This window comes from Rhizobium indigoferae, from assembly GCF_034554815.1.
In the GTDB taxonomy this organism is placed as follows: Bacteria; Pseudomonadota; Alphaproteobacteria; order Rhizobiales; family Rhizobiaceae; genus Rhizobium; species Rhizobium leguminosarum.
This window is the reverse complement of sequence record NZ_CP140635.1, coordinates 1,008,075-1,063,650: the sequence shown is the minus strand read 5'-3', so window position 1 is coordinate 1,063,650 and position 55,576 is coordinate 1,008,075. Positions and strand designations below refer to the sequence as shown.

General features: G+C 61.9%; 60 protein-coding genes (2 of these 60 only partly in view). 28 read left to right on the top strand and 32 right to left on the bottom strand.

From position 1 onward, the window contains the following. The 3 genes from U5G49_RS05460 to U5G49_RS05450 form a co-directional block, all read left to right on the top strand. Positions 1-130: the 3' end of a methyl-accepting chemotaxis protein gene (locus U5G49_RS05460; RefSeq protein WP_193444742.1), read on the top strand. It extends 977 nt beyond the left edge of the window; only the last 130 of its 1,107 coding nucleotides appear in the window; its start codon lies off the left edge, out of view; its stop codon occupies positions 128-130. Positions 131-318: 188 nt separating this feature from the next. After that, positions 319-2,967 carry an aminopeptidase N gene (gene pepN / locus U5G49_RS05455; protein ID WP_193444743.1) on the top strand — a complete coding sequence of 883 codons (2,649 nt, stop codon included), beginning with the start codon at positions 319-321 and terminating at the stop codon, positions 2,965-2,967. Between the two features lie 192 nt (positions 2,968-3,159). Further along, positions 3,160-5,469: a PAS domain-containing sensor histidine kinase gene (locus U5G49_RS05450; RefSeq protein ID WP_130759520.1), complete on the top strand. Its 2,310-nt coding sequence runs from the start codon at positions 3,160-3,162 to the stop codon at positions 5,467-5,469. A gap of 20 nt (positions 5,470-5,489) precedes the next feature. Here U5G49_RS05450 and U5G49_RS05445 read toward each other — a convergent pair whose 3' ends face one another. From U5G49_RS05445 to U5G49_RS05420, 6 genes are all read right to left on the bottom strand, one after another. Next, positions 5,490-5,837: a hypothetical protein gene (locus U5G49_RS05445; protein ID WP_193444744.1), complete on the bottom strand. Its 348-nt coding sequence runs from the start codon at positions 5,835-5,837 to the stop codon at positions 5,490-5,492. Between the two features lie 98 nt (positions 5,838-5,935). Next, positions 5,936-8,893, bottom strand: a complete 2,958-nt coding sequence (locus U5G49_RS05440) for a bifunctional [glutamine synthetase] adenylyltransferase/[glutamine synthetase]-adenylyl-L-tyrosine phosphorylase (protein WP_193444745.1) — start codon at positions 8,891-8,893, stop codon at positions 5,936-5,938. A 133-nt stretch (positions 8,894-9,026) separates the two neighbouring features. Further along, complete coding sequence (locus tag U5G49_RS05435; RefSeq protein WP_028733903.1) at positions 9,027-10,436, bottom strand: sensor histidine kinase; 1,410 nt, start codon at positions 10,434-10,436, stop codon at positions 9,027-9,029. Next, complete coding sequence (locus U5G49_RS05430; protein WP_018241315.1) at positions 10,433-11,188, bottom strand: response regulator transcription factor; 756 nt, start codon at positions 11,186-11,188, stop codon at positions 10,433-10,435. The genes U5G49_RS05435 and U5G49_RS05430 overlap by 4 nt, the downstream gene beginning before the upstream one ends. 66 nt (positions 11,189-11,254) lie before the next feature. After that, positions 11,255-12,850, bottom strand: coding sequence for a Do family serine endopeptidase (locus tag U5G49_RS05425; protein WP_193444746.1), 1,596 nt, complete (start codon positions 12,848-12,850; stop codon positions 11,255-11,257). A gap of 338 nt (positions 12,851-13,188) precedes the next feature. Further along, positions 13,189-13,665, bottom strand: a complete 477-nt coding sequence (locus U5G49_RS05420) for a MarR family winged helix-turn-helix transcriptional regulator (protein WP_172643467.1) — start codon at positions 13,663-13,665, stop codon at positions 13,189-13,191. Between the two features lie 58 nt (positions 13,666-13,723). Between U5G49_RS05420 and U5G49_RS05415 the strand changes: the two genes are divergently transcribed. After that, the gene (locus tag U5G49_RS05415) at positions 13,724-14,143 is read left to right on the top strand and encodes a cupin domain-containing protein (protein ID WP_018241312.1); all 420 of its coding nucleotides are present in this window, start codon (positions 13,724-13,726) and stop codon (positions 14,141-14,143) included. A 91-nt stretch (positions 14,144-14,234) separates the two neighbouring features. Here the strand turns inward: U5G49_RS05415 and U5G49_RS05410 are convergent, their stop codons facing one another. The 8 genes from U5G49_RS05410 to U5G49_RS05375 all read right to left on the bottom strand — a co-directional run bounded on the left by U5G49_RS05410 (position 14,235) and on the right by U5G49_RS05375 (position 21,411). Beyond that, a complete protein-coding gene (locus tag U5G49_RS05410) occupies positions 14,235-14,690 on the bottom strand; it encodes a cytochrome c-type biogenesis protein (protein ID WP_193444747.1) in 456 nt (151 codons plus the stop codon). Beyond that, complete coding sequence (locus U5G49_RS05405) at positions 14,687-16,684, bottom strand: heme lyase CcmF/NrfE family subunit (protein WP_193444748.1); 1,998 nt, start codon at positions 16,682-16,684, stop codon at positions 14,687-14,689. Before U5G49_RS05405 ends, U5G49_RS05410 begins: the two co-directional genes overlap by 4 nt. Beyond that, the gene (ccmE, locus tag U5G49_RS05400; RefSeq protein ID WP_018241309.1) at positions 16,681-17,178 is read right to left on the bottom strand and encodes a cytochrome c maturation protein CcmE; all 498 of its coding nucleotides are present in this window, start codon (positions 17,176-17,178) and stop codon (positions 16,681-16,683) included. Before ccmE ends, U5G49_RS05405 begins: the two co-directional genes overlap by 4 nt. Beyond that, positions 17,175-18,320: a c-type cytochrome biogenesis protein CcmI gene (gene ccmI, locus U5G49_RS05395; RefSeq protein ID WP_431312674.1), complete on the bottom strand. Its 1,146-nt coding sequence runs from the start codon at positions 18,318-18,320 to the stop codon at positions 17,175-17,177. The genes ccmE and ccmI overlap by 4 nt, the downstream gene beginning before the upstream one ends. A gap of 181 nt (positions 18,321-18,501) precedes the next feature. Continuing rightward, positions 18,502-18,924, bottom strand: coding sequence for a lipA protein (locus U5G49_RS05390; RefSeq protein WP_018446204.1), 423 nt, complete (start codon positions 18,922-18,924; stop codon positions 18,502-18,504). 118 nt (positions 18,925-19,042) lie between these two features. Continuing rightward, a complete protein-coding gene (locus U5G49_RS05385; RefSeq protein WP_003546769.1) occupies positions 19,043-20,446 on the bottom strand; it encodes a sensor histidine kinase in 1,404 nt (467 codons plus the stop codon). Next, positions 20,436-21,107, bottom strand: coding sequence for a response regulator transcription factor (locus U5G49_RS05380; protein WP_018241306.1), 672 nt, complete (start codon positions 21,105-21,107; stop codon positions 20,436-20,438). Before U5G49_RS05380 ends, U5G49_RS05385 begins: the two co-directional genes overlap by 11 nt. A 55-nt stretch (positions 21,108-21,162) precedes the next feature. Then, positions 21,163-21,411, bottom strand: coding sequence for a hypothetical protein (locus U5G49_RS05375; protein ID WP_018241305.1), 249 nt, complete (start codon positions 21,409-21,411; stop codon positions 21,163-21,165). A gap of 374 nt (positions 21,412-21,785) precedes the next feature. Between U5G49_RS05375 and U5G49_RS05370 the strand changes: the two genes are divergently transcribed. Beyond that, positions 21,786-23,009 carry an MFS transporter gene (locus U5G49_RS05370; protein WP_193444750.1) on the top strand — a complete coding sequence of 408 codons (1,224 nt, stop codon included), beginning with the start codon at positions 21,786-21,788 and terminating at the stop codon, positions 23,007-23,009. Positions 23,010-23,291: 282 nt separating this feature from the next. On the opposite strand, the gene U5G49_RS05365 is transcribed toward U5G49_RS05370, so the two are convergent. Both U5G49_RS05365 and U5G49_RS05360 read right to left on the bottom strand, forming a co-directional pair. Next, the gene (locus U5G49_RS05365; protein ID WP_003546748.1) at positions 23,292-23,597 is read right to left on the bottom strand and encodes a Dabb family protein; all 306 of its coding nucleotides are present in this window, start codon (positions 23,595-23,597) and stop codon (positions 23,292-23,294) included. Between the two features lie 20 nt (positions 23,598-23,617). Beyond that, positions 23,618-24,304: a hypothetical protein gene (locus U5G49_RS05360; RefSeq protein ID WP_131702264.1), complete on the bottom strand. Its 687-nt coding sequence runs from the start codon at positions 24,302-24,304 to the stop codon at positions 23,618-23,620. A gap of 156 nt (positions 24,305-24,460) precedes the next feature. Between U5G49_RS05360 and U5G49_RS05355 the strand changes: the two genes are divergently transcribed. Next, positions 24,461-24,592, top strand: a complete 132-nt coding sequence (locus tag U5G49_RS05355) for a hypothetical protein (protein WP_018241303.1) — start codon at positions 24,461-24,463, stop codon at positions 24,590-24,592. Between the two features lie 124 nt (positions 24,593-24,716). On the opposite strand, the gene U5G49_RS05350 is transcribed toward U5G49_RS05355, so the two are convergent. The 4 genes from U5G49_RS05350 to U5G49_RS05335 form a co-directional block, all read right to left on the bottom strand. After that, positions 24,717-25,277: a TetR/AcrR family transcriptional regulator gene (locus U5G49_RS05350; RefSeq protein ID WP_018241302.1), complete on the bottom strand. Its 561-nt coding sequence runs from the start codon at positions 25,275-25,277 to the stop codon at positions 24,717-24,719. Positions 25,278-25,299: 22 nt separating this feature from the next. After that, positions 25,300-25,761 (bottom strand): nuclear transport factor 2 family protein, encoded by a 462-nt coding sequence (locus tag U5G49_RS05345; protein WP_018241301.1) that lies wholly within the window; start codon positions 25,759-25,761, stop codon positions 25,300-25,302. A 107-nt stretch (positions 25,762-25,868) separates the two neighbouring features. Next, the gene (locus tag U5G49_RS05340) at positions 25,869-26,822 is read right to left on the bottom strand and encodes a pyridoxamine 5'-phosphate oxidase family protein (RefSeq protein WP_018241300.1); all 954 of its coding nucleotides are present in this window, start codon (positions 26,820-26,822) and stop codon (positions 25,869-25,871) included. Between the two features lie 60 nt (positions 26,823-26,882). Further along, positions 26,883-27,494 (bottom strand): glutathione S-transferase family protein, encoded by a 612-nt coding sequence (locus U5G49_RS05335; RefSeq protein WP_018241299.1) that lies wholly within the window; start codon positions 27,492-27,494, stop codon positions 26,883-26,885. A gap of 143 nt (positions 27,495-27,637) precedes the next feature. On the opposite strand from U5G49_RS05335, the gene U5G49_RS05330 reads away from it, so the two are divergent. Further along, a complete protein-coding gene (locus U5G49_RS05330) occupies positions 27,638-28,537 on the top strand; it encodes a LysR family transcriptional regulator (protein WP_193444751.1) in 900 nt (299 codons plus the stop codon). A 100-nt stretch (positions 28,538-28,637) separates the two neighbouring features. Here the strand turns inward: U5G49_RS05330 and U5G49_RS05325 are convergent, their stop codons facing one another. Next, the gene (locus U5G49_RS05325) at positions 28,638-29,006 is read right to left on the bottom strand and encodes a DUF983 domain-containing protein (protein WP_017990843.1); all 369 of its coding nucleotides are present in this window, start codon (positions 29,004-29,006) and stop codon (positions 28,638-28,640) included. 314 nt (positions 29,007-29,320) lie between these two features. Beyond that, on the bottom strand, positions 29,321-30,724 hold the full coding sequence (locus U5G49_RS05320; protein ID WP_026188325.1) for an aminotransferase-like domain-containing protein: 1,404 nt from the start codon (positions 30,722-30,724) through the stop codon (positions 29,321-29,323). A gap of 387 nt (positions 30,725-31,111) precedes the next feature. Between U5G49_RS05320 and U5G49_RS05315 the strand changes: the two genes are divergently transcribed. After that, a complete protein-coding gene (locus U5G49_RS05315) occupies positions 31,112-32,017 on the top strand; it encodes a S1C family serine protease (RefSeq protein ID WP_018241295.1) in 906 nt (301 codons plus the stop codon). A gap of 72 nt (positions 32,018-32,089) precedes the next feature. On the opposite strand, the gene U5G49_RS05310 is transcribed toward U5G49_RS05315, so the two are convergent. Continuing rightward, positions 32,090-33,091, bottom strand: a complete 1,002-nt coding sequence (locus tag U5G49_RS05310; protein ID WP_193444752.1) for a LacI family DNA-binding transcriptional regulator — start codon at positions 33,089-33,091, stop codon at positions 32,090-32,092. Positions 33,092-33,294: 203 nt separating this feature from the next. On the opposite strand from U5G49_RS05310, the gene U5G49_RS05305 reads away from it, so the two are divergent. From U5G49_RS05305 to U5G49_RS05295, 3 genes are all read left to right on the top strand, one after another. Continuing rightward, positions 33,295-34,209 (top strand): sugar phosphate isomerase/epimerase family protein, encoded by a 915-nt coding sequence (locus tag U5G49_RS05305; protein ID WP_193444753.1) that lies wholly within the window; start codon positions 33,295-33,297, stop codon positions 34,207-34,209. A gap of 42 nt (positions 34,210-34,251) precedes the next feature. Further along, positions 34,252-35,175: a TIM barrel protein gene (locus U5G49_RS05300; protein WP_018241292.1), complete on the top strand. Its 924-nt coding sequence runs from the start codon at positions 34,252-34,254 to the stop codon at positions 35,173-35,175. Between the two features lie 107 nt (positions 35,176-35,282). Further along, the gene (locus U5G49_RS05295) at positions 35,283-36,446 is read left to right on the top strand and encodes a Gfo/Idh/MocA family protein (RefSeq protein ID WP_193444754.1); all 1,164 of its coding nucleotides are present in this window, start codon (positions 35,283-35,285) and stop codon (positions 36,444-36,446) included. Between the two features lie 102 nt (positions 36,447-36,548). Here the strand turns inward: U5G49_RS05295 and U5G49_RS05290 are convergent, their stop codons facing one another. The 4 genes from U5G49_RS05290 to U5G49_RS05275 form a co-directional block, all read right to left on the bottom strand. Continuing rightward, the gene (locus tag U5G49_RS05290) at positions 36,549-36,719 is read right to left on the bottom strand and encodes a hypothetical protein (protein WP_018241290.1); all 171 of its coding nucleotides are present in this window, start codon (positions 36,717-36,719) and stop codon (positions 36,549-36,551) included. 66 nt (positions 36,720-36,785) lie between these two features. After that, positions 36,786-37,178, bottom strand: coding sequence for a hypothetical protein (locus U5G49_RS05285; RefSeq protein ID WP_018241289.1), 393 nt, complete (start codon positions 37,176-37,178; stop codon positions 36,786-36,788). A gap of 64 nt (positions 37,179-37,242) precedes the next feature. Further along, positions 37,243-38,877, bottom strand: a complete 1,635-nt coding sequence (gene groL, locus U5G49_RS05280; RefSeq protein WP_018241288.1) for a chaperonin GroEL — start codon at positions 38,875-38,877, stop codon at positions 37,243-37,245. Between the two features lie 48 nt (positions 38,878-38,925). Then, a complete protein-coding gene (locus U5G49_RS05275; protein ID WP_003557889.1) occupies positions 38,926-39,243 on the bottom strand; it encodes a co-chaperone GroES in 318 nt (105 codons plus the stop codon). A 512-nt stretch (positions 39,244-39,755) separates the two neighbouring features. Here U5G49_RS05275 and U5G49_RS05270 point away from each other — a divergent pair. From U5G49_RS05270 to U5G49_RS05245, 6 genes are all read left to right on the top strand, one after another. Next, complete coding sequence (locus U5G49_RS05270; protein WP_018241287.1) at positions 39,756-40,019, top strand: hypothetical protein; 264 nt, start codon at positions 39,756-39,758, stop codon at positions 40,017-40,019. Then, the gene (locus U5G49_RS05265; RefSeq protein WP_018241286.1) at positions 40,016-40,351 is read left to right on the top strand and encodes a hypothetical protein; all 336 of its coding nucleotides are present in this window, start codon (positions 40,016-40,018) and stop codon (positions 40,349-40,351) included. Before U5G49_RS05270 ends, U5G49_RS05265 begins: the two co-directional genes overlap by 4 nt. Further along, positions 40,348-40,665, top strand: a complete 318-nt coding sequence (locus tag U5G49_RS05260) for a hypothetical protein (protein WP_018241285.1) — start codon at positions 40,348-40,350, stop codon at positions 40,663-40,665. The genes U5G49_RS05265 and U5G49_RS05260 overlap by 4 nt, the downstream gene beginning before the upstream one ends. Continuing rightward, positions 40,656-40,931 carry a DUF1488 family protein gene (locus U5G49_RS05255; RefSeq protein ID WP_193444755.1) on the top strand — a complete coding sequence of 92 codons (276 nt, stop codon included), beginning with the start codon at positions 40,656-40,658 and terminating at the stop codon, positions 40,929-40,931. Before U5G49_RS05260 ends, U5G49_RS05255 begins: the two co-directional genes overlap by 10 nt. A 27-nt stretch (positions 40,932-40,958) precedes the next feature. Next, positions 40,959-41,801, top strand: a complete 843-nt coding sequence (locus tag U5G49_RS05250; RefSeq protein ID WP_018241283.1) for a transglutaminase-like domain-containing protein — start codon at positions 40,959-40,961, stop codon at positions 41,799-41,801. Between the two features lie 185 nt (positions 41,802-41,986). Continuing rightward, positions 41,987-42,367, top strand: a complete 381-nt coding sequence (locus tag U5G49_RS05245) for a VOC family protein (RefSeq protein WP_018241282.1) — start codon at positions 41,987-41,989, stop codon at positions 42,365-42,367. A 7-nt stretch (positions 42,368-42,374) separates the two neighbouring features. On the opposite strand, the gene U5G49_RS05240 is transcribed toward U5G49_RS05245, so the two are convergent. Continuing rightward, positions 42,375-43,337, bottom strand: a complete 963-nt coding sequence (locus U5G49_RS05240) for a LysR family transcriptional regulator (protein WP_018241281.1) — start codon at positions 43,335-43,337, stop codon at positions 42,375-42,377. A 123-nt stretch (positions 43,338-43,460) separates the two neighbouring features. On the opposite strand from U5G49_RS05240, the gene U5G49_RS05235 reads away from it, so the two are divergent. The 5 genes from U5G49_RS05235 (at position 43,461) to U5G49_RS05215 (ending at position 47,873) form a co-directional block, all read left to right on the top strand. After that, complete coding sequence (locus U5G49_RS05235; protein WP_193444756.1) at positions 43,461-44,861, top strand: MFS transporter; 1,401 nt, start codon at positions 43,461-43,463, stop codon at positions 44,859-44,861. A gap of 96 nt (positions 44,862-44,957) precedes the next feature. Then, the gene (locus U5G49_RS05230) at positions 44,958-45,335 is read left to right on the top strand and encodes a hypothetical protein (protein WP_018241279.1); all 378 of its coding nucleotides are present in this window, start codon (positions 44,958-44,960) and stop codon (positions 45,333-45,335) included. A 235-nt stretch (positions 45,336-45,570) separates the two neighbouring features. Continuing rightward, positions 45,571-45,906, top strand: coding sequence for a hypothetical protein (locus tag U5G49_RS05225; RefSeq protein WP_018241278.1), 336 nt, complete (start codon positions 45,571-45,573; stop codon positions 45,904-45,906). A gap of 476 nt (positions 45,907-46,382) precedes the next feature. Further along, a complete protein-coding gene (locus U5G49_RS05220; RefSeq protein WP_003557866.1) occupies positions 46,383-46,526 on the top strand; it encodes a hypothetical protein in 144 nt (47 codons plus the stop codon). 294 nt (positions 46,527-46,820) lie between these two features. After that, on the top strand, positions 46,821-47,873 hold the full coding sequence (locus U5G49_RS05215; protein ID WP_193444852.1) for a fatty acid desaturase: 1,053 nt from the start codon (positions 46,821-46,823) through the stop codon (positions 47,871-47,873). 126 nt (positions 47,874-47,999) lie between these two features. Here the strand turns inward: U5G49_RS05215 and U5G49_RS05210 are convergent, their stop codons facing one another. Beyond that, positions 48,000-48,914, bottom strand: coding sequence for an SDR family oxidoreductase (locus tag U5G49_RS05210; RefSeq protein WP_193444757.1), 915 nt, complete (start codon positions 48,912-48,914; stop codon positions 48,000-48,002). Between the two features lie 178 nt (positions 48,915-49,092). On the opposite strand from U5G49_RS05210, the gene U5G49_RS05205 reads away from it, so the two are divergent. Further along, complete coding sequence (locus tag U5G49_RS05205) at positions 49,093-49,653, top strand: TetR family transcriptional regulator (RefSeq protein ID WP_193444758.1); 561 nt, start codon at positions 49,093-49,095, stop codon at positions 49,651-49,653. A gap of 118 nt (positions 49,654-49,771) precedes the next feature. Here U5G49_RS05205 and U5G49_RS05200 read toward each other — a convergent pair whose 3' ends face one another. Further along, positions 49,772-50,248: a YcgN family cysteine cluster protein gene (locus tag U5G49_RS05200; RefSeq protein WP_018446234.1), complete on the bottom strand. Its 477-nt coding sequence runs from the start codon at positions 50,246-50,248 to the stop codon at positions 49,772-49,774. A 203-nt stretch (positions 50,249-50,451) separates the two neighbouring features. Between U5G49_RS05200 and U5G49_RS05195 the strand changes: the two genes are divergently transcribed. The 3 genes from U5G49_RS05195 to U5G49_RS05185 all read left to right on the top strand — a co-directional run bounded on the left by U5G49_RS05195 (position 50,452) and on the right by U5G49_RS05185 (position 53,973). Next, entirely contained in the window at positions 50,452-52,638 is a 2,187-nt protein-coding gene (locus U5G49_RS05195) for a transglycosylase domain-containing protein (RefSeq protein WP_028733879.1), read from the top strand. A gap of 206 nt (positions 52,639-52,844) precedes the next feature. Next, a complete protein-coding gene (locus U5G49_RS05190; RefSeq protein ID WP_018241271.1) occupies positions 52,845-53,432 on the top strand; it encodes a DUF1214 domain-containing protein in 588 nt (195 codons plus the stop codon). Beyond that, entirely contained in the window at positions 53,425-53,973 is a 549-nt protein-coding gene (locus U5G49_RS05185) for a DUF1254 domain-containing protein (RefSeq protein ID WP_018241270.1), read from the top strand. Before U5G49_RS05190 ends, U5G49_RS05185 begins: the two co-directional genes overlap by 8 nt. A 13-nt stretch (positions 53,974-53,986) precedes the next feature. On the opposite strand, the gene U5G49_RS05180 is transcribed toward U5G49_RS05185, so the two are convergent. Then, positions 53,987-54,154: a hypothetical protein gene (locus U5G49_RS05180; protein WP_003546657.1), complete on the bottom strand. Its 168-nt coding sequence runs from the start codon at positions 54,152-54,154 to the stop codon at positions 53,987-53,989. Positions 54,155-54,695: 541 nt separating this feature from the next. Between U5G49_RS05180 and U5G49_RS05175 the strand changes: the two genes are divergently transcribed. Further along, positions 54,696-54,902 (top strand): hypothetical protein, encoded by a 207-nt coding sequence (locus U5G49_RS05175; RefSeq protein ID WP_017963548.1) that lies wholly within the window; start codon positions 54,696-54,698, stop codon positions 54,900-54,902. Here U5G49_RS05175 and U5G49_RS05170 read toward each other — a convergent pair. Further along, entirely contained in the window at positions 54,887-55,039 is a 153-nt protein-coding gene (locus tag U5G49_RS05170) for a hypothetical protein (protein WP_182565344.1), read from the bottom strand. The two genes, U5G49_RS05175 and U5G49_RS05170, sit on opposite strands and share 16 nt — an antisense overlap. 110 nt (positions 55,040-55,149) lie before the next feature. On the opposite strand from U5G49_RS05170, the gene U5G49_RS05165 reads away from it, so the two are divergent. Continuing rightward, positions 55,150-55,576, top strand: partial view of a DUF2336 domain-containing protein gene (locus U5G49_RS05165; protein ID WP_193444759.1) — the start only. It continues 620 nt past the right edge of the window; the window shows 427 of its 1,047 coding nt (coding positions 1-427); it begins with the start codon at positions 55,150-55,152; its stop codon lies beyond the right edge, outside the window.

Here is a 55,576-nt window from a genome sequence, read left to right as displayed (position 1 = left end):
TAACGGCTCTATCGTCGCCTTCGCGCGCACCCTCGGCTACGAGGATTACGACGGGCTCGGCTGGTACGGCGTCGTCGTGCAACAGACGGAAAACGACGCGACGATCAAGGCGGCACTCAATCTGAAGTAGTGTCCATCTCCTTGTGGCCGTGTTCATCCGTTGCCAATAAGATATTTTGCCCGCGAACTTGGCGTTCGCGGGCAATTTGCTTTAAGTTTAGTTCAGACTTTAATGTAATCATGCCCGGCAAAATTTATGGCAGAGTGCGCCCGCCTCTGTATTCCGCGGTTGTCCAATAACGGTCTTCAGGAAACACCATGCGAACAGATACCGGCCAGGTCATTCATCTGGCAGATTACCGTCCCACCGACTTCGTGCTGGAACGCGTGGACCTCACTTTCGAACTCGACCCGACGGAGACAAAGGTCGAGGCGCGTCTGATCTTTCATCGTCGCCCGGGCGCCGATCCGACAGCGCCGATCGTTCTCGACGGCGACGAACTGACGTTGTCGGGGCTGCTGTTTGACCAGGTGGAGCTGGACCCTTCGCGTTACGACGCAACACCGGAAGGCCTGACGGTGCGCGACCTGCCGGAGAGCGCGCCCTTCGAACTGACGATTACCACCATCATCAATCCTGAGGCCAATACCAAGCTGATGGGCCTTTACCGCACCGGCGGCATCTACTGCACGCAGTGCGAGGCGGAGGGGTTCCGCCGCATCACCTATTTCCCCGATCGGCCTGACGTGCTTGCGCCGTTCACGGTCAACATCATCGCCGACAAGGACGCCAACCCGCTGCTTTTGTCGAACGGCAACTTCCTCGGCGGCGCCGGCTACGGCCCCGGCAAACATTTCGCCGCCTGGTTCGATCCGCATCCGAAGCCGAGCTATCTCTTCGCGCTCGTCGCCGGCGATCTCGGCGTCGTCGAAGACACGTTCACGACGATGTCCGGCCGCGAGGTGGTGCTGAAGATCTATGTCGAGCACGGCAAGGAGCCGCGCGCAGCCTATGCCATGGACGCGCTGAAACGCTCGATGAAGTGGGACGAAGAGAGGTTCGGCCGCGAATACGACCTCGATATCTTCATGATCGTCGCCGTCTCGGATTTCAACATGGGCGCGATGGAGAACAAGGGCCTCAACGTCTTCAACGACAAATACGTCCTTGCCGATCCCGAGATCGCGACCGATGCCGACTATGCCAATATCGAGGCGATCATCGCGCATGAATATTTCCACAACTGGACCGGCAACCGCATCACCTGCCGCGACTGGTTCCAGCTGTGCCTCAAGGAAGGTCTGACGGTCTATCGCGACCACGAATTCTCGTCCGACCAGCGCTCGCGCGCCGTCAAGCGCATCGCCGAAGTGCGCCACCTGAAATCGGAGCAGTTCCCCGAAGATGGCGGCCCGCTCGCTCACCCGGTGCGGCCGACGAAATATCGCGAGATCAATAATTTCTACACGACGACCGTCTACGAAAAGGGCAGCGAAGTTACGCGCATGATCGCGACGCTGCTCGGTAAGGACGGCTTCAAGAAAGGCATGGACCTCTATTTCGACCGCCACGACGGCCAGGCCGTGACGATCGAGGATTTCGTCAAATGCTTCGAAGATGCAAGCGGGCGCGACCTCAGCCAATTCTCGCTCTGGTACCATCAGGCCGGCACTCCGCTCGTCACCGCATCGGGCAGCTATGATGCGGCAGCCGGCAGCTTCACCCTGTCGCTCGAACAGATGATCCCGGCAACGCCCGGCCAGCCGAGCAAGGAGCCGATGCATATTCCGCTCAGCCTCGCGCTGTTTGGCGAAAACGGCGGCAAGATCGAACCGACTTCGGTCGACGGCGCGGAATATACCGGCGAGGTGCTGCATCTCACTGGCCGCACACAGACGGCCGTGTTCCATGGCATTGGCACGCGGCCGGTCGTTTCGATCAACCGCAGCTTCTCGGCGCCGATCAACCTGCATTTCGATCAGAGCCCAGCCGATCTCGCCCGCCTCGCGCGCCATGAGACCGATCATTTCGCCCGCTGGCAGGCGCTGACCGATCTGGCGCTGCCGAACCTCCTGAAAGCGGCTCGTGACGCCCGCGAGGGCAAGCCTGTTGTCAGCGAGGCGACCTTCGTCGAGACGCTGATCGCGGCCGCCGCCGACGAGAGCCTCGAGCCTGCCTTCCGTGCCCAGGCACTGGCTCTGCCGAGCGAATCCGATATCGCCCGCGAACTCGGCGGCAACAACGATCCCGATGCCATCCATGCCGGCCGGCAGGCGATCCTGAAACAGATCGCCGATACTGGAAAGGACGTCTTTACCGGCCTCTACCAGGCGATGACGGCATCAGGCGATTTCAGCCCGGATGCGAAGAGCGCCGGCCTGCGCGCGCTGCGCAATACCGCCCTCACCTATCTCTCACATGCCGAACAGACGCCGGCGCGCGCCAAGTCCGCCTTCGATGCGGCCAACAACATGACCGATCTCAGCCATGCGCTGACGATCCTCGCCCATCGTTTCCCCGAAAGCGCCGAGACGCGCGAGGCGCTCGCCACCTTCCGTGACCGCTTCGCGGAAAATGCGCTCGTCATCGACAAATGGTTAGCGATCCAGGCCGGCATTCCGGGTGCAAAGACCCTGGGCCGTGTCCGCGGCCTGATGGACGATCCGCTCTTCAAGCGGACCAATCCCAACCGGATGCGGGCACTGGTCGGCACCTTCGCCTTTGCCAATCCGACCGGATTCGGCCGCGCCGACGGCGAAGGCTATCGTTTCCTCGCCGAGCAGATTCTCGATATCGACCAGCGCAACCCGCAGCTTGCCGCCCGCATCCTCACCTCGATGCGCTCCTGGCGCTCGCTGGAACCGACGCGTGCCGATCACGCCCGCTCGGCCCTCATCGAGATCGAGCGGGCCGCCGCTCTTTCGACCGACGTGCGCGATATCGTCGAGCGCACACTTAAAGGGTGATTTGCTTCGACCGGCCGTCCCGAAAAATTCGGCGGCCGGTCGCCCAGCACGTCGAATCACCTGGAAAAACCCGAAATTATAAATAGTTAACGGATTTTTACCTTTGCCTCTGGACAAGGCGAATCACCCATGATTCTCTAGGTCAGGTTCGAGCGAGCGGCGCGCGAATCACACGAGGGACAAGGCGAAGAGATGATGGACGTGCGGCGGGCAACCGTGGCCGAAGGACGGCTGCGTGTCGATTTTGACGGGCTGAAAGCCTGGCGCGACAGCCTTTCCGGTCATGCGAGATCGGAACCACTTCTCCGTTATCTGCCGAAGGCCGAGCTGGTCTTGAAGCGAGCCATTCCGGCGCTGATCGTCGCCTTCCTCTTCGTCGTCGCCGCCTCGCATTTCTTCGGCATGATGAGCGAGTACGGGCGCCTGGAGGCCTCGGCGCGCCATGCCACCGCCCTTTCGGCGGCGACCGCCTCTGCCGTGTTTGCCGATGCGGCCGACATATTCGACAACGGCGATATGACCGAGGCGCAGGCCCGCCTCGCCAAATTCCTGCCGCAGGACCGGCTCGACAGCGGCGCCTTCGTGCTGCTCGTGCAGGCAAGCGGCAAGGTTTTTGCCGCGACCACCGCCGGGCTTTCGCATGTGGGCAGCAATGTCGGTGATTTCTTCCCCGAAGTCTCGGCGATCCGGCGCTTCGGCGATCGCGCCGGCGTCATCGAAACGACGATCGGCGGCGTGCCGCACTATGCCGAGATCACGCTGGTGGGCAATGCCGGCGGTTATGTCGTCGCCGCCACCTCGCTCGACGAGATCGGCCGGCTCTGGCGCGAGGAGCTGGCGCTCAACGTCACGCTGTTTGCCGGCATCTCCTCGATCCTGCTCGTCATCCTCTATGCCTATTACACGCAGGTGAAGCGCGCCCGCGATGCCGACGACATCTTCCTGGAATCGAACCTGCGCGTCGAGACGGCGCTGTCGCGCGGCCGCTGTGGGCTCTGGGATTTCGATTTCGAGAACCGCGAATTCTTCTGGTCGCGCTCGATGTACGACATGCTCGGCCTGCCGGGCTCCGACAAGACGATGGGCTTCGGCGAAGCCGCCCGGCTGATGCATCCCGATGACGGCGGGCTCTACGAGATCGCGCGCGCCATCGGCAAGGGCGCTTCCGGCCAGGTCGATCAGATCTTCCGCATGCGCCATGCCGGCGGCCACTATGTCTGGATGCGGGCCCGCGCCCAGGTGATCCGCAGCAATTCCGGCCGCATGCACCTGATCGGCATCGCCATGGACGTGACTGAACAGCATCGGCTCGCCCAGCGCTACGCAGAAGCCGACCAGCGCCTGGCCGACGCCATCGAATGCACCTCGGAAGCCTTCGTGCTCTGGGACAAGAACGATCGCCTCGTCATGTGCAACACGCATTTCCAGCAGGCCTATGGCCTGCCGGACAGCGTGCTTGTGCCCGGCACTGAGCGCTCGACCGTCAATGCCGCCGCCGCCCGTCCGGTCATCGAGCGGCGGATTTCCGATGCCGACGGCTCCGGCTATTCCCGGACGACGGAGGTACAGCTTGCCGACGAGCGCTGGCTGCAGATCAACGAGCGGCGCACCCGCGACGGTGGCAGGGTCTCCGTCGGAACCGACATCACGCTGATGAAACGCCATCAGGAACGGCTGCGCGAATCCGAACGCCGGCTGATGGCAACGATCGGCGATCTTTCCGCTTCGCGCCAGACGCTGGAGAGCCAGAAAGCCGAGCTCTCGACGGCCAACGCCAACTATCAGGCGGAGAAGGAACGCGCCGAAGCCGCCAACAAGGCGAAATCGGAATTCCTCGCCAACATGTCGCATGAACTGCGCACGCCGCTCAACGCTATCCTCGGCTTCTCGGAAATCCTGCAGAACCAGATGTTCGGGCCGCTCGGCTCGCTGAAATACGACGAATATGCCCGCGATATCCATGACAGCGGCAAACATCTCCTCAACGTCATCAACGATATTCTCGACATGTCGAAGATCGAGGCCGGCCACGTCAGACTGCATTGCGAGCGCATCGATCTTGTGCCTCTGATCGAGGAAAGCCTGCGTTTCACCGCCATTCCGGCGGCTGAAAAGAACATCGTCATCGAACAGCGCATCTGCTCCGGCTTGACGCTGACGGCCGACCGCCGGGCGATGAAACAGGTGCTGCTCAACCTGCTCTCCAATGCGGTGAAGTTCACCAATAGCGGCGGCCGCATCGCGGTGCGTACGCGCCGCGTCGACGGCTTCGTCGTCGTCACCATCGCCGATACCGGCATCGGCATTCCACGCTCGGCGCTTGCGAAGATCGGCCAGCCCTTCGAACAGGTGCAGAACCAGTATGCCAAGAGCAAAGGCGGCTCCGGCCTCGGCCTCGCCATTTCCCGCTCGCTGACCTCACTGCATGGCGGTCGCATGAAGATCCGCTCACGCGAGGCCGTGGGTACGGTGATCTCGCTGCGGATTCCGGACGACGTCTAGCAACTGGCTTTTCAAATCGTTCATCGATTTTCCGAGCGATCCTGGGACTGCTTTCGCCCCTGCCTTTCCTTTATCTGGCGAATCTCGGCAAGCTGGCCTTTGAGTACGACCAAGACGTCTTGTTCCTCTTGTGAAAGGTTCTCCAACGGAACATGTTTCAGCAGCACCTCAAGCGCATCGCCAATGCGGCCGATCTGCCGACCATAGCTCCCCACCTCGTCCAGAATCGTTTGTTCTGTTTCGGGCGCCGGAGTCGATCCAAGATCAATGTTGACGAAGCCGATCTGTGATCCCTGCTGATAAAATGTCCACGGATTGATGGCCTGCCAGAGTCTTTCAGGCGCCAGTGCTAAATTGAAGGTTTTCATTTTCCATTCCCCGCGATTGAAACGGCAACATAGGAGAAGTCGGTCAGTCAGGCGATTGCGGCGCGGACAATCTCTGCATATTTCCGCGACGAGAGCTGTCAGGCCTTCACGATGCTCAGGAATATCTTCCTGACCGCTTTTGCCAGCCGCTTCACCTCCCCCTCCAGCGTCTTGATATCAGGGCAATCGCCGGCGCGGTAGACGAGTTCAACGAGGCCTGATGGCGCGTCCCTGGGATCGAATAGGCCGTCAATGCAGAGGCGGATCAACTGCGAAAGACCGGTATAGAGCGCAAAGGCCTCAAGGCAGGTATCGAGATCTGCCGGCGCCATCAGCCGGTCGCCAAGGGCCTTCAAGGCCTCGCCAGTGCTAAGCCCGTTCACGGGCGTGCCGACACATTTGGACGGAGCGATCAGCGCCAGGTACTGGGCGATGAATTCGAGATCGATGACGCCGCCGGGGATCTGCTTCAGGTCCCATGGACCGCCCGGCGGCTTTTCCTTGTCGATCAGTTCGCGCATCTCGGCAACGTCATGCGCCACCTTGGCAATGTCGCGATCGGTCGACAGCACCTCCCGGACGATCAGTTCCGCTTCGGCGATCAGGCTCTCATTACCGCAGATCAGCCGGGCGCGGCTGAGCGCCATATGCTCCCAGGTCCATGCCTCTTCGCGCTGATACTTGCCGAAGGCATTGATACGGGTGGCGACCGGCCCCTTGTTGCCGGATGGGCGCAGCCGCATGTCGACTTCATAGAGCACACCTTCGGCGGTCGGCGCCGACAAGGCGGCCATCAGCCTCTGGGTGATGCGGGTGAAGTAACGGGTCGCGTCGAGCGGCTTCGGCCCCTCGGATTCGGAGGCCGTGTCATCATAGTCATAGAGCAGGATCAGATCGATGTCGGAACCGGCCGTCAGCTCGAAGCTGCCGAGCTTGCCCATGCCGGCGACTGCGATGCGCCCACCGGGATAGTCGCCGTGCGCGGCCCGCATCTCGCCGATCACGGCATCGAGTGCCGCTGCGATGACGAGGTCGGCGAGATGGGTGAAGGCGCGCGCCGCCATCTGGCCGTTGATCGCGCCGGTGAGCAGGCGGATGCCGATCAGGAAGCGCTGCTCGGCGGCGAAGATCCGCAGCCGGTCGAGCACCTCTTCATAATGGCGGGCCTGGGCAAGCGAGCCCTTCAGCCGTTCGCCGAGATAATCACGGGTCGGCAGCTCTGCCATCAGCCCGGGATCGAGCATGCCATCGAAGACATGCGGCTTGGCGGCGATCACCTCGGCAAGCCGGGGTGCTGAGGACATGATGTTGACGATCAGCGACAGCAGCGCCGGGTTGCTGCCGAGCAGCGAGAAGAGCTGGATGCCGGAGGGAAGACCGGAGATGAAGCTGTCGAAGCGCAGCAGCGCCTCGTCGGCGCGCTTGCTTTCGCCGAAGACCCGCAGGAGCTCCGGCGCCAGCTCCGTCAGCCTTTCACGCGCCTCGACCGATTGCGTGGCGCGGTAGCGGCCATAGTGCCAGGTGCGGATGATGCGGGAAATGTCGGACGGCCTGTTGAAGCCGAGTTTCTTCAAGGTCTCCAGCGTGTCCGGATCGTCACCCTGGCCGGTGAAGACGAGGTTTCCGGTATCGGTGGAAAGCCTGCTCTCCTGTTCGAAGAGGTGGGCATAACGCCGCTCGACCGTCTTCAGCACGCCGACCAGCCGTTCGGAGAAGCTCGGCGTGTCGGAGAAGCCCATCATGAAGGCGATGCGCTTCAGGTCGGCATCGGTTTCCGGCAGCAGGTGGGTCTGCTCGTCGCGCACCATCTGGATGCGATGCTCGACATCGCGCAGGAACCAGTAGGCCTCCGTCAGTTCGTCACGGGTTTCCGCGTCGATCCATTTCGCCTTGGTGAGTTCACCGAGCGTCTCCTCCGTCGCCCGACCGCGCAATGCCGGCATGCGACCGCCGGCGATCAGCTGCTGGGTCTGGACGAAGAATTCGATCTCCCGAATGCCGCCGCGGCCGAGCTTGACGTTATGGCCCTTGACCGCGATCGCACCGTGGCCCTTATGCGCGTGGATCTGCCGCTTGATCGAATGGATATCGGCAATCGCCGCGTAATCGAGATATTTGCGGAAGACGAAAGGGGCGAGCCCGCGCAGGAAATCGCCGCCCGCCGCAAGGTCGCCGGCAACGGCGCGCGCCTTGATGAAGGCCGCCCGCTCCCAGTTCTGCCCCCTGCCCTCGTAATAGATCATCGCCGCATCGACCGGGATCGCCAGCGGCGTCGAACCGGGATCGGGGCGCAATCTGAGATCGGTGCGGAAGACGTAGCCGTCCGCTGTCCGCTCCTGCAGGATGCGCACCAGCCGGCGCATCATCCTCGGGAAGACCTCGATCGCGTCATCCGGGTCAGGCACGATGCCCGCCTGTTCGTCAAAGAAGACGACGAGGTCGATATCGGAGGAATAGTTGAGTTCCGACGCGCCGAGTTTGCCCATGCCGAGCACGATCAGCCCTGAGCCGTCGCTCGGTGCTGCCAGATCCCGCAGCCGCAGCTTTCCACCCTCATGCGCCGCCAGCAGCAGATGGTCGATCGCGGCGGCAACCGAAGCTTCGGCAAGCTCGCTCAGCCAGGCCGTCGTCGCCCGCCCGTCGAAGATGCGTGCGAGATCTGCGAGTGCGACGAGGAAGGCCACCTTGCGCTTGATGATGCGCAGCCTGCTCATCACCACGGATTCCGAAGGCGCCGCCCCCTCGCCGTCCCTTTGCCAGCAGCGCCGCGCCTCGGCGACCAGCGCCTCGATCTGCGGTTCCAGCGGTTCAGTGACGGCGCCAGCGAGGATGGCGGGATCGAGATTGACGATTTCGCGCAAATAAGGCGACAGCGTCAGAACGGCCGCGATGAAATCGCGAAGCGGGCTCTCCGTCTTCAGCATCGCAGCCACCGACGGCTCGCTCTTGCCGGCCTCCTGAAGGTCGGCCAGTGCCAGCTTCAACTCCGTCTGGTTCAGCGGACGCAGCAGCCCTTCGGCGACATCCTTCAGGCCATGCGTCGATTTCGTCAGCATGCACTCTCCCTGCTTTAGCGCCTAGGGAAACGACCACGCAGAATCGCGGGAACGCCTCCCTGACCGGCATTAAACTAGGGTCTTGGCGGAAAACCGCCAATACGCGATTCAGCCGATCATCGGCATCGAGTCATCAGGCAGCCTTGGCCGGGAAGATCATGCTGACGGTCAATCCGCGCTGTTCGGGCTTGTCAGGATCGGTATCGGAGAGTTCCAACCGGCCGTTGTGCAGTTCCATCACGGCCTCCACCAGCGAAAGCCCGAGCCCTGTCCCGGGCTTCGACCGGCTTTCATCGAGGCGGACGAAGCGCTTCACCACGTCGTCGCGCCTGTCGGCCGGAACGCCCGGCCCATGGTCGGCGACCGAAAGGCAGATGCCATCCGGGCGGCGGGCAAGCTTCAGTGACACCTTGCCCGCTCCTTCCGTGTTAGAGGAATATTTGATGGCATTGTCGAGCAGGTTGAAGATTGCCTGGCCGATCAGCTCGCGATTGCCCTGCACCTCGACATCAGGCTCGATGCTAAAGCTGAGGCCGAGCCCGGCCTCCTCCGCCGCCGGTTCGTAAAGCTCGGCGCTATCGGAGACGATGGTCGAAAGCTCCACCGGCGACATCTCGGCCGCGACCGATCCTGCCTCGACGCGGGAGATCATCAACAACGCGTTGAAGGTGCGGATCAGTTGGTCCGATTCGGAGATGATGCCTTCGAGCGCGGTGCGCCGCGTCTCGCCATCGGCGATATCGAGCGCATCGGCCGCCTTGTTGCGCAGCCGCGTCAGCGGCGTCTTGAGATCGTGGGCGATGTTGTCGGAGACTTGCCGCAGGCCCTCGTTCAGCTTCTCGATGCGCTCCAGCATGGTATTCAAAGACATCGACAACCGGTCGAATTCATCGCCCGATCCGCCCACCGGCAGGCGCTGCGACAGATCGCCGGCCATGATCTTCTTGCTGGCATCCGACATGCGGTCGATGCGTTTCAGCGCGTTGCGGCCGATGGCGAACCAGATGATGATGGCGCCAAGCCCCATGATCGCCAAGGCTACCATCAGCGCCTGGCGTACCAGCAGACGGAAACGCTCGGGGTCGCCGAGGTCGCGGCCGATTAATATTCGCAGGCCGTTGTCGAGCACGAAGATATTGGCGATCGCCCTGTGGCGGCGCTCGACGCCACTGTCGGTATAACGCTGATAGATGAAGGGCGCGGAGGTCCAGCCGATCTCCTCGAAGACACCCGGCTGCACCGAGGCGACGTTGCCGGCGAGAATATCGCCCGAGGGACCGGCGATAATGTAGAGATTGGCGCCCGGCTGGCGGGCACGCCGCTCCATCGTGCGCAGCAGAAGGTTCATGCCGCCGGTGTCAAAGGCGCGCTGCACCTGCTCCACCTCCTGCCTGACGGCGTCGCGGATCTGGCCCGTCAGCAGCCGTTCCGACATCGCCGTCACATAGAAGACGAGCGTCGCGGCGCAGATGGCGAAAAGCAGGATGTAGAGTGCCGAAAGGCGGACTGCGGTGGACTTGAAGAGAACCTTGAAACGGCTCATCCCTCATCCTTGATCATGTACCCCGCGCCGCGAATGGTCTTCAGCAGCGGCTGGCTGTAGTCCTTCTCGATCTTCGAGCGCAAGCGCGAGACATGGACGTCGATGACGTTGGTCTGCGGGTCGAAGTGGTAGTCCCAGACGTTTTCGAGCAGCATGGTGCGGGTCACCACCTGGCCGGCATTCTTCATCAGATATTCGAGCAGGCGGAATTCGCGCGGCTGCAGCGGGATCTCCTTGCCGCTGCGGCGCACCTCGTGGGAGAGCCGATCGAGTTCGAGATCGCCGACGCGATAGACGACGTCCTGATCCGGCGTGCCTTTGCGGCGGCCGAGCACCTCGACGCGCGCCAGCAACTCGCTGAAGGCATAAGGCTTCGGCAGGTAATCGTCACCGCCGGCACGAAGGCCGGTCACGCGGTCATCAACCTGGCCCAGCGCGGAGAGGATGAGGACCGGCGTATGGATGGCCTTGCGGCGCAACTCACTGATGACGGAGAGCCCGTCGCGGCGTGGCAGCATGCGGTCGATGACGATGACGTCATAGGTATTTTCCGACCCCATGAACAGACCGCTCTCGCCGTCGCTGGCGTGATCGGCGACGATGCCCGCCTCGCGAAAGGCTTTCGTGAGGTAGACCGCGGCTTCGAGATCATCTTCGATGATGAGAATCTTCATGCGGCCGACATTACCCACCGGCTGCGTTTCGGCAAGGCTCAAAGCATCTTCCTGCGGGGCGGCGCTCATGGCGATCATCCTTCAAAGGTCAGAAGAATCGAGCCGCGCGGACTTTCGTCCGCAGGGCTCCCGTTGTCTTGAGGATCAGCCCTGGCCGTTGATCGGAAGCGCGACGAAACGGCTTCCTTCGTTGGACTGGATCTGGAAGAGCGCGCGGGTACGACCGTCCTTCTTGGCCTGGTTCAACACCTTGACGACCTCGTCGGGGCTGGAGACCTCCTGGTTGTTGACCGAAGTGATCTTTTCGCCTTCCTTGATGCCCTTGTCGGCGGCGTCGGAGTCCGGGTCGATGGCGGTGATCGCCAGGCCCTTGCCGTCATCGGACGGACCGACCGTCAGCCCGAGATCGGCAAGCGCCTTCTCGGAAGCCGGCGCCTCGGGCTGCTGCGGCTGGCTGTTGTTATCGGCGGACGCATCCTTCTGGTCGACCGGCAGCGTGCCGAGTTCGACGGTGAGAGGCTGGGCCTTGCCAGCACGCCAGACCGAAAGCTCGACCTTGCTGCCCGGCTGCATCGCGCCGATGCGGCGGCTGAGATCACGGGCATCCTTGATCGTCTCACCATTCAGCGCGGTGACGACGTCGCCAGCCTTCATGCCGGCCTTGTCACCCGGTGAACCGGCCTGCGGGGCAACGACGAGGGCGCCGCTCGGCTCGGAAAGGCCGATGGATTCGGCGATGTCCTTGGTCACCGGCTGGATCTGGACACCCAGCCAGCCGCGCGAGACCTGGCCGTCCTTCATCAGATCGGCGACGACATCCTTGGCGGTCGAGGCAGGAATGGCGAAGGCGATGCCGACGCTGCCGCCCGACGGCGAGAAGATCGCAGTGTTGATGCCGACGACCTCACCGCTGAGGTTGAAGGTCGGACCGCCGGAGTTGCCGCGGTTCACGGCGGCATCCACCTGCAGATAATCGTCATAAGGACCGGAGCCGATATCGCGACCGCGAGCCGAGACGATGCCGGCTGTGACCGTGCCGCCGAGGCCGAAGGGATTGCCGACGGCAACGACCCAGTCGCCGACGCGGACATTGTTGTCGTCGGCCCAGTTGACGTAGGTGAACTTCTTGCCCTTGCCGTCAACCTTCAGCACGGCGAGATCGGTGCGCGGATCCTTGCCGATCAGCTTGGCATCGAGTTCGGTGCCGTCATTCATGACCGCGACGAAGGCCTGACCATCGGAAACGACGTGATTGTTGGTGACGATGTAGCCGTCCTCGGAGATGAAGAAGCCGGAGCCTTGGGCCACGGGGCGGAGGCGGCCCTTGCCGCCCGGACCATTCGGACCACCATTCGGTCCGTTCTGGCCGAAGCGCCTGGGATGGCCCTGCTGATCATTCGGATCCTGACCGAACTGCTTGAAGAACCGCTTCAACGGATGATCGTCGGGAAGGTCGTCGAAGCCGCGGCCGTTGAAATCGAAGGAGAAGCCGTCATTGTTGTTGTCGGAGACGGGATTGACGCGATTTTCGACCCGGACGGAAACGACAGCCGGTGAAACGGCGTCGACGACATTGGCGAAGCTCGGAACGGCGGGCGCCTGAACTTTGACAGCTTCAGCATAAGACCGGGTGATTTCGAGCGGAACGCCGGTTGCGAGCACAGCGGCTGCGATACCGGCGACGGTAGAAGCCTTGAGCACAGTGGCGAGGGACGGACGTCCGTTGAAATTCTTGAGCATTGGAGCACCTTCTCTTGTTCTTAGTTCTCAGAGCCGGCGATGCCGGATCAGTCGATGAGTAAAGATATAGGACGCCGCACCTTACTGCGAACTGTCCGGCCAATGAAAAGTTGGTAATGTTTGCAATGTTTGGCAAACGGCCGAACGTATATGGGCCTTCACCCGCGGCGGCTCCGGCTCAGGTAGACTGCGCTACACGCGCTCCTTTGCGGAAGCGGCCTTCAATTCCCGTGGACTTCGGTCGGCTAATATTTATGCTTTCAGGCCGGCTCACCTTCAGAGGTACGGTTCTCGAACCATTCTGAGACAGTCCTTACCACCGTCGCAAAGTTGAGTTTTCAGCGGTTTGTCGGTTCTTGTGCTTTGGTCGACAGCTGCTTCAGCACATCCACGAAGTCATCGAAGCGCTCCTTTCCAACCTCTTTGGACCATTGCTCATGCAACTGCCGAAGACATCCGAAAATGGCTGCGACTACTTCATGTCCCCGTGGCGTCAGATAGACCAGTCGGCGATCGCTGCCGTCGGCTGCACGACGCTCGACATAGCCCAGGTCTTCAAGCTGGCTGAGCAGATAGTTCACAGCTTGTCGCGACATCCGCTTCTGACGCGCGAGCTCGGACGGTCTCATGCCATCCGGCAGCGGAAACGAGAACACGGCAAAATGCGTCTCCTGGAAGTCAACAAACCCCGCCTCGTGAATGGCTTGCAGCATACGGTCGCGCACATGCTGCCAGACAACGCGCAGCAGCGCGCCGAAGAACGGCGGACCGGGCAATGCGTCGGGAATTGAATCCGGGGACAATGGGATTGACATATATGTAAAGTCACTTTACGTTTTGATGTAAAGTTACTTTACATTGTGGGGACCTTGGATGGAAGCGGTGCGAAACGATATTGTGCGGATCGGGCAACTCGAACTGCGTTTTCTCATCTGTGAAGTCGGCGCGACGGTGTTTGAATTCACAGTGCCATCTCGGGCGCGCGTCCCCGCTCCGCACAGTCATCGGGATGCTGACGAATTCCTCTACGGCCTTGAAGGCGCGCTCACTGTCATCGTCGACGGCCAAACGCACGAGATTCGCGCCGGCGACGCCATATTCATTCCGCGAGGGGCGGTGCACCATCACGAGAACCTGCATGATGGCGCAGCCAAGGTCTTGGCGACCATCACGCCGGGTACAATTGGACGGCGTTATTTCGAGGAAATTGCCGAGGTGGTGAACGTGCCCGGCAAACCGGACCTCGCGAAGGCCAATGAGATCATGCTCCGCCACGGACTGGTCCCGGTCTGATCAACTCGCCCAAGCCTCGCAATTTTCCAGTTGATTTGCGCATCACCCGCCGCAGCGCACAAGTCACGCTGGGGAGTTGCCGGCTGGCCGGTTATTTTTTCAGAAGCTCGCTCAGCCGCGCCTGCTCGTCCGCCGTTAGCTTGCTGCCGGTCGGCTTGCCCGCCCTCTTGCGCGCAAAGACCAGCAGTGACAGCCCGCCGGCCAGCACCAGCAGCAGCGGGGCACCCCAGAGCAGCACCGTCTTCATGCCGACACGCGGCTTCAGCAGCACGAACTCGCCATAGCGCGAGACGATATAGTTCAGCACCGCCTCGTCGCTGTCGCCATCGGTGATGCGCTCGCGCACCAGCAGGCGCAGATCCTTGGCCAGATCGGCGTTGGAATCGTCGATCGACTGGTTCTGGCAGACCATGCAGCGCAGTTCCGCCGAAAGGGCGCGGGCCCGCGCTTCGAGCGCCGGATTGGCCAGCACCTCGTCCGGATTGACGGCAAAGGCGGGGGCGGCCATCAGCAGCAAAGCAAAAGCCAGGAGCAGACGCCGCATCATTCCGCCGGCTCCATTGCGGGAGCTGCCGGCTTTGCCGGCTTCGCCTTGCGGCGCGGGGCGCCGACACGCAGGCGCCGGTCGCTGAGCGAGACGAGGCCGCCGAAGGCCATGAACACCGCGCCGCCCCAGATGCAGAGAATGAAGGGCTTCCACCAGATACGCACGACAATGCCGCCGTCCTTGGTGGCGTCACCCAAAGAGACATAGAGCTGGCTCAGTCCGAAGGTCAGAATGCCGGCCTCCGTCGTCGGCATCTGCCGAGCGGTATAAAGGCGCTTGGCCGACCAGGTATCGGCAACCGCGACGCCGGCACGGCGGATGGTGAAGTGGCCGCGGTCTTCGGTATAGTTCGGTCCGGTCCCCGGCTGCATGCCGTCGAAGTGCAGGCTGTAGCCGCCCGCCTCCGTCACCTCGCCCGGCTTCATCTCGATGACGTGCTCGCTCTGGAAGGTCGTCACCGCGACGATGCCAAGCACGGTGACGCCGAGCCCGGCATGGGCGAGCGCCGTGCCGAAGGCCGAACGCGGCAGGCCGGAAAGCCGGCGCCAGGCAAGACGGCCGGCGACCTTGCCGATGCCGGCGCGATACCAGAGATCGGCGACGGCGCCGAGGATCAGGAACAGCCCGGCGGCGAGGCCGAGCACTGACAGCACCGGCCCGCCATGTTCGATGTAGAAGAAGATTACTGCAGCAAGGAAGGCAAGACCTGCCACGACATAGAGCCGCTGCAGGGCACCGAGCAGATCGCCGCGCTTCCAGGCCAGCATCGGCCCGAAGGGTACGATGACGACCAGCGGCGCCATCAGTAGGCCGAAGGTCAGATTGAAGAAGGGCGGTCCGACGGAAATCTTGTCGCCGGTCAGCGTTTCCAAGAGCAGCGGATAGAGCGTGCCGGTGAGCACGGTGCCGCAGGCGACCGTCAGGATCAGATTGTTGACGACGAGCGCGCCCTCGCGCGAGATCGGCGCAAACAGCCCGCCGGCCGCGAGCCGCGGCGCGCGGAAGGCAAATAGCGACAGCGCCCCGCCGATGAAGATCAGCAGGATGCAGAGAATGAAAACGCCCCGGCTCGGGTCGCTGGCAAAGGCATGCACCGAGGTCAACACGCCGGAGCGCACCAGGAAGGTGCCCATCAGCGACAGCGAGAAGGTGAGGATGGCCAGCAGCACCGTCCAGATCTTCAGCGCCTCGCGCTTTTCCATGACGAGGGCAGAATGCAACAGTGCGGTACCGGCGAGCCATGGCATGAAGGAGGCGTTTTCCACCGGGTCCCAGAACCACCAGCCGCCCCAGCCGAGCTCGTAATAGGCCCAGTAAGAGCCCATGGCGATGCCAAGCGTCAGAAAGGTCCAGGCGGCAAGCGTCCAGGGCCGCACCCAGCGGGCCCAGGCGGCGTCGATCCGCCCTTCCAGCAGGGCCGCGACCGCAAAGGAGAAACAGACGGAGAAGCCGACATAGCCGAGATAGAGCAGCGGCGGGTGGATCGCCAGACCGACATCCTGAAGGACCGGGTTGAGATCGCGGCCCTCGGCCGGCGCCGGATCGAGCCGGAGGAAGGGATTGGAGGTCAACAGAATGAACAGCGTGAAGGCGACCGATATCCAGGCCTGCACGGAAAGTACATTGGCCTTCAGCGTCTCCGGCAGATTGCGGCCGAAGACGGCGACCAGCGCGCTGAACAGCGTCAGGATCAACAGCCAGAGCATCATCGACCCTTCGTGATTGCCCCAGACGCCGGAATATTTGTAGAGCAGCGGCACCAGAGAATGCGAATTCTCCCAGACGTTCTCGACCGAGAAATCCGAGACGACATGGGCATAGGTCAGCACGCCGAAGGAGAAGGCCACCAGCGAGAACATCGCCAGCGAGCCGATCGTCGCCACATCCATCATCGCCCGGTCGTGACGACGGGCTCCGATCACCGGCACGATGGAGAGGATGAGCGCCGTTGCCAGCGCCAGCACCAGCGCGTAATGGCCGATCTCGATGATCATGGCGTCGCCTTCACTTCCTGTCCTTGAGCTTGCTTCCCCTGAGCTTCCTGGCCTTGACCTTCCTTCCACAACCCCTGGGATTTGAGCCTGTCGGCGACGTCCTTTGGCATATAGGTCTCGTCATGCTTGGCAAGCACTGTGTCGGCGACGAAGACGTTCGTTCCAGCGGCAAACATGCCTTCGGTGACGACGCCCTGGCCCTCGCGGAAGAGATCGGGAAGGATGCCGGTATATTTGACCTTCACGGCATTGGTGCTGCCGTCGGTGACCGCAAATTCCACCGTCGAACCGGTGCCGCGCACGACACTGCCCTCGCCGACCAGACCGCCGAGCCGGATGCGGGTTTCCGGCGCCACCGGCGTCTTGGCGAGATCGGCCGGCATGTAGAAATAGGCGACCGACTGGCTGAAGGCGAACATCACCAGCAGCACGGCGGTGAGGATGAAGCCCATGCCGCCCGCAATCACCGCCAGGCGCTTCTGCTTGCGCGTCATTGCGTCGCTCCCTCCGTGGCTATGCCGAGTTCCCTGGCAAGCGCCAGCAATTGCCTGCCCTCTTCGCCAGGCGGCGGAAAGGCCGCCAGTCCGCGCTTCAGGGCGCCGGCGGCGCGATCCTTGTCGTTCAATACGGCGTAAGAGCGGACGAGCCGCACCCATCCCTCGAAATTGTTCGGATCCTCGCTGAGCTTGGCGTCGAGGCTCTCGACCATGCCGCGGATCATCTGCTGCCGGTCGCCGGCGCTCATGTTCTCGGCCGCCGCCACATCTTGCTGCGTCGGATTGCCGGGAGCGCCTGGTGCAACCGGATTGGCGCCTGCCGGCGCGCCGCCGTTCATGGCGATATGCTGGTTGACCAGCGGCAGCCACGGCGCATCTGATGGCGATTGTTTCGCCAGCGCCTCGAAGGCCTGGCGCGCCTCATCGGGCCGTCCCGCCTGCTCCATGCTGAGGGCGATGTAGAAGCGGGCGCGCGGATTGTCAGGCTGCAGCGTCAGCGATTGTTCCAGCACTTGCCGTGCCTCCTCGGTCACCACGCCGTCGGAGACCGCCATCAGCGTCTCGGCAAGGCCATCGAGCCGGACCGGGCTCGGGCCGAGAAGCCGGATGGCATTGCGGTAGGCCACTTGCGCATCGTTGACGCGCATCGTGCGGAAATAGATCGGCGCCAGCACATCCCAGCCCTTGCCGTCATCAGGTTTCTCAGCCAGGTGCCGTTCCGCCTTGGTGATCAGCACCGCCACGTCGTTGCCAGGGTTTTCCAGCCGCGCTTCCAGCGGCTGCGAGGGCAGGTCCGGCCTGCCCGTCGTCAAATAAAGACAGAGCCCGAGAACCGGCAGGACCAGGAGGACGAAGGCTTCGGTGAAACGGTGATGCCGCGCGGGTTTGGGCGTCTCGGCCGGCTCTTCGGCAGAGACCGCGATCAGCCGCCGGCCGATTTCCGCCCTGGCGTAATCAGCCTCCTCCGGGGTGATCAGCCCGCCATCGAGATCGCGGTCGAGTTCGCGCAACTGGTCGCGATAGACAGCCGCCTCGCCCGCACGGATATTATCCGCCGCCTTCGCTCCGCGCAGAAGGGGGTAGAGCAGGATGACGGCGAGGGCTGCCGTCAAAGCGGCAACGAGAATCCAGAACAGCATGTCGCCCAAATACGTGAAGCGCGCCTTCATTCCAACTGCCAAAGCCGGAATGACGAAGATTTGAGGCTAGCGCATAACCCCGAGAATCGGAATCGATTTCGGAAAGGATTATGCGCCATTTAAAGTTATAGAGCGTCCTTAGCGCGTCCTGTCGGACGCGCGGCGCTCTATAAGCCGCAATTCAGAGCGGCGACCAGCTGCCGTCGTCGTTGCGGCAGGCCGCGCCGCGCGCCACCGTGTCCTTGCCGTCGACGGTCAGCGTATGGGTATATTGCCGGCAGTTCTGCGAGCCGACCTGATAGGGTGCCGCCGCGACGACCTTGCCGGTGACGTCCTTGCCGGTCCAGAGCACCGGCTGGCCGACGGCGGCTCCTTCCAGCGCCCGATATTCCGCCTCGAGCGCCCGCTGCTTGTCGCTATCGGTCAAGCTCACGCCGCTGCGGCCGACAATGCCGCCCTGCAGCGCGGTGATGAAGGCGGCCGATGCCGAGGGCTTGCTCGAAAAAATCCCGCGCGAAGCGGCACTCTTCGTCGTCGTGCAGCCGGACAGCGCGACGGCGACGAGAAGAGCGGAAGCGATCATGCCTTGCGAGCGTAAAATCATTGCGTCGAACCACGATCAGGGGTCAATTTCAGCCGATCGAAGTGCAGCGTCCCCGTGTCAGCATTAAGGCAAAGCATGCTATACATTTGCCAGTATCTTTGTGACATCAAGCAGTTGCTCATGCAACATCCTTTGTGACGCCAGGCAGGATAAGCTTCGCCTTCAGCCCGCCCCATTCACCGCGGGAAAGCTCGAGCCGTCCCTGGTATTCGTTGGAAATCTCGGTGACGATCGAAAGGCCGAGCCCGGTTCCGGGCTTGCTTTCGTCGAGCCTGCGACCGCGCTTCAGCGCCTCGCGGATCTGGTCCGGCTCCAGGCCCGGCCCGTCATCCTCGACGGCGAGCTCCACCCAGTGGCGGCGCGCGCTCGCCTCCACCCCTTTCACATCCTCGCCGGCCTCGACGGCCGAAAGCCGCACCCTGCTCTTGGCAAAACGCGCCGCATTTTCCAGGAGATTGCCGACGGTCTCCTCGAGATCCTGCTGCTCCATGGCAACGGCCAGATGCGGCGGCGAGACGACGAGATCGAATTCGGTATCGACGTTCAGACGGCGCATGACGCGCACCAGCCGCTCCAGCGCCGGCTCTGCATCGGTGCGGGCGAGCACGGATTCGCGCTGCGCGGCGATGCGCGCCCGATTGAGATAGGACTGCACCTGCCCCTGCATCGCTTCCGCCTGGCTGCGCACCAGCTCGCCATGGGATTTCTCCAGGACCCGCGCCTCGTTGAGGAGCACGGCAATCGGCGTCTTCAGCGAATGCGCGAGATTGCCGACCTGCATGCGGGCGCGCTCGACGATGCGGCGGTTGCTGTCGATCAGCGCATTCACCTCGTTGGCGAGCGGCAGGATTTCGCGCGGGAAGTCGCCCTTCAGCTGCTCGCTCTCGCCGGCGCGGATGCGCTCCAGCGCGGCACGCGCCTTGTCGAGCGGCTTCAGGCCGTAGAGAATCGCCAGCGCGTTGACGATCAGACTGCCGACGCCGAAACCGGCAAGCGCCAGATAGAGGCTGTGGGAAAAGGTGCGCACGTCGTCCTCGACGACATCGACATTACCGGTGACGCGGACGCGCGCTGCACGCCCGTCAGTATCGAGCACCACTTCGGTCTCCGCCACCTGCACGCGGTTCCCGGAGGCGTCCGTCACCTGATAGTAGCGCTCGTAATTCTTGTCGAAGGGCGCCTCAACGACCGAGGGAACCGGAATGAGCGCCGAGCCGAGCGAAGGCGAGACCAGCGGTGCGGTCGTATAGGTGCCGAGCGGCTCCACCACCCAGTACCAGCCGGTCTTCGGCTGTGCAAAACGCAGGTCGCCGAGCTGCGGGCTGCCGCTGAGTGCGCCCTGATCGCCGATCGTCACCGAATTGATGACGTTATAGAGCTGCGCCCGCAACAGATCCTGGAAACCGCGTTCGGCGCTCTTGCGGTAGAGGGTGGAGATCAACAGGCCGATCACCACCAGCGCCACTGTCGACCAGACCGTGGTCAGCAACAAAACACGTGCGGTGAGCGACTTAATTCGCATGTTTCGGCGCTTGGATGCGGTAACCGAGACCGCGCACCGTTTCGATCAGGTCGACGCCCATTTTCTTGCGCAGGCGGCCGACGAAGACTTCGATCGTATTGGAATCACGGTCGAAATCCTGGTCGTACATATGCTCGACCAGTTCCGTGCGCGAGACGACCTCGCCCATGTGATGCATGAGATAGGCGAGCAGGCGATATTCGTGCGAGGTCAGCTTCAGCGTCGTGCCGTTGACCGTCGCCTTCGAGGACTTGGTATCGAGCCGCACCGGCCCGCAGATGATCTCGGATGAGGAATGCCCGGCTGCACGCCGGATCAGCGCCCGAATGCGCGCCAGCACTTCCTCGACATGGAAGGGCTTGGTGACGTAGTCGTCGGCACCGGCATCGATGCCGGCGACCTTGTCGCTCCATCGGTCGCGCGCCGTGAGAATCAGCACCGGCACGCCGCGGCCGGCGCCGCGCCATTTTTCAAGAACGGTGACCCCGTCCATCTCCGGCAGGCCGATATCGAGGATGATGGCGTCATAGGGTTCGGTGTCGCCGAGGAAATGGCCTTCCTCGCCGTCGAACGCCTGGTCGACGACATATCCCGCCTCCTTTAGCGTGTCGGCCAGCTGCCGGTTCAGATTAACGTCGTCTTCGACTACCAGGATGCGCATCGGTCCGCCTTCGTCCGCTTCAAATCGATCAATGTCCTGAATAAGCCGATTCCGCTTACATCGGAACCTTTACCGTCACTTTGCGTGGGCGCTGGCCGTTGCCCTGCACAAGAACGGTGATGATGCAGGTATCGCCCACCGGTTGCACGGACAGCAGCTGGCCGCCCGTCTGCTCGACGACCTGGGCGGCGGCGGCGCTGCAATCGCCTCCCACACGCAGGACAAAACTGCCCGTGGCGTCCGGTGAGGGCGCCGATACCACCAGTCCGGCGGCCAATGCTGCGACGCTCAGAGGAAAGGCCATGTGTTATGCTTTCAAGGTAATGCCAACTTGCCTCGAATATGTACTCACGCGACCTGAATGGCAAATGAATGCGCTGTAATGCAGGGTGTTTAGAACTGTTCTCGACTCTACGGGACAGCCTGTTTCAGCGCCTGGAAATCGCCGCCGCGGCAAGCTCCGGCGGCGCCGTTGCGTCCAAGAATGATGGCCTCCGGCCTTGGGATCCACGCATTCTTCGTCAGCCCCGTAAAGGCGGTGAGTTGGCGGGACCGACTCCACAGCCGTCGTTTGCGAATCGGCTGCGCCGCTCCGATTCCTGCCGACCGCAGCTTTCACCGGCCGGTTGAAACTGTTATGTCCTTGCTGCCCCCGCATTTCAGACCGTTTCAGCACCAATGCCAAAATCCTCCCGGTTCCGCTCGGCGCAGACGGTCACCGTCCTTGCCGTTACCCAGCTGATCGGCTGGGGCACGACTTTCGACATGCTCGGTGTCATGGGCCGCGTCGTGGCGCCCGATCTCGGCCTGCCGAACGAGGTGGTATTTGCCGGCCTGACGATCATGATGGTGGTCAGCGCCATTGTCGGTCCGGCGACCGGCCGCTGGCTCGGCCGCTATGGTGCCGCCCGGGTACTTTCGGCCGCCTCGCTGACCTTCGCGCTTGGCCTGCTTGTGCTTGCCGCCGCAAACGGCATCATGCTCTATGCCGGCGCCTGGGTCATCATCGGCATCGGCGGCGCATTTGGCCTCTCGGCACCGGCCTATACCGCCGTCGTCGAGCGCGAAGGGGCGAACGGCAAACGCGTCATCGCCATCCTGATGCTGTTCACCGGACTTTCGAGCGCCATCTTCTGGCCGATCCTCAGCCTGCTCAACGAGGCGGTCGGCTGGCGCCTGACCTTCCTGGTCTGCGCGGCGCTGCAATTCCTCGTCTGCCTGCCGCTGCATCTTTTCGCCCTGCCGAAGCCGCTCGCAACGCATATCGAAGGCAGCGCGGCCGAAATCGCCCCGGTGCCGCTGTCGAAGGCCGAGCAACGCAAAGCCTTCCTGCTGATTGCCGCGGCGACGACGATCTCGACTTTCATCACCTTCGGCATCCCCCCATCGCTGCTCGAAATCCTCCGCCAGTCCGGCGCCTCGCCAGCCCTAGCGCTGCAGCTCGGCTCGGCACGCGGCGTCCTTGGCATCTCGGCACGTTTCCTCGACATGCTGCTCGGCCGGCGCGGCAATCCCATGCTCAGCGCGGCCATGGGCATCAGCCTGATGATGATCAGTTTCCTGATAATGCTGGTCGCCAGCCCGTCGACACCGCTGCTCGTCACCTTCATCCTGCTCTACGGCTTTGGCGCCGGTGTCATGACTGTCGCCCGCGCGCTGCTGCCGCTGGCGCTGTTCTCACCGCGCGAATTCGGACTGCAATCGGCCAGGCTGTCGCTACCGCAAAATCTCGCCAACGCCATCGCCCCGGTCATCTTCACCGCCATCCTCGACCGCGCCGGCACCGGCCCGGCGCTCGCCGCCTGCGCCGTTCTCGCAGCCTTGTCGCTGGCCTTCGTGCTGATGCTGATGGCGCTGGTGCGCGGCGCCCATGCATCGCAGCCGAGCCCGGTCGCTCCGTGACGGCCTGCACCCAAAAGTCAGCCATTCTTAATCTGTCTTGATTATCATCTGCGCAGAAACGAGAGCACTTTCCGTCCACACATCGCGGCCGTTGCGGCGAGTTGATGACGAACGGACGCCCGCTTTTCCCGAGTCTTTTGAATCGCTTGCCGCCGCTTTTTCGAAAGTTGAATCCGGTGGCTCAGAAGTTGAGTCAGCTTCGCGACGAACCGAATCCGGACAATCATTCATCCATTTGAAATTTAAACGGAATGCGGCTCGGCAGCCGGATGCCTGCAGGCGTCAGAGCGGCCGCGTCACCGCCGTGCGACTGTCGTAGTCGGCGGCGATGCGCTTTTCGCGGAGCGGCCGCACGCGGTCGATCGAGAGCTGATAATCGGGATGCGCCTTATAGGCGGCAAGGGCCGCTTCATCGTCGAATTCGCCATAGACTACAAGATCGATCTCGGTGCCCAGCTGATCGGTCTTCACATTGGTGCCGATTTCCAGCAGCCGCGCATGCGGAATGCCGGTCAGTATAGAAAGCCCGGCCCTCACCTCCTGCAGATGTTCCTCCTGCACGGTGAAAAAGACGATATGGCGGATCACGCGGAAGCTCCTGTCAGATTTCAGAGTCTCAGCCGGGCGATAACACGCGAGCCCCAGGCCTTCAACCGCGCGCGCATGCCATGCGCAGCATCGGGACGTATCGCCGCATCGAAGGCCATGGCATAGCTTGCCAGCTTTTCCGCCCGGTCGGTGCCATTGACGATGCGGCGGGCATTCACCCAATCCGCGGTCGTCGCGTTCAGATGATCGGCGAGCTTGTGGCCGGTAAAACTGCCCTGCAGCATACCTTCGATCAGGATCGTCACCGCCGCATCCATCTCCATCGCCCGGTCGGGATCGGCAACGAGGTCGATCCCGGTCAGCACGCTCATCGCCTCATAGTTCCGCTTATGGGTGAGCTGCACCAGGCCGCGGCCGAGCCAGCTGCAGCCATCCTCGTCCGGCCGCCAGTAGGGTGTTTTCACCCAGGAGAGCCGGCCTGCCGCGAAGGCCGTCTCCAGGATCTCGACCGCGCGCGCATCGCTTTCCGCCAGCGTCTCCCGCACCGGCTGCATCGTGTAGGCGGTCTCATGGTAAGCGGTTGCGAGGATATAGGCGAGCCACCGCCGGTCGGCCCCAGCAAACCGCTCTTCCCAGGCGTCGAGAATCGCCGTGATGCCCACTACCTGAGGCTGAGTCAGGTTTCCTTTGAAGAGCTGGTGCCGTACCGTATCGAAAAAGAATGTCCGGTCCATGTGGACAACCATTCCGCGCTTCCCTCGAATATCATGGTTAAAACCGTCTTAATCGATTAAATTCGATTTAATCGTTTAAAGTGTTTAAACCACTGATTTACACGCCTTTTGTCTTGTGCAATGCATCTCACTGCCCCGAAGCCTTACTACGAACAGAGGAGACTTCCGATGCAGACGCCGGCCAATACCCAAACCACCATTCCCCAGCATGTCGTCGACCAGATGGAAAACGAATGGCGCCAGATTCGCCCTGAACGGGAAAATACGCGCCCGGCCCAGCAGCCTCAACAACAACGCTGAAATATACGCAAAGCGGTACCAATGTAAGCTCGAGCGCCGCCCAGCGCCCGATCAATGCCCCGGCCAGTCGATCGTGGCCGGGTGAATTTTCACAGGGCAGTAGACGTCCCAGCGGTTTGCCCCCTCATCGCATCACAGCATCAAGCCGTTTTGCCAGCGTGTCCAACGATCGGGTGAAAACCATCTTATCGTCCAGCGCACGCGACAGCACCAGCGCTCCCTGAATACCGGAGACGCTCTCCTCGGCGAGCATTTGCGCCTGCTCCTCAGTACAGCCTGCCCGCATCAGCGCCGAACGCAAGGCTTCGATCCAGCGGCTGAAATAGTCGCCGATCGCTGCCGAAAACCGCTCGCGGGTCTCGTCAAGCGCAAAGGCACCGACCAGGCAGATGCGGCGGCCGGAGCGGAAGTAGTCGTTTATATTCGTCCACATCGCCGCGATCGCCTCACGGGCATCCCCATTTCTCAACGGCTGATAGATCGCATGTTCGAACCATGCATCGACATCGGCGAGCACCGAGCTTGCCATCTCCTCCTTACCGCCGGGAAAGAAGTGGTAGAGGCTGCCCTTGCCGATGCCGGTGCGTTCGGTGATGCGGCTGAGCGACGTGCCTTCATAGCCGAGCTCGCGGAAGATTTCGGCGAGCAGCGGGACGATGTCGGCGCGTTCGTAGACGGTTTTCACCCGCGAACTTCCCTTGGCTTGATCAGAGACGGAGTTCGGTCAGACCGGGATGGTCATCCGGCCGCCGGCCGAGCGGCCAGTGGTACTTGCGCTCCGATTCCCGGATCGGCAGGTCGTTGATGCAGGCGAAGCGGCGCTGCATCAAGCCGGCGGCGTCGAATTCCCAGTTCTCGTTGCCATAGGAGCGGAACCAGTTGCCGCTGTCATCATGCCATTCATAGGCGAAGCGCACGGCAATGCGATTGTCGGTGAAGGCCCAGATCTCCTTGATCAACCGGTAATCCAGCTCCTTGGCCCATTTGCGGGTGAGGAAAGCGACGATTTCGGCGCGGCCGGTGATGAATTCGGCGCGATTCCGCCAGCGGCTGTCCGGCGTATAGACGAGCGAGACGCGCTCGGGATCGCGGCTGTTCCAGCCATCCTCGGCAAGGCGGACTTTCTGGGTGGCGGTTTCAAGGGTGAAGGGCGGGACAAGGCTGGACATGATCACTCCTGTACTGAACGGTTATCACTGTACTGATTGGTACAATTATTGGCAAGCCACTTCGAAGCGATGTTCGCCCGGGATCGAGAGGCAGCCAAGGGGCACCCTCACCCGCGGGAACGGCGCAGCAGATCCACGCTCTCCTTCCGCCACCGCAGCGGCAGAGCATCCGGGCGAAGCACGATCTTTTCCGGCGTGAAACGCCATAGCCGTTCTGCTCCCTGAAAGGTGGCGATATCGGGGGAATCCAGCAGCACTTCGGCATTTCCCGTCATCTGCAGCATATCGCCGGTTTCGAAATCGACGAAGACCAACCCTGCCTTCGAATTGACGAGGATATTGCCAAGCGTGTTGAAGAACCGATTGCCGGCAAAATCGGGAATGGTCAGCACGCCGTCGGCGCCGACACGCACGAAGCCGGCATTGCCGCCGCGATGGGACACGTCCACCTGCCGCTCGCCATTGGCGCGGTCGACATAGGAAGCGACGAAAAACGTATCGGCGCCCTCGACCATCCCTAGCGCCCGATCGTCGAGTTGACCGGAATGAAGCGGCTGCGTCGCCGTCGGCATATCGGGATCGCGGACAAAGGCGGCAGAGCGAGGCTGGATATATTGCGGGCAATTGCCGAAGCTCTGGCCGACGCGAACGTCAAAACCTTTAGCGTCCGTCCTGCGGATCACGCCGTTCAGGCGGTTACGCCGCCGGGTCTCGAGCTGGATGCCAAGCATGGCGATCGCGTCGCCATGCTCCATGCCGGCATCGGCAGGATCGGCCGGGTCGCGCGGCAGGCCGACCTCAAGGATCTCCGGCTCAGGCGAGGCCATGAAGCCCGGTCGCTCAGCCCTTACCGTTGCCCAGACATCACCCTTGGCATCGACGGCGCCGAGCACAACGAAAGGCAGCATCGGAAAAAAGGCGCGGTGCTGTTCCGGCATGGCCTTGCGGACGAAATTCCGTCCCGGCCCGTCCATGCGTTCGACGACACCGACGCTGCGCTGGATGGCGAGTTCACCCTCATGCCAGGGTGACGGCGCGTCCTGTTCTGTCTGCTCCAGCATCTCGATCTCCTTGCAGGTATCGTTGGGGAAAGCGGGACGGTAATCCGTCCCGGCGGTTTCTCATGCGGCAAGGCCGATTTTCGTCCTGCGAAAACCGACGAAGCCCGGCAGCGCCTCGATACGCGCAAGCCAGGCGCGCACCGCCTGATAGGCCGAGGTGTCGACATTGCCCTCCGGCGCATTGGCGATGTAGCTGTAGAGTGCAATATCGGCGATCGTCGCATTGTCGCCGAGCAGAAAGCGGCGAGCACCCAGTTCCGCCTCGACCAGTGCGAGAATGCGGTGCGCCCGGGCGATCACCTCGTCGGTGCGAAAATCGGCGCCGAAGACGGTAACCAGGCGAGCAGCACAGGGTCCGTAGGCGATCTCGCCCGCGGCAACCGAGAGCCATTTCTGTATCCGGGCCGCTGCCACCGCTTCTTCCGGCAGCCAGTCGGTGCGGCCGTATTTGCGCGCGAGATAGACGAGGATGGCAGAGGAATCGGCAATGACCGTGCCATTGTCGTCGAGCACCGGCACCTGGCCAAAGGGATTGAGCTTCAGAAAGTCCGGCGCCTTGTGAGCGCCGGCTGCCAGGTCGACCTCGACCAGTTCATAGGGCACGCCAAGCAGCGACAGGAACAGATGAGCCCGGTGTGCATGACCGGAGAGCGGGTGATGGTAGAGTTTCATGATGGTTCCTCTGGTCTTTCGATCGACGGGACGCGGTTGGCGATGGCCGCTTCGAACCATCTGCGGCGTAATTTACTGCCTTCCACCAGACTGCAGTAGAATGCTAATCTGGAAGGCATGTTACCAATTCATGGAAGGATAGAATGGACCGTCTCGACGCCATGACCGTGCTTCTTGCCGTTGTCGAACAGGGCAGCCTCTCGGCCGCCTCACGGCATCTGCGATCCCCGCTCGCAACCGTCAGCCGCAAGGTTTCGGAACTGGAAGCACATCTCAACGCCCAACTGCTGCAACGGAGCAACCGGAAGATCACGCTGACGGAGGCCGGCCGCTCCTATGTCGAGGCGGCGCGGGAAATTCTCGATCGGGTGGAAGAGGCGGAACGGACGGCGGCCGGCGAATATAGTGCGCCAAAGGGCGAACTGACGATGACCGCGCCGATCGTCTTCGGTCGGCTGCATGTCTTACCTGTCGTGGTGGATTTCCTGAAAGCCTATCCCGATATCAATCTGCGGCTGATGCTTGGCGACCGACTGTCGAACCTCGTCGAGGATCATATCGACGTGGCGCTTAGGATCGGCAACCTGCCGGACAGCAACCTGATCGCCACAAGGCTCGGCGCGATCCGCCGCACGGTCTATGCCAGCCCCGATTATCTCAAGCGGCACGCCCTCCCTCGGCATCCAGGCGATCTCGCCGCGCATGACTGCGTCACCTTCGAGGGCATGGCCTCGATGCTCAGCTGGACATTCACCGAGGGGAAACGCGATCTCACAGTACCGATCCGCTCGCGGCTTGCCGTCAACACCGCCGAGGCGGCGGTAGACGCAGCTGTTGCCGGCCTCGGCATCACCCGCGTGCTCTCCTACCAGGCCGCACACGCCGAGAGCGCCGACCTGCTGGTGCCGCTGCTTGCCGATTTTGAACCACCGCCGGCGCCGGTGCATCTCGTCTATCCCGCGCAGGGACTGGTGCCGCTGAAGCTGCGGGCGCTGCTCGATTTCGCAACGCCGCGCCTGCGCGGGACGCTCAACAGGCCCTAAAGCGCGTCGCGATCTTTCAGATTCGCCCCTCGCGCTTTTGGTCTTTGTTTTGACGCATATCGTTATCGCGAAACCGCTGCACAGGTTTGCGCGACATGCTTTAGGCGAGCTTGCCCTCTTCCGCCTTGTAGAAATACTGGCTGGCGACCAGCCAGCCCTTCAGCGGCCGCAGCGGCGGAATGCAGGTGGCGAGCATGAAGGGGCCGGTGACCAGAAGCTGCACCCAGATCGGCGCCGAAAAGGCCACCTCCAGCCAGACGCCGAGCAGCACGCTCGGTATGCAGGCGAAGCAGATGACGAAGAAGGCCGGACCGTCGGCAGGATCGGCGAAGGAATAGTCGAGGCCGCAGACCTCGCATTCCGGCTGCAGTGTCAGGAAGCCCTTGAACATATGACCCTGGCCGCAGCGCGGGCAGCGCCCCCTGATGCCGGTCTGTATCGGAGGAAGTGGGGGATATTCCGTATCCATGACGATCTCGCTTTCCTGTGCCGCGGACATTGATGCACTCAATGTCTTAAATGAATGCATGCAATATAATTACATTGGAAAGAAATTACCAGTCAATTCGCCAGAATGCCGCAGAACTCCCGGCGCAGGCCGGCAGCAAAGCTGACTGCAGATTTCTGAAGCAGCATTTGGGGCTGCAGCCAGGCTTGGCAGGGCAGTTCAAACGTGAACGTGACGGATATGCTTCGCCATCCCCGGACAGCTTAGGGTGCGGCCGATCTGATTCCCGACTGCTTCCGGATTTCGTCAGTGCCAGCCCGTGGCGGAATTCTGCGTCAGAAGAACGACGCCGCCATTTCCGGTGGGCCTTCCAGCGCATGGGCCATGAATTCCAGTGCGCCCTGCAGTTTCTCCCGGGTGATCGGTCCGCCAAGGCAGACGCGTACGGCCTCGGGTGCGACGCCCTCGACCGTGAAGGCATCGCTTGCGACGACGCCGATGCCGGAAGAACGAGTATGGCTGCCGAAGGTGGAGCGGGTCCAGCCGTTGGAGAGCGGCAGCCAGATGTTGAAGCTGATCGGATCGGCGCGGTAGCTGCCGGCCGGCAGGATGGCAGCAACCATTTGCTGGCGGGCGGCCGCCTCAGCACGGATGAAACGCAGGATCGTATCGGCGGTGCCGTCCTCGATCCAGCGGGTGGCGAGCGCCACGGTCAATGGCGAGGCCATGACATTGTTGGCGCGCATGGCGCTGACGAAAGGCCACACGGCCTTGCTGTCCGGCGCCACGACATAGGCAAGGCGCAGACCCGCGCCGATGCATTTCGCCAGCCCGCCGATATGCCAGGTCAGATCGGGCGCCATGGCGGCGAGCGGCGCCGGGCCTTGCTGTGGAATAAAGCCGTAGGCATCGTCTTCGACGATCGGCACGTGATATTTGCGGGCAACGGCGCAGATCTCCTCGCGGCGCCGGGCCGGGATGGTCAGCGTCGTCGGGTTCTGCAGCGTCGGATTGAGATAGAGCGCTTTCGGTTTCAATCTCTCACAGGCGTCTGCAAAGGCGTCCGGCAGGATACCGTCCTCGTCCATCGGCAGGCCGGTCAGATTGAGCCGCAGTTGGGCGGCGATCGAGCGCATACCGGGATAGGTGATGACTTCCGAAAGCACGGTCTCGCCTGGTTTTGCCAGTAGGCCGAAGATCGCCAGCAGGGCCGGATGGGCGCCTGGTGTGACGAAGATCCGCTCCTGCGAGGGCACCAGTCCGCGACGGCTGAGCCAGGAGGCTGCGGCCTCCTTGTCCATGCTGGAGCCGCCGAAACCCTGGTAGCGCAGCAGCGGAATGAGGCTCGCCACCACTGCCGACATGCCCTCGCGCATGCGGGCGATCAGTTCCGGATCATCCGGTTCCGGCGGCATGTTCATCGAGAAATCGACGACGGAGGCGCGGCGGGGATCGGGCGCGGCGTCGGGTGCGAAGCCCTGGCGCTCCTTGTCCGCACCACCGGTGACGAAGGTGCCGCGGCCGACATGCGAATCCACAAGCCCGCGCTTCTGCGCCTCGACATAGCCTCTCGCCACCGTCGTGAAATCGACATTCAGCCGCTTGGCGAGTTCACGTTGCGGCGGCAGCCGGTCCCCAACCACCAGGTGCCCGCTGCGCAGATCCATTTCGATCACATCGGCGATCGCCATATAACGGGGGCTGCTGCTGCGGCTGAGATCGGGATGCCAGTCTTTCATGTCGTGATCCGTGTCAGTCTGATTCCTGATAGGATTGACCGTATATTGTTGCACAGTGCCACTGTCATCAAAAAATATCATACCCACAAGTTTGAAGAGGATGGTCGACGGAATGACGCAGCGTTGCGCTGCGTGAGATTTTACGAAAATCGCAGATTCCAAGCGATTTGATCGCGGATTGAATGCGTTGCGCATTCCCCTACGGAATTGGCGATTCCCCGCACCGATAGCCGCTTGGATCTTTCCACGTTTCCAGCGCATCATCAAATGCGGTGGCGGAAATTCCCTGCGCCACAGCCTTGCCTCCGCCCATCCATCTTCTTACTTATTCAGGGTGGAATGCGCCGGATTTCGGCCTTTCGCGCCGGCGCCCATCGGGATGAAAGTATGAATATCGATCCGATTTTGCGGTCAGTCGTGGCCGTCCGTTCCTCCATTCCGGAAGATGCCTTCACGGCGGAGACGCTCGGCACTGTCCGGGAAGGCAGCGGCGTGGTTATTCGCGACAACGGGCTGGTGCTGACCATCGGTTATCTCATCACCGAGGCCGAAGAGGTCTGGCTGACGACCCATGACGGGCGCGTGGTTCCCGCGCATGCGCTTGCCTATGATCAGGAAAGCGGCTTCGGCCTGGTCCAGGCGCTCGGGGCCCTGAATGCCCCGGCGGTGGATCTCGGTGACGCGGCGACAGCCAAGCCCGGCGATCCCGTCGTGCTTGCCGATGGCATCGGAGAATTCGTCGAGGCAAATATCGTCGCCCGGCAGGAATTCGCCGGCTATTGGGAATATCTGCTGGACGAGGCGATTTTCACGGCACCGGCCCATCCCTCATGGGGCGGTGCGGCGCTGATCGGTTCGGACGGCAAGCTTCTCGGCATCGGTTCGCTTCGGCTGCAGATGAGCGATGGCGACGAGGTTGCCGATATCAACATGGTCGTGCCGATAGACCTTTTGCCGCCAATCCTTGACGATCTCTTGAACCGCGGCCAGGTCAACAAGCCGCCGCGGCCTTGGCTCGGCGCCTTCTCTGCCGAGAGCAATGGCGGCGTGGTGGTCATGAGCGTGGCCGAAGGCGGTCCGGCCGCCCAGGCGGGCCTGCGTCAGGGCGATATCATTTCGGAGATCCGCGACGAAGAGGTCGATGGCCTAGCCGATTTCTACCGCAAGCTCTGGAGCAGCGGCCCGGCCGGCGCCGAAATCCCCATGCGGATTCTCAGGAACGGCCGGGAAGCCTGGCTCCGCATCAAATCCGCCGACCGCAACAGCTTTCTCAGAAAGCCGCAGCTGCAGTAAGGCTGCGCCCAGTGTCGTGAGAAAGCCGCTAGCGCTCATTCGAGCGGATTGTCCGGGCATCCTTATCTCGCCTCAGAGATTTTCCGACGTGATCGTCAGGAAGCGCACCGGCTCGGCGCTGACCTCCACCTCGATGAGACCGAGCCTGTTCAGCGCAAGGTCTATCGATCGCCTTGCCTGCACCTCCGGCGCCTGATCGAGGACGATCGACATGATGCCGTGGCGCAGGTAGTGCTGCGTCTGCTCCGTCAATTCGTGACCGACCCAGAACGGCCGCCTAGCCTTGTTTGCCTCGAGCACCCTGGCAACACCCTTGTTGTCGCCGCCGGCACTATAGACGCCGATGATGCCGGGCTCCCGCAGAAGGGCCGCTTGCAGCAGTTCCATGGCATTGTGCTCATCATCAAGGTCGAACATGACCTCGATGAAACGATGTTCGTTTGAACCATTCTCCGAGAGATAGCTGGAGAAGCCACGGATCCGCTCCTTATGGTTCTCATAGGCGCCGCTGTGGCAGAGTGCGACGAACGAACCGGGGCGCTGCGCCAGCATGCCCGACATGTAGTAAGCCGCGGTGCGTCCGGCAGCATAATTGTCGATGCCGACATAGGGCAGTTCGGGGGCCGGACGGGTCATGATCTGAACGACGGGGATACCGAGACCGGCCGCCTTCCGCACGCTGGTGACGACATCGGCATGGTCGGGCGCAACCACGATCAGCGCCGACCGGCGTGCCGTCGGGTTGGCGATGTAGCGGGCGAATTGCGCCGGCTCGTTCTCGCGGACGAAGGTGCGGTGAACGGTGATGCTGTCGTCGAGCGAGGCGGCGATGCGCTCGAACGCCCGGTTCAAACGCGAATAGAAGCTGGTCTCCGGGCGAACCAGGATCACTTCTATCCGGACCAGGCCGCGATGGACGACCGGCAGGCTTTGCCGGTATTCAAGCCGTCTTGCCGCCAGGAAGACTTTCTCCACCGTCTCTGGCCGCACGCCGCCGCGGTCGTTGAGAACGCGCTCGACGGTCGCGGTGCCAACGCCGGCTTGCCGTGCGACATCCTTCAAAGTCACCTTCATCAGGTCTCACTCACTCCCAAAGCTGACACAGAGAGCATCGGCATGCTCTGGGGTCAATGATCAAATTTGATCAAGGAAGCATTGGAGTATCGGGGCGCCGCAGCAGTATCGTGCCAGCAATCCGGGAGGAGCACCGGACGGTCCAAAACGAGATCAAGGATCATCCGCCGGCGCGAAGCGGCCGGGGATGACGGAGGAGCCAGATGAAGATCGCACTCGACCCGCATATGCACCGTCACCTCAACCTGCGCGACCTCTGCCGCAAGGCGGCGGAGCTTGGCTATGAGCATATCGAGCTTTCACCGCGCGACGATTTTCTGCCCTGGTGGGTGCGCCCGCGGGCACACAAGGAACGCATTACGGAATTCAAGGCGGCCCTGAAGGATCACGGCGTCCAGCTCGCCTCGATCCTGCCGATGTATCGCTGGGCGAGCCCGCATGAGGACGAGCGGCAGGCCGCAGTACGCTACTGGAAGGAAGCAATCGCGATCGCCGCCGAAATGGGCTGCGATACGATGAACTCGGAATTCGGCCGCGGCCCGTCGCCGGATCGCAGCCACCGCGCCAGCTGCTGCGGCGGCATGCATACCCACGAGCACAGCGAGGCTGCCTGGTGGCGCTCGATAGAAGAGCTCGTTCCGGTGTTCGAGCGCGAGGGCGTCACGCTCAACATGGAACCGCATCCGGAAGACTGGTGCGAAACGCTGCATCCGGCGATCGACATGCTGAAGACCATCGGCTCGAAGAACGTCAAATTCCTCTACTGCGCGCCGCATACCTTCTATTTCGGTGACGATATGGCGCGAATGATCCGCGATGCCGGCCCGCTGATCGCCCATGTGCATGTGGCCGATACCTATAATCACAAGGCGTCATCCGGGCTGCGCTACATCATCAATCCACCGGGCGCGAAGGTCACCATCCATCAGCACCTGGATATGTACCAGGGCGAGATCAATTGGGATGTCTTCTTCTCCTCGCTCGCCGCAGTCGGGTTCGACGGCATCATCACCGCCTGCGTCTTCGGCTGGGAGGAGCGCGCCGACGATTCCGGGCGCTTCATGCGCTCCGAAATTCAAAAATATGTCGATAAATACTGGCCCGGGAAACTTGGCTGATCGCCAACATCCGCCCCGGCACCCACTATCAGGAATAAAACTGTGACCATCACGATTACGACAGCCCCCTGCTGCTGGGGCGTTGATGACGTCAACAATCCAAACCTTCCCTCCTGGGAACGAGTCTTCCACGAGGCGGCGGCAGCCGGCTATGGCGGCCTTGAACTCGGGCCCTATGGTTACGTGCCGCTCGATGATGCGCTCGTCGCAAAGGCGCTCACCGAGCGCAATCTCTTCATCGTCGCCGGCACGATCTTCGACGATCTGGTCTCTCCTGAAAATCGGGAGACATTGCTGCGGCAGACGGACGAAATCTGCGCCGTTATCACCAGGCTGCCGCAGCCGGAACAGGTGGCGGGCCAGCGGTTCAGGACGCCCTATCTCACGGTCATGGACTGGGGGCACGACGAACGGGACTATGCTGCCGGCCATTCCGATCGTGCGCCGCGTCTCGATGACAAGGCCTGGGCCGGGATGGTCGCCAACATCACGGCGATCGCCGAACTCGCTCGGCGGAAATACGGCGTGCGCGCCGTCATCCACCCGCATGCGGGCGGCTATATCGAATTTGCCGATGAGATCGAGCGGGTGGCAGGTGACATTCCGCAGGAGATCGCCGGCTTCTGCCTCGACACCGGCCATAGCTATTATGCCGGCATGGATCCCGTGGAGATGCTTCGCCGCTATGCCGACAGGCTGGACTACGTCCACTTCAAGGATATCGACCAGGGCGTCTTCGACCGTGTGCTAGGTGAAAGGATCCGCTTCTTCGAGGCCTGCGGACAGGGCGTCATGTGCCCGATCGGCCGCGGCGTCATCGATTATCCCGCCGTCAAGCGAACGCTCGAGGAGATCGGCTATCACGGCTTCATCACCGTCGAGCAGGAGCGCGATCCGCTCAATGTCGCCGGCAGCCTCGAAGATGTGAAGCAAAGCCGCGATTACCTCAGGTCGGTCGGGTTCTAGAGCATTTCCGTTTTTCTTCGAAACACGGAAACGCTCCACCTCTGTTTTGCGCAATTCCGGACGCAAAACCGCTGCGCACTTTTGCTGGAATTGCTAGGGAAAAAACTATGACGAATAACAGGAAAAAGCCGATCCGCTGGGGCATGGTCGGCGGCGGCAAAGGCAGCCAGATCGGCTATATTCATCGCTCGGCGGCGCATCGCGACGACGTCTTTGTCCTTGTGGCGGGTGCCTTCGATATCGATCCCGAACGCGGCCGCGCCTTCGGCCTCGATCTCGGGCTCGACGAAGCCCGGAGCTACCCGGACTATGCGACTATGTTTGCAGCCGAAGCCGGGCGGGCCGACGGCATCGAGGCCGTGTCGATCGCGACACCCAACAACACCCATTTCGCGATCTGCAAGGCAGCACTCGAACATGATCTGCATGTGATCTGCGAAAAGCCGCTTTGCTTCACGATCGCCGAGGCCGAAGAACTGAAGACGCTTTCCCAGGCGCGCGGCCGTATCGTCGGCGTGACCTACGGCTATGCCGGCCACCAGATGATCGAGCAGGCGCGCGCCATGGTCAGGAATGGTGATCTCGGCGAGATTCGCATCGTCAACCTGCAATTCGCCCATGGCTTCCATAGCGCTGCGGTGGAGGAGCAGAACCCCTCGACGCGCTGGCGCGTCGATCCGAAATTCGCAGGCCCCAGCTATGTCCTCGGCGATGTCGGGACCCACCCGCTTTACATCGCCAAGGTCATCCTGCCGCACCTGAAGATCAGGCGTCTGCTCTGCACCCGCCAGAGCTTCGTCAAAAGCCGAGCGCCGCTGGAAGACAATGCGGTGACCCTGATGGAATATGACAATGGCGCGATCGCCACCATCTGGTCGAGCGCCGTCAATGCCGGCTCCATGCACGGCCAGAAGATCCGCATCGTCGGCTCGAAGGCCAGTATCGAATGGTGGGACGAGCGGCCGAACCAGCTGTCTTACGAGATCCAGGGCGAACCGGCTCGCATCCTCGAGCGCGGCATGGACTATCTCTATCCCGAGGCCAGGATCGACGACCGGATCGGCGGCGGTCACCCGGAAGGTCTCTTCGAAGCCTGGGCGAACCTCTATCGCCGCTTCGGCTTTGCCATCAACAGAGAGCGCGGCCTCGCCCCTGCGGGGATCGAAGACCTCGTCTTTCCCGATGTCGATGCCGGACTGGAAGGGGTACGCTGGGTGGAAAACTGCGTGCGTTCCGCCGACGCTGGCGGGATCTGGCTGGATTATCGCTAGGTCTTCAAGGAGCCCTGGTGCGTCCCTGCCCTCAGACCGCGCCATATGCCGGCTTACACGGCTGCGCTGGAGACCTGTTCAAAGACGCTTTTCCATACCCTCTCAGATAAGCGGATCGTCATCTTCCCTTGCCTGCGGCGGGCGGCGTCGCGTGCTGTCGTTGGCGGCCTTCTTATGCTCGTCGGCAGCTGCCTCGCGGATTTTCTGGAAGCGGTTGTCGCCGGCGTCGTCTGCGGGTGGCTGCGGGTCGCTCTTTTTCACAAAACGGATCATTGGTCATTTCCTGCTTTGAGAGTGGAAGCGCTCCGCACACACATCGGAGCGCTCTGAAAAATGGTGTCAGATGGCAAGCGCGGTGGCGCAGGCCTGAACACTTCGGCTGTCGGGTGAGGTCTGCCCAGGCATGGTCGCCCAACCGCCGGCCTCGACGAACTGACGCTGCTTGTAGCCTTCGGTAATCGCCTTGAACTCGATCAGTTTAGCGCCCGCATCCGGCGCCGCATTGAACCGTTCGACGCAAATGGCGGACGCCAGTTCTCCGCGTGCAACGTCGCCGGCGGCCGCTGCCGCTTTGCTTGACGTGCCGCCTGTTACCCAACCTCCCCAGCTGAAGCCGATAATCATCGTGGCGATTGCCGTGACGACGCAGGCCCAGACGAGAAGCGTCTTGGATGGCTGGTAACTGTCGAAACGCTGGGTGATCGATGTCTTGCTGCTGCTCTGAACGGACATTGGAATTCTCCCTGTCTATTGTTCGGGTTCGCCGTCCGGCCACGCCGGACGGTTCAGGCTGTTCTCAGTATCCCATATCGCCCATGCCGCCATTTCCGGCTGCAGGGGCGGAGTCTCTTGCGGGAATGTCAGCGATCATCACCTCGGCGGTGATCAGAAGCGCCGCAATCGAGCCGGCGTCCTGCAGAGCGGTGCGCACGACCTTGGCGGGATCGACGATGCCGGCCTCGATCATATCGACATAGGTCTCCGTCTGTGCGTCGAAGCCCTGATTGTGGTTATTGCTGCCCGCGAGTTTTCCAACGACGATGGAGCCCTCGAACCCGGCATTGTCGGCGATCTGCCGGATCGGGGCTTCGAGCGCCCTGAGCACGATCGAGATGCCCGCCGTCACGTCGGCGTTCTCCCCGGTCAGGCCCGTGAGCGCCGACTTGGCGCGCAACAGTGCCACGCCGCCGCCGGGCACGATGCCCTCTTCGACCGCCGCACGGGTGGCGTTCAGCGCATCGTCGATGCGGTCCTTCTTTTCCTTGACTTCCGTTTCGGTCGCGCCGCCGACGCGGATAACCGCGACGCCACCGGCGAGTTTCGCCAGGCGTTCCTGCAGTTTTTCCTTATCGTAATCGGAAGTGGTCTCCTCGATCTGCGCCTTGATCTGCTGGATACGTGCCTGGATGGCCGCTTTCTCGCCGGAGCCGTCGATGATCGTGGTGGATTCCTTGTCGATCAGCACGCGCTTGGCGTGGCCGAGCATATCGAGCGTGACGTTGTCGAGCTTGATGCCGAGATCCTCGGAAATCATCTGGCCTGATGTGAGCACGGCAATGTCTTCCAGCATGGCCTTACGGCGATCACCGAAACCCGGCGCCTTGACGGCTGCGACCTTCAGGCCGCCGCGCAGCTTGTTAACAACAAGCGTCGCCAGCGCCTCGCCTTCGACGTCCTCCGAGATGAGGAGCAGCGGTTTGCCGGTCTGTACGACGGCTTCCAGGATCGGCAGCATCGCCTGCAGACTGCCGAGTTTCTTCTCGTGAACGAGGATATAGGGATCCTCCAGTTCCACGCGCATCTTCTCGGCATTGGTGACGAAATAGGGTGAGAGATAGCCGCGGTCGAACTGCATACCCTCGACGACGTCGAGTTCGGTCTCGGCGGTTCGCGCCTCTTCGACTGTTATGACGCCCTCATTGCCGACCTTGTCCATCGCCTTGGCGATCATCTCGCCGATGGCGGCGTCGCCATTGGCGGCAATGGTGCCGACCTGGGCGATCTCGCTTGACGATTTGACCTTCATCGCCCTCGCCTTGATTTCCTTGACGACGGCGGTAACGCCGAGATCGATGCCGCGCCGGAGATCCATAGGGTTCATGCCGGCAGCGACGAGCTTTGCGCCTTCGCGGAATATGGAGGCGGCGAGCACCGTTGCCGTCGTCGTGCCGTCGCCGGCAAGATCATTGGTCTTCGAAGCCACCTCGCGCACCATTTGCGCGCCCATGTTCTCGAACTTGTCCGCGAGCTCGATCTCCTTGGCGACGCTGACGCCGTCCTTGGTAATGCGCGGTGCGCCATAGGCCTTGTCAATGACGACGTTGCGACCCTTCGGGCCAAGCGTCACCTTGACGGCGTTGTTGAGCAATTCGACGCCGCGCAGCAGGCGGTCGCGCGCGTCGTTGGAGAATCTGATTTCCTTGGCAGACATGATATTTCTTCCCAGTTCAGTCTTGAGATGCGGTCACAAATTCGACTCTCAGGCGGCTTTGTCGGCAGCCGCCTCGGTCTTTTCGACGATGCCCATGATGTCGGTCTCCTTCATGATCAGAAGGGTTTCGCCATCGATCGTGACCTCTGTCCCCGACCATTTTCCAAACAGAATGAGATCACCGACCTCGACATCGAGCGGGACCAGATTGCCGCTTTTGTCGCGCAGGCCCGGGCCGACTGCGACCACTTCGCCTTGCTGCGGCTTCTCCTTGGCGGTGTCTGGAATGATGATCCCGCCCTTGGATTTGACATCGCCTTCCGCACGTCGAATGACGACGCGGTCGTGAAGTGAACGGAATTTCATAGAGGTCTTTCTGCTGCCGGCGCGTATGGCGGCTGCAACTCATAAATAACACTCGTGGCACTCGATTGATAGGAGTGCCAAGAAATATTATTCGCGGAGGAATTTTTTTGAGATATTCAGGAAATCAATCCGACCGGATATTTTGTAATAATCAGGAAATGAATAGAATTTTATACGCCATCTCGCTTCATTTTATTTTCCTGAACGAAGAGTTAATTTGGCGTTTTTTATAGATAAATCAGAATTTATCTTGATTTAAACTCAATAGAGGCGCAATGATAGGTCTCGTCGATTTGGCCAACTTGGCTTCGCGGTGTCAGAGACCTACGACCCGCCATCACCACTGAATTCTCGACAGCGATCCATGACGTCGTTCCGGCGTTGAGTTCGCCTGTTCCGATCCGGAATGAGCTTGGCGCTGACCGCGGATGTACCGGCAGCCTCGAGTTCGTCCGGTTCGGATCTCAACGATACAGGAAACGCATCGGTGTATTCCTGCGGAGGCCTCAGCAGTGACAAGTCGCACCACACAAACCGTCGTCCGCTTTTCATCCCCATTCCGCCTGCCCGGTTTCGACGCGGCGCAGCCAGCCGGAGAATACCGCGTCGATTATGACGAGGAATTGATCGGAAGCGTTTCCAGGCTTGCCTGGCGACGGGTCGGCGCCTTCATCCACCTGCCGGCGATCGCCGCGCAGAGTTCGACGCAGCAGATGATGCCTATCCACCTGTCAGATCTCGAAACCGTGCTCGAAAAGGACCACAAACCGTCATGACCGCTACGCGCATCCCGCAACGCAATGGACGCTCAGTCCGGCGCGAGGCAGCAACACATATCTTCAAGGTGGGGCAGACTGTCCGGGTGAAGGACGGGTTCTTGGTCGTTCCCTCCAAGCTTCCCGACACATACCGCATTACCGCCACGCTGCCTCTGAGAGGAAATATGCTGCAATACCGCATCCGTAGTGACGATGAACGTCATGAGCGGGTCGCGACGGAAGATAGCCTGGAACTGGTAAACCTATCGCCCGCCGGCAGCGGCGCAACACTGATCGAGAGGACGTTTGGCCAAGGCCGCGGCCCGAATGACGAAAGGTTGACATCGTGAACAGCCATGGAGACGAAGCCGAACGAAGACGGAATGCATTTGCCGTCCACACATGGGAAGCGCCCGGCCGCTACTCCATGGAGATCGAACACGACCGCCGGATCGAATCCGCCCGTTCGTGGACCGTCTATCGTGTTTCTGCAAGCGTTCCCGTACACGCCGACCATGCCATGATCGGCAAGAGCCGTTCGGAGGCCGGGAAAGACATGATGTCCTTCAATCTCCTCAACATAGGATACCGGAAGGAATGGTTGAGGCTGTCGGGCGCCGCTCGGAGTGCTCGTAAGAGCCCGCCGGTCCAACCATGGCGCTAGCGTTTCTGAACCAAAGCCGTAGCTTCGATGCGGCGAGAAATGCTGTGCGCTTCGTCGGCCATGACGGCATGTTCCAGGTGTTGTTCTTCATCGAGGTTGGCGCGCTGGCGAAATCCGATGCCGCCTTGCAAAGAACCGAGCCGTCGGAAACGAGGTGGCTTTCCTCCTTCGACGCCCTGCGCAACTCCATTCAGGACGTGGCGCACAAAGCCTATTCCTACCGCCGCCGCGCCTTTTATACTCCAACTGCGGCGGATTTCCGCTAGACGGATCCGGACGCGCGAGAACGCTCCATGTTGATCCGTTACGGCTATGAAATGACGCTGACCTGCCCACAACCGACCGCATTGGTATGTCTGTTGTCGGTGCATGAGGATCGTGCGGCCGACATCAGAATTCCGGAAACGGTATTCACCACGCCCGATGTTCCCACTTCGACTTATCGCGACCTCTTCGGGAACCGCTGTCTTCGGCTGGTTGCCCCGACGGGCGACCTGACCATATGGGGCGATGCGACGATCGAAGACGACGGCAAACCGGACAGGTCGCTGCCAGGCGCCAGGGAAGTCCCGGTTTCGGAGTTGCCGGATGATTGCCTCGTCTACCTGATGGGCAGCCGCTATTGCGAGACGGATCGTCTCAGTCAAATTGCGTGGGATATGTTCGGCACCGTCTCACCCGGCTGGGGCCGCGTTCAGGCGATCTGCGACTTCGTTCACGGCCATATCCAATTCGACTACATGCAGGCGCGATCGACGCGGACAGCCTTCGAGGCGTTCCACGAACGCGTCGGCGTCTGTCGCGACTTTGCGCATCTCGCGGTGGCGTTGTGCCGTTGCCTCAACATTCCTGCCCGATATATCAATGGCCATCTCGGTGACATCGGTATTCCCGTCGTCGATCCGATGGACTTCAGCGCCTGGATTGAGGTCTTCCTTGACGGTGCATGGCATGCATTCGATCCGCGCAACAACACACCACGGATCGGTCGCATCATCGTCGCACGCGGGCGCGATGCCGCCGACATACCGCTCATCAATTCCTTCGGACCGCATGTGCTGAAGGCGTTTCGAGTCTGGACCTATGAGGTGACGGAGCTGCACCAGATGCAAAGCGTCGCCGAGGGCGCTGTTTAGAACGAGACCTGGGTGGATGCGGCAATGTCCGGCCGCAGGCTTTGCCGCAGGCGGCAGCGGTCGTGGGGCTGCCTATCCCACACATTTTTGCGCGACATGCTTTAGAACAGCGGTTGAAAGATGTTGGCGTCGAGCCATCTTGGGTGTGAGCAGTCATTAGCGGAAGATAGGGAGTTTCGCAGTCCATGTTCGATCACATTTCCATCGGCGTAAAAGACCTCGAAAGAGCCCGCCGTTTCTACGATGCGGCACTGGCGCCGCTCGGATATGAGCGCCTCTCCAATTCCGACACCATGATCGGCTACGGGCCGGAAGGGGTCGGCCTTTGGGTGATGCAGGTCGAACAGCCTGTTGTTGCCGACATGCGATCCGGGCTGCATTTCTGCTTCGTCGCCCCGAATGAGGCTGCGGTCGATGCCTTTCACGCGGCGGCCGTCGCATCCGGCGGCACGGATAATGGTGAACCGGGTATCCGGCCGGATTACGGGCGCTTCTATTATGCCGCCTTCATCATCGACCCCGACGGCTATCGCCTCGAAGCTTATTTCCACAAAGGCGAGCTATAACGGACCGTCAGGCAGCGGCTCTCGGAATGGATACGCAGCAGCCGGAAGCTTCGAGCGCCTTATTGGCTACATCGATGAACAGACGACGGAACCAGCGCGCCCGGCCGTCCGTCTGGTCGACTCGGCGATAAAGCATCGTCACGGGATCGGTCGGCAGCGAAAGCGGCGGCTCGCAAAGCATCAGCCCATGTAACTGCGCCATGCAGCGACCGATCGATTCCGGCACGGTAGCAATGGCGGGCATCGCCTTCAGCACCATCGGCAGAGCGGAAAAGCGCGGGACGGTCGCCACCACCTGTCTCACATCGCCGGTGCGGTTCAGCGCCATGTCGATACCGGTCGAGGTGTTGCCTTCGAACGAGACGGTGACATGCGCGACATTGGCGAAATCCTTGAGGCTCAACGGCGCCTTCAGCCCGAGCTGAGCTTCATCGTAGATGCAGATCGAGACTTGGTCGAACAGCGGCGCGCGAATGTGCCAGGAGGCGGGTTCGTCATGCATCGCGACGCTAAAATCGAAGACGCCTTCATCCAGCCGGCGTGCGGCATCGCGCTTGTCGGAAGCGATGCCGATCAGCCGGGCGCCGGGTGAAAGCTGGAGAAGACGGGCGGCAAGCGGGCCGAAGAAGGCCGATTCAAGATTGTCGCACATGCCGATGCGGAACTCGCCCTGCCAGCTTGCCGGATCGAATTCGGCCTGCGGGCGGATGGCACGCTCGATGCCCGACAGTGCATCCTCGATCGCCGGGGCGATGGAAAGGGCGCGCGGCGTCGGCTGCAGGCCGCGGCCGACACGCACGAACAATTCGTCGTCCAGCGCTTCGCGCAGGCGCCGCAAAGCGGCCGACAGGCCCGGCTGGCCGAGCAGCAGGCGCTCGGCGGCGCGACTGACATTGCGCTCCTGCATCAGCACCGAAAAGGCCAGCAGGAGATTGAGGTCGATCTTGCGAAGCGTGGCATCATTCATCATCGTCAGTAATACCTGGCATAGCTACTATCAATTTGCAATAGGAAAGGAAGCTGTACATTTTCTCGTTCCCTGCCGCCCGGCAACCTCCCCCGATGAGGCGGCAGCAAAGAAGGAACGATTTCGATGACTCTTTCCAAATCGCGAAGCGGGGCGGGGCTGGCATTGCTGCTGCTCTGCACCGCCAACTTTCTAGACGCCATGGACGTCTCCACCATCGGCGTTGCCTTGCCTGCCATCCAGGCCGAACTCGGCATGGAGGCGACATCGCTGCAATGGGCCGTCAGCGCCTATGTGCTCGGCTATGGCGGCTTCCTGCTGCTCGGCGGCCGCGTCGCCGACGTCTTCGGCCAACGCCGCGTCTTCCTCTGGTCGCTGGCGATCTTTGCCGGCGCCAGCATAGCCGGCGGCTTCGTCGATAGCGGGCCGACGCTGATCGCCGCCCGATTGATCAAGGGCATTGCGGCTGCCTTCACCGCGCCTGCAGCCCTTGCGCTGCTGCTCTCCGTCTTCGGCGAGGGAACCGCGCGGGCAAAGGCGCTCGGCGTCTTCGCCTCTACCGGCGCCACCGGCTTCGTGCTCGGCATGGTGCTCGGCGGTGCCGCGACGATCTTCAGCTGGCGGGCGACGCTTGTCATGGGCGCGCCCGTCGCCATCCTGACACTCTTTCTGGCGCCGCTGGCGCTGCCAGCCGACCCCAAAAGGACGGGACCGCGGCCCAGTTTCGACTGGGCCGGCGCGCTGACGATCACGCCAGGGCTGCTGCTCTTCGTCTTCGGCATCACCAATGCTGCGGCCGCCGGCTGGCAAGCCTTCCCGACTTGGGGTTCGCTGCTGGCATCGCTGGTGCTGATCCTGCTCTTCCTCGTGGTCGAAGCGCGGCATGCCGATCCGATGGTGCCGCTCGGCATGTTCCGCCGGGCCAAGCTCCGGCATGCCAATGCGATCGCCGCTCTCTTCCAGGGCGCCTATGTCGGCTTCCAGTTCCTGGCGACGCTCTATTATCAGAACGTCATCGGCTGGTCGGCCTTCACCACCGGCTTCTGCTTTGCGCTTGGCGGCGTCTTCGTGATGTTCCTGGCGCCACGTTTTGCGACGCTTGCGCAAAATCGCGGCGCCACCGGGCTGATGGCGGCGGGTGTCGGCCTGCAGGCGTTCAGCTATATCTTCTGGGTGACAGCACTCGGACATGTCGACCCGACCCTGCTCGTGCTGTTTTCGCAGATCCCGCTCGGCCTCGGCTACGCCATGACCTACCCCTCGGTGCAGGTCGCGGCTCTTTCCGACGTGGAGGACGACAAGTCAGGGCTCGCCTCCGGACTGCTTTTCGCCTCCTTCCAGATCGGTGGCGGCATCGTGCTCGCGGCCGCCTCGGCAGTCTTCGGCGCCGCGCCGCATTTCGGCTGGAACCCCTATGTCGCCGGCATCGCGTTCGTGGCCCTGCTTGCGGTGGCGATCACCCTGCTTGCAGCCGCCGGTCCGCGGACATCGGCTGCCCGGAGGCCCATCTATCAGGCGGCGGAATGACCGTCATCGGCCCGCACCCTGACCGGTGCGGGCTACTCATCAACCGCAGCGATATTTGCTGCAAGAATCCCGTTGCGTTGCCTGGGTGAAAGGCGCATGGTCTCAACTTCGGCAGCCAGTGTACGGGCGCTGCCGACTGAGGGTTTTTATACCCTTGCCCCGATGAAAGGAGGACCGATGTCTTCCACTTTCGAAAAGCCGCATCTGACTTCGTCCGATCTCGACATGCTGCAGGGCGTGCTCGACGACGCCGGCTACGACGCCAAAATCCTGATCGGCAACGAACGTGTCTTCAACGTCGCGGCCATACTGTTGATCAGGCTGTTCGAAGAGGGCGTCACCTCGCCGGCCTTGCTCTCACAAGCGCTCGAACACCATTTCGGCAAGCTGAAGACGCCGCCGAAACCGGTAACCCCCGTCTTTAACCGATATGCGATACAGGGATTGCCCCGCGAAAGACGCGCTGTCGGCTAGAGCAGTGCCAGCAAAAGTGCGCAGCGGTTTTGCCTCCGGATAGCGCAACAACAAAAGATTGAGCATTACCGTCACTTGGAGAAACCAGGAAATCCTCCTCTACATAATTCCTTAAATCGGGATCGATTTAAGGGCAAAATTATGCAGCAATTCAAAGTGCTACAGCGTCCTTTGCGCGTCTAAAAAGACGCACGGCTGTAGAGGCAAGCGAGCCGCCCGGCTCCGAAGGACTATTGTGCGGAAAACCCTCTTGCTCTGTATCTGCGTCGCAGCGGCCGGTTATTTCGGATGGGTGCAATTCGGGGCTTACCAACAACGGCAACGGGCTAGGGATCTCGCAGACATCGACAGGGAGCGCCGGGTGGCGCTCCTGGAAATCGATGGCTGCCAGGCGAAAGTGGATCTGCTTCTGTCGATGACAGACCGCCTGCTCAAGGCCGGCGGTATGCTGGTGCCGCTCGATATCGGACGGGACATAGAACTCTGTTTGGCCCGCGGCATCATGTCGACATCAGGCTTGGCGGAGATGGAAAGAACGAAGCTGATCCGCCTGTTTCCGGTGAATGACTAAGGCGATCGCAATCTTTCAGATCCGCTCCTCGCGCTTCAGCTCTTTGTTTTCACGCATGTCGTGATCGCAAAACCGCTGCATAGTTTTTGTGCGACAGGCGTTATGCCCTGTGGAAATATGGCTTTCCTGCGGCGACGGCCTTAATGGCACCTCAATTTTACTCTATAAGGAGGGCTCGCTGATTTGGCCGATGCGGCATTTGCGGTGACCGGATTTCCGGCCCGCCATTTTCCCGATCGCGAAAGCATGGTGACGTCCCGTCTCAACGTCGGGTTTGGCTTTCGGTGACCTCTCCGGTCATCCGCCTCCAGACAGCGATGCGGTTTCAGCAGGCATCATTTTCATTCCATCCCTGCGGCCCGGTGTTGTCGGGTTGCCCCTCATGACGATCCCGCGATCTCGATCGCGACCGACAAACGGGGCGAATACCACGCAGGCTGCGGCTTTCAATTTCGATCTAAAGGGAGATTTTATCCATGGCAAAAGGACAGGTAAGAAGCAATCGCGAGGTCCGGAAGCCGAAGAAGGACAAGCAGGAAGCGAAGGTGGAAAGCACATTCGCCAACCAGATGAAGACGGCGACCAAAACCGCCCCGCAGGGCAGTGCTCCAAAGAAATAGAACCTCTTATCGAGCCGCCACTCTCGCCCTCGCTGCGCGTAACGGCGCAAGTGATAGCGCGTCCTGTCGGACACGCTGGCGTGACATCATCACCCATTGACATCTTCTCGAAAAAGGAATTGCTGCAACCATGACCACTCTTCATACAATGTACCACTTCGACTATCCGCTCTTCCTCATTCGCTCGGCCGTAGTGATTGCACTCGGCCTTTCGGCCATCGCGGCCTTTCACGGCGTCACTCTGTGATCGAATCTGCGCGCCGCAGCGAGTGCGAGGAAATCCAGGTGGCCCCTTTGGGCGAGTCTGACGAAAATCCGGAGCGATCCCGAGGGAATGCCGAGCTTTTCGCTGAAAAACGCTGGCTGAAGATCCTTGCCGGATATCGCCAGCCACGAGCCGGACGCAGCGCTTTCGAGCTTGTCGTCACCGTCATCCCTTTCGCGCTGTTCTGGGCTGCCGCTTGGGCAGCGGTTCATTACAGCTTCTGGCCCGGCCTGATCCTCGTCCTTCCCGCCGCCGCCTTCCTGCTCCGGTTGTTCATGATCCAGCATGATTGCGGCCACGGCTCGTTTTTCGCCCGTCGCCGCGTCGACGACTGGGTTGGACGCACGATCGGCATCCTGACGCTGACGCCCTACGACTATTGGCGCCGGGCGCATGCGGAACACCACGCCTCGGCCGGAAACCTGGACGAACGCGGCGTTGGCGACATCGAAACCCTGACAATCGCCGAATACAACGCACTGTCGCGTTGGGGCCGGCTTGGTTACCGGCTCTACCGGCATCCAATCGTGATGTTCGGGATCGGACCGGCCTGGCTGTTCCTCTTCAAGCAGCGCCTGCCTTTCGGCATGATGCGCTCCGGCGCCCTGCCCTGGGTCTCCACCATGGCGACCAATCTTGCCATCGCGCTGGTCGCCGCGCTGCTGATCTGGGCCGTCGGAATCGTCCCCTTTTTGCTGGTGCATCTGCCGACCGTGCTTCTGGCCGGTGCTGCCGGCGTCTGGTTATTCTACGTGCAGCACCAATTCGAGGAAACACATTGGTCGAAGAAGCCGGACTGGCAGTTCCAGCATGCGGCCCTCCACGGTGCCTCGCATTACGACCTGCCGCCAGTGCTGCGCTGGATCACCGGCAATATCGGCATCCACCACGTGCACCATCTGTCGAGCCGGGTGCCTTACTACCGGCTGCCGGAGGTGCTGCGAGACCATCCTGAGCTTGCCGATATGGGCCGCATCACGCTCATTGAAAGCCTGCGTTGCGTCAAGCTGGTGCTGTGGGACGAACAGACGAAGCGACTGGTCTCGTTTCGCGACGCAGCGCGCCTCGCCGCCGCACGATAACAAGGCCCTAGAGCGGTTTAGCCTTCACGGAAGCGCAGAGCCGCTCTAGCCTTCTGTTCCTGGAATTGCTCCAGAGCATGATGCCGAAAGGTGTGAGCGGCTTCGCAGAGCCTTTCTCGAAAGGTTCTAGCGATAGCCCGTCACATCCGCCGGTCTGCCGAGCTCCTGCACTTCCACCATGTAGCGCCAGCAATCCGGCCGCGAACCGTCGATATCGTCGAAGCCATAGGTCTTGGCGATCGCGCCGCTCGATAGCGATTGTCCGTTCCAGCGGGCGCGGTCGGGATCGGCAGCGATAGCCGCAACGGCGCGGCCGACGAAATGCGGCGTTTCGGAAATGGCGAAATGCGGCTGCACCTTCGTCGCCTCGCGCCAGTTCTCCTCGCTGACGCCATAAGCATCCAGCATCATTTCGGAGCGCAGCCAACCGGGCGTGATCGAAACTGCGGCGGCGCCGTGTTTCGCCAAATCTTGCGCATGCGCCCAGGCCATGCGGGTGACACCGGTTTTGACGAGGTCGTAAAAGGGCGACAGCCGGTAATGGGTGGCATTGTATTCGGCCGTGCCGTCGGTCATCTCGACCAGCAGCCCGCCGGGCCGCTCGATCATCAGCGGCAGGGCGTAGTGGGCGGTAATCAGATGCGTCTCGATGCCGAGCCGCAGCATGCGCAGGCCCTTGTCCAGCGAATGCTCCCAGACGGCCTTGTCCCATTCGAACAGTTTCTCGCAGCCCCAGATATCGTTGACGAGAATATCGAGTCGGCCGGCTTCGCCGCGGATGCGGGCGACCAGCGCCTCGACCTGTTCCTCGACGAGATGGTCCACCTGAACGGCAATGCCCCTGCCGCCGGCTGATGTCACCAGCTCGGCCGTCTCCTCGATCGTCTCCGGTCGCATATATTCGGATTGCTTAGCGCGCGTCGTGCGCCCCGTCACGTAAACGGTAGCGCCGGCGGCGCCGAGTTCCACCGCGATGCCTCGACCGGCGCCGCGCGTAGCACCCGCCACCAAGGCTACTTTCTCCCGCAAGTTCGCTATCACTTCTCCATCCTCCACGCTAGAACGGCCTTCATGCCGTAAGCACCCGGGGTTAACTATTTGTTTTTACACAATTCCGGACAGAAATCCGCTTCACACTTTTCCTGGAATGCTCCAGCTGACGTCGCTTGTATATAAACGAATGATCGTTTACATTCGAAGCGAATGCAAGAGGAATTTCATGCCGCGTCGCCGCACACTTTCCGATGAACAGCTTCTCGCCATGGTGCTGGCGCTGATCCACGCCGAAGGGCCGGAGGCGGCGACCTTTGCGGCAGTGGCGAGAGCGAGCGGTCTTTCCGGCTCGACGCTGGTGCAGCGTTTCGCGACGAAGGCGGCGATGCTGCGCGCCGCGCTGCTTCACGCCTGGGACCGGCTGGATGCGGAAACGGCGCGGCTTGCCGAGACCGTGCCGAAAACGCCGGAAGGCGCCGTCGCGCTGCTCGTCGGCCTGTCGCAGGATTACGGCGACAATGCCGCCGCCTATGGCGAGGGACTGCTGGTGCTTCGCGAGGATTTCCGCGATCCGGTGCTGCGTGCCCGGGGTGCGGCCTGGGGAGCGGCACTGACGGCGGCAATCGCCCGATGTTTCGGATCGGCAAAGGCGCCGGAGACAATCGCCCGGCTGATGCTGTCGCAATGGCAGGGATCGCTGCTCTGGTGGGGTTTTGGCGCAGACGGGCCGGTGGCTGCCTATGTCGAGACGGAACTGCGGCGCTTCCTCGCGGCAATAAAGTCCTGAGCCCGCCTAGAGCATGATGCCGAAAAGTGTAAGCGGTTTTCAGACGACGTCATGCTCTAACTCTTTAATTTGAACAGGATTCAGATTTTAGGCCGACCCGGCCTAAAATCATCTTGTTCTAGGCTTCCTCTTCGTCCTTCTCCTCACCCACCGTCAGCGGCCAGTCGACGACGTAATCCTCGAGATCGTCGATATCGATCTCATTTTCGCTGATCGCGCGGCCCCGCGCGGAAATGCCGGCGGCATGGACGGTCTCCGGGTCGCCGGAGACGAGCGGGTGCCACCAGTAAAGATCGCGGCCTTCATTGACCAGCCGGTAGCCGCAGGTGGGCGGCAGCCAGGCAATGTCAGGCACGTTCTCCTTCGTCAGTTGCACGCAGTCCGGCACGAAATCCCAGCGGTTCTCATAGCTGGAGCAGCGACAGCTTTCGCCGTCGAGCAGCTTGCAGCTGACCGAGGTGAAATAGATATCGCCGCTATCCCATTCCTCGATCTTGTTGAGACAACAGAGGCCGCAGCCGTCGCAGAGGCTTTCCCACTCGGCGACGGTCATTTCGGCTAGCGTCTTGCTCTTCCAGAAGGGCAGATCGTTCATCGTTCGTTTCTTGCAACAGCGGCCCGCAAATTCGCGTGAGCCTCATGCATCTCTCTTGTTATCAGCCGCAAAATCAATCAATTCTCAGTATACTCCTGGTACTCGGAGAATTCTCTCCTGGTATCGGAGAGCTTTGCGGCCATATGCGGGCCTCGCACTTTCGTCGGATATGACCGAAGCGCGATCAGGCGGGAATACAGGACGTGCAGGATCCGGACAACCCAGAAAACGGGCCAGAAAACAGGCCCGGAAAAGCGGCGAACGAGGCGGCGGACAAGCGGCCTAGGAAGAGCCGTCACATTCTGCTGCGCATCGATTCCTGGATCGATTCGACCGTCTGGAACGCCGGATTCCGCGCCGCCGAGATCTGGGAAGACATTACCATCTTCTTCCGCCGCTTCCGCGTGCGCGGCTGGAAGCGCATGGTCTTCGAACTTGCCGGCGAAGGGCTGACGCTCGGGGCGGCCGGCTCGGTGCTGATGCTGCTGCTTGCCCAGCCGGCCTTCGAGGCGACCAAGGAGGACTGGCGCAACCGCGGCGATTTCGCCGTCACCTTCACCGACCGCTATGGCAACGTCATCGGCCATCGCGGCGTCATCCACCAGAATTCCGTGCCGATCGACGAGCTGCCGGATTCGCTGATCAAATCGGTGATCGCCACCGAGGACCGGCGCTTCTTCGACCATTTCGGCATCGATTTCATCGGCCTCTTCCGCGCCATGAGCGAGAATGCACGCGCCGGCGAAGTCGTGCAGGGCGGCTCGACGCTGACCCAGCAGCTCGCCAAGAACCTGTTCCTGTCCAACGAACGCTCGATCGACCGCAAGGTCACCGAGGCGTTCCTGGCACTGTGGCTCGAGGCGAACCTTTCCAAGAAGGAAATCCTCTCCACCTATCTCGACCGCGCCTATATGGGCGGCGGCACCTTCGGCGCAGCGGCGGCGGCACAGTTCTATTTCGGAAAGAACATCACTGATGTGAACCTTGCCGAATCCGCCATGCTTGCCGGCCTGTTCAAGGCGCCGGCCAAATACGCGCCGCATGTCAACCTGCCGGCGGCGCGCGCCCGCGCCAACGAAGTGCTGACCAATCTCGTGCAGAGCGGGCTGATGACCGAGGGCCAGGTGATCGCCGCCAGGCGCAATCCAGCCACCGTCGTCGACCGCAACGAGGTGGAATCGCCCGATTTCTTCCTCGACTGGGCCTTCGACGAGGTGCAGCGGCTGTCACCGCGTTTCCACCAGCATTCGCTGATCGTGCGCACGACGATCGACATGGGCATCCAGCAGGCGGCCGAGGATTCGGTCGAGACGTCGCTGCGCGAATATGGCGAGGCCTATCACGCCAAGCAGGGCGCGATGGTGATGATCGAGAACGGCGGCGCCGTGCGCGCCATGGTCGGCGGCCGGGATTACGGCGAGAGCCAGTTCAACCGCGCCACCAGGGCGCTGCGCCAGCCGGGCTCCTCCTTCAAGGTCTACACTTATTCGGTGGCCATGGAGAGCGGGATGACGCCGCAGACGACGATCGTCGACGCGCCGATCTCCTGGGGCAATTGGAGCCCGCATAATTATGCGAATCGCTATGCCGGCCGCATCACACTCGAGACCGCTATCGCCCAGTCGATCAACACCGTGCCGGTTCGGCTCGCCAAGGAAAAGCTCGGTATTCAGCCGATCCGGGCAATGGCGAAAAACCTCGGCGTCGAAACGCCGATCCGCGACGACGTTACCATCCCGATCGGCACCTCCGAGGTGACGGTGCTCGACCAGGCGACGGCCTACGCCACCTTCCCAGCTGGCGGCTACCAGTCGCGCCGCCACGGCATCACCCAGATCCTCGATTACGACGGCGACGTGCTCTACGATTTCGACCGCGACGAGCCGGCGCCGAAACGCGTGCTCTCCGAAAAGGCCGATGCCTATATGAACCAGATGCTGTCGCGCGTTCCCTATGTCGGCACGGCGCGCAAGGCAGCCCTCGACAACGGCATCGTGACAGCCGGCAAGACCGGTACGACCCAGGCCTATCGCGACGCCTGGTTCGTCGGCTTCACCGGCAATTACACCTGCGCCGTCTGGTTCGGCAATGACGACTATACCTCGACCAACGAGATGACCGGCGGCTCGCTGCCGGCGATGACGTTCAAGCGCGCCATGGACTACGCCCACCAAGGTGTCACGCTGCGGGCCATCCCCGGCATCGAAAACCCCCTACCCTCGGACAAGGATCTCGCCAAGACTGCCGCCGCCAAGCCGCAGGACGGATTGCCGCAGCTTATCCGGCCGCGCATGCTTTCGGTTCAATCGACGGACATCCTCAAGAAGCTCGGCGAGAAGCTGAAGGATGCCGCCCCGCTCGCGCCGGCGAAGGTGGCGAGCGCGGAGTAGCCGGCCACGCCTCACGTCCAGATCTCTAATCAGCATCCGCCGGCATCGATGCATCGGCGTGGATTGCTGTCGCCGCCTGCGCCATGACGGCTGTGCCGCACTTGGCATGACCGTGGATCAATCGGCCTCTATGTCGTGGCGTGGCATTCCACCCTGCCAGAATCAGTGGTAACCCTTTCATCCGATATGGTTTCCAAGGTCTTGACGTGTTTCGATTCCCCCTCTTTATCGCGATCACGCTGATCGTCGCCTTTGGCGGCGGGATCATGATTTCGCTTTATGCGCTGGATGCGACGCAGGGTTTCGGGGCGATCAAGCTCGGCGCCTGGGAGGCCTTTCCGGCATTGCAGACCGTCGAGGCTGATCCTTATGCCAAATCGCACCGGGCGCGCGCCGGCAAGCTGCTCTATGGCAGCGCCGAGGGCCTGACCTTCACGGCGAGCGTCGACGACGACGGCGCGCGGCTGAATGCCGGCTGCCGCTATCGCATCAGCGGGCAAACACCGCCTGCCCGGCTCTGGACCCTGTTTACCGCCGACAATGGCGGCAATCCGGCGGCGGTGACGACCGGGCATCCCTCAGCGCTCAATTCCTGGACGGTGCTGCGCCAGCAAGACAGCAGTTTTTCGATCGAGATATCCGCCGTGGCGCAGCCGGGCAACTGGCTGGCCCTGCCACAGGCCGGCACTTTCCGGCTGGTGCTGACACTGTTCGACACTCCGACCGCCGGTAGTTCCGGCGTGATCGACCTCGCCATGCCGAAACTCACCAAGACCGGATGCGGCAATGCTTAGGATATTCTTCGCCGTCCTGACCGGTCTTTTCGGCGCAGCCCTGCTGCATCTCGTCATCATCCTGTCGCTGCCGCATTTCACCGGCAAGGATGCGGCAACCCGCGTGGAGGCAGAGGGCGACCTCAACAATTTCTACCTGCTCGGCAACCAGTATGACGAAGCCGGCCTTGCCAATGGCGACCCCTTCGTGCGCACCGCCGTCTGCTCCTTCGATGTCGAGGATGCGCCGGTGCATTTCACCGCCAAGGGCAATGTGCCCTTCTGGTCGATCGCGATTTACGACAGCGCCTCCAACGAGGTCTTCAGCATGAACGACAGGACGTCGGTCGGTGGTGCGCTCGATGTGGTGGCCGGCAGTCCGATCCAGCTGACCGACCTGCGCAAAAACCTGCCGCAGGAGCTGCAACAGGCGATCCTGGTGGAAATGGCACGGCCGGACGGTTATGCCGTGCTGCGGACGCTGGCGCCGCAGGCGAGCTTCGATGAGGCCGCGCGCAACTTCCTGACGGAAGCCGGCTGCGAGCAATTCGCCGCTCGCTGAGGTTGAAGAGCGGTTACTTCTTGTTGACGCGCGGCGCGGGCGCCGGACGATGTTTCGGGCTCTCGGCCAACCGCTCGTAGCGGACGCCGGTGAACCAAAGGATCTTGGCTTCGCGGGGCTCTTTGTCCGGGCGACGCGGCGCCCGCGGCCGCCGATCCGCCAATGCGACTACTATTGCCATTCTCGTCTCCATGCACTGCCCGAGACGGATGAACTTGCGATGGATTTCACCCTGCCCGCCAATGTGCGAGCCGGCGCGTCCTGCAGTGCCGGGATGACCGGACCGAGGGCATTCGCGCCTTTCCCACGGCACTTGATTGAAATACCGTGATGCGGAGTTTCAACGATCCAACTACTCAAATCGCGTCGTTCCTATCCGAATTGAGCCACATGACAGTTAACAGTTTACTAATATTCGGCGGATGCCAAACACAGTTCACCTCACTTCTCCTTTAACGCTCGAAGAGTTGATTTGGTTTCACGCCGCCCGCGCAGAGGCCAGGCCTGGCGTCGACGCATAAAATTAGAGATAATTCATATAGTTGACATTGGTTCGGCAATCTCCCTGGCGGGAAAGGGGCGGTGTTGCAAAAATGCGTCATGAAAATATTTAATTGCGAGGCGCTCAGATGTGCGTATGTTCGCGCATGTCGATCACATGTTTCCGGGCACCGATCGATCGGAGATGTTCCCCGCTCTTGCCGGAATGCGGAGGGTAAGCGGTGTCTTTGTTGGTGAATTCATCCTTCTCGCCTGATGATCTCGACGTGCTGCGCAGTGCGCTCGATGCTTGGTGCTCGGAACGGCGCATCGACATCAAAAGCGTCGAGGCGCAGTTCGCGGCATCCGCAGCCCTCGACCTTTATCAGGCCGGTTACGACAGCCGCGAAAAGCTGCTGCACGCGCTGCGCGATCATAGGATCGCCTGAGCTTTTCCACCATCACAGCGGCGATGAGCATCGCGCAACGGCGCTTCCAAACCGATCATTTTTATATTGCCGGCCAGCCATGTCGCCACACGCTTTGCGTGTATATTTCTGTTGCTTTTTAATAAAATCTTCAGCATGCATTAACCGTACCGGTGTAGGATTTGTTCATAACCGTATGGCCTGACATGCGTTCCGCCAGCGTATATCGGCCCTTGGTCCCCTTGTTCTGCGTTTTCGGGGTGTTTTTGTGCGTGACCGGTTTCGAGACCTAGAAGGCCCCTTGGCCGTCAGGAAAAAGGACGTGGTGTTAATGGCGACTGTCAGCAGTTTCGAGAACCTGTCTCATCCGACACGGTCCGAACTGCGCCAATTTGCCGAACTCTTCATGCCGCTGTTTCAGGCCTCCTCCGACGAGGCCAAGCGCCAGGCGGTCGCGGCGCTGTCCCAATGCGAGAACATGCCGGCAGCCGTGGCGCTGTTCATCGGCAACCAGCCGATCGAGATCGCGGCGCCTTTTCTTGCCGCCTCAAAGGCCGTCGCCGACGATACGCTGATCACCATCGCGCGCATGCAGGGTGCAGCGCATGTCAAGGCGATCGTCAGCCGCGATTCACTCTCGCCGAAGGTCATTGATGCGCTGGTGGCGCTGCGCCAGAGCCAGCCGCGCTCCGCGG

Coding starts and splice junctions, on each gene's coding strand:
- U5G49_RS05295 (WP_193444754.1), top strand. CDS start 35,283: ATGACGAATAACAGGAAAAAGCCGATCCGCTGGGGCATGGTCGGCGGC.
- U5G49_RS05445 (WP_193444744.1), bottom strand. CDS start 5,837: ATGAAAACCTTCAATTTAGCACTGGCGCCTGAAAGACTCTGGCAGGCC.
- U5G49_RS05285 (WP_018241289.1), bottom strand. CDS start 37,178: ATGTCCGTTCAGAGCAGCAGCAAGACATCGATCACCCAGCGTTTCGAC.
- U5G49_RS05430 (WP_018241315.1), bottom strand. CDS start 11,188: ATGATCGCCATGAGCGCCGCCCCGCAGGAAGATGCTTTGAGCCTTGCC.
- U5G49_RS05440 (WP_193444745.1), bottom strand. CDS start 8,893: ATGCTGACGAAATCGACGCATGGCCTGAAGGATGTCGCCGAAGGGCTG.
- U5G49_RS05250 (WP_018241283.1), top strand. CDS start 40,959: ATGTTGATCCGTTACGGCTATGAAATGACGCTGACCTGCCCACAACCG.
- U5G49_RS05230 (WP_018241279.1), top strand. CDS start 44,958: ATGGTCTCAACTTCGGCAGCCAGTGTACGGGCGCTGCCGACTGAGGGT.
- U5G49_RS05305 (WP_193444753.1), top strand. CDS start 33,295: ATGAAGATCGCACTCGACCCGCATATGCACCGTCACCTCAACCTGCGC.
- U5G49_RS05315 (WP_018241295.1), top strand. CDS start 31,112: ATGAATATCGATCCGATTTTGCGGTCAGTCGTGGCCGTCCGTTCCTCC.
- U5G49_RS05435 (WP_028733903.1), bottom strand. CDS start 10,436: ATGAGCCGTTTCAAGGTTCTCTTCAAGTCCACCGCAGTCCGCCTTTCG.
- U5G49_RS05355 (WP_018241303.1), top strand. CDS start 24,461: ATGCAGACGCCGGCCAATACCCAAACCACCATTCCCCAGCATGTCGTC.
- U5G49_RS05220 (WP_003557866.1), top strand. CDS start 46,383: ATGGCAAAAGGACAGGTAAGAAGCAATCGCGAGGTCCGGAAGCCGAAG.
- U5G49_RS05360 (WP_131702264.1), bottom strand. CDS start 24,304: ATGGTTGTCCACATGGACCGGACATTCTTTTTCGATACGGTACGGCAC.
- U5G49_RS05345 (WP_018241301.1), bottom strand. CDS start 25,761: ATGTCCAGCCTTGTCCCGCCCTTCACCCTTGAAACCGCCACCCAGAAA.
- U5G49_RS05375 (WP_018241305.1), bottom strand. CDS start 21,411: ATGGCCTTTCCTCTGAGCGTCGCAGCATTGGCCGCCGGACTGGTGGTA.
- U5G49_RS05170 (WP_182565344.1), bottom strand. CDS start 55,039: ATGCTGAAGATTTTATTAAAAAGCAACAGAAATATACACGCAAAGCGT.
- ccmI (WP_431312674.1), bottom strand. CDS start 18,320: ATGCTGTTCTGGATTCTCGTTGCCGCTTTGACGGCAGCCCTCGCCGTC.
- U5G49_RS05385 (WP_003546769.1), bottom strand. CDS start 20,446: ATGCGAATTAAGTCGCTCACCGCACGTGTTTTGTTGCTGACCACGGTC.
- ccmE (WP_018241309.1), bottom strand. CDS start 17,178: ATGACGCGCAAGCAGAAGCGCCTGGCGGTGATTGCGGGCGGCATGGGC.
- U5G49_RS05265 (WP_018241286.1), top strand. CDS start 40,016: ATGACCGCTACGCGCATCCCGCAACGCAATGGACGCTCAGTCCGGCGC.
- U5G49_RS05370 (WP_193444750.1), top strand. CDS start 21,786: ATGCCAAAATCCTCCCGGTTCCGCTCGGCGCAGACGGTCACCGTCCTT.
- U5G49_RS05185 (WP_018241270.1), top strand. CDS start 53,425: ATGCTTAGGATATTCTTCGCCGTCCTGACCGGTCTTTTCGGCGCAGCC.
- U5G49_RS05325 (WP_017990843.1), bottom strand. CDS start 29,006: ATGGATACGGAATATCCCCCACTTCCTCCGATACAGACCGGCATCAGG.
- U5G49_RS05390 (WP_018446204.1), bottom strand. CDS start 18,924: ATGATTTTACGCTCGCAAGGCATGATCGCTTCCGCTCTTCTCGTCGCC.
- U5G49_RS05235 (WP_193444756.1), top strand. CDS start 43,461: ATGACTCTTTCCAAATCGCGAAGCGGGGCGGGGCTGGCATTGCTGCTG.
- U5G49_RS05415 (WP_018241312.1), top strand. CDS start 13,724: ATGGAAGCGGTGCGAAACGATATTGTGCGGATCGGGCAACTCGAACTG.
- U5G49_RS05275 (WP_003557889.1), bottom strand. CDS start 39,243: ATGAAATTCCGTTCACTTCACGACCGCGTCGTCATTCGACGTGCGGAA.
- U5G49_RS05420 (WP_172643467.1), bottom strand. CDS start 13,665: ATGTCAATCCCATTGTCCCCGGATTCAATTCCCGACGCATTGCCCGGT.
- U5G49_RS05200 (WP_018446234.1), bottom strand. CDS start 50,248: ATGAACGATCTGCCCTTCTGGAAGAGCAAGACGCTAGCCGAAATGACC.
- U5G49_RS05340 (WP_018241300.1), bottom strand. CDS start 26,822: ATGCTGGAGCAGACAGAACAGGACGCGCCGTCACCCTGGCATGAGGGT.
- U5G49_RS05240 (WP_018241281.1), bottom strand. CDS start 43,337: ATGATGAATGATGCCACGCTTCGCAAGATCGACCTCAATCTCCTGCTG.
- U5G49_RS05180 (WP_003546657.1), bottom strand. CDS start 54,154: ATGGCAATAGTAGTCGCATTGGCGGATCGGCGGCCGCGGGCGCCGCGT.
- U5G49_RS05245 (WP_018241282.1), top strand. CDS start 41,987: ATGTTCGATCACATTTCCATCGGCGTAAAAGACCTCGAAAGAGCCCGC.
- U5G49_RS05255 (WP_193444755.1), top strand. CDS start 40,656: ATGGCGCTAGCGTTTCTGAACCAAAGCCGTAGCTTCGATGCGGCGAGA.
- U5G49_RS05310 (WP_193444752.1), bottom strand. CDS start 33,091: ATGAAGGTGACTTTGAAGGATGTCGCACGGCAAGCCGGCGTTGGCACC.
- U5G49_RS05425 (WP_193444746.1), bottom strand. CDS start 12,850: ATGCTCAAGAATTTCAACGGACGTCCGTCCCTCGCCACTGTGCTCAAG.
- groL (WP_018241288.1), bottom strand. CDS start 38,877: ATGTCTGCCAAGGAAATCAGATTCTCCAACGACGCGCGCGACCGCCTG.
- U5G49_RS05205 (WP_193444758.1), top strand. CDS start 49,093: ATGCCGCGTCGCCGCACACTTTCCGATGAACAGCTTCTCGCCATGGTG.
- U5G49_RS05330 (WP_193444751.1), top strand. CDS start 27,638: ATGGACCGTCTCGACGCCATGACCGTGCTTCTTGCCGTTGTCGAACAG.
- U5G49_RS05450 (WP_130759520.1), top strand. CDS start 3,160: ATGATGGACGTGCGGCGGGCAACCGTGGCCGAAGGACGGCTGCGTGTC.
- U5G49_RS05290 (WP_018241290.1), bottom strand. CDS start 36,719: ATGATCCGTTTTGTGAAAAAGAGCGACCCGCAGCCACCCGCAGACGAC.
- U5G49_RS05405 (WP_193444748.1), bottom strand. CDS start 16,684: ATGATCATCGAGATCGGCCATTACGCGCTGGTGCTGGCGCTGGCAACG.
- U5G49_RS05335 (WP_018241299.1), bottom strand. CDS start 27,494: ATGAAACTCTACCATCACCCGCTCTCCGGTCATGCACACCGGGCTCAT.
- pepN (WP_193444743.1), top strand. CDS start 319: ATGCGAACAGATACCGGCCAGGTCATTCATCTGGCAGATTACCGTCCC.
- U5G49_RS05380 (WP_018241306.1), bottom strand. CDS start 21,107: ATGCGCATCCTGGTAGTCGAAGACGACGTTAATCTGAACCGGCAGCTG.
- U5G49_RS05410 (WP_193444747.1), bottom strand. CDS start 14,690: ATGATGCGGCGTCTGCTCCTGGCTTTTGCTTTGCTGCTGATGGCCGCC.
- U5G49_RS05320 (WP_026188325.1), bottom strand. CDS start 30,724: ATGAAAGACTGGCATCCCGATCTCAGCCGCAGCAGCAGCCCCCGTTAT.